Genomic DNA, 55,780 nt, shown 5'->3' on the forward strand with positions numbered 1-55,780 from the left:
GCTCCCGCCACTGGAAGTGGCAACCGCTGGGCACTGGCGCCGGTTCCCAGCCGACGGGGCTCTTGATGCCTGTGGCGGATGCGTGATGCGCACGAACTGCTGTGGAAAAGCCAAGCCCGCCCACAGAAGAGAGAGTCACCTCGAGAATGCGCCTTCAGCAGGTACAGGTCATCCCCAGAAGGCACCGCAAGGGTTCAGAGCCGGCCCCGACCCAACCCCCTCGGGGGCATCATCCCCGCATCGGACCAGCAAATCCGATGCGGGATCCACCGGTCCTGGATGACCACCGGTGGATGATCAGAGTACGGCTGGGGAAGCCGCACTCAGCCGCGGGGCGGAATTCGCAGTCGCTCAAGGGACAGCGGCGACTGGTACACCGAATTCCGCCCCGCGGCTGAGTGCGAGGCCAAGAGAACGAGCCGGACGCTCCTACAACCCTGATCACTCGTCACCCGACGTATTCATCGGCAGATTCCTGCGCTCCGGGCAACAGTCGGACTCGCCAGCCACCGTCCTCATGCACCGGGTCTGACGTTCCGTCAATCTCTGCGCATGAGCGCGCGCACGTTCCGTGACATCGGGGGGCCGGTCAGGCGCCCTGTCCCCATCGAGACTGCGCGGTGAGCAGATGGTTCGACCCATCGATGTGGATCGGAGCGGGCGTCGGCCTCCATGGCCCGAACCTTCCGGTGAGTCGTCCCCGTTCCGGCGCTCCTGTGCACGGCGCCAGCCGATCCAACCAGCCGGGACCCTTCGGTAACGGCTGGCCGGGCCCGGCCCTCGACGACGTGCCCGGCCGCGAGGCGCTCCCCTCCCCGGAGCCCTCCGTCAGTGTTGCGGACCCGCGATGACACCGGGGCGCCATGTCCTTGCGGCCCTGAACAATCCGGAGAGCCCTAACCGGGCAGAGAGTCCTGGCACGCGGTGTCTCCGAACTCGCCCTGTCCCACGGTGACAAGAGCGGTGACCTACCGACCTCCGGGGACGTCATCCACATCACGATGCAAGAATTCGCCGTCCTTCTGGACAGCACCGTCGGCGCATCGGCGCTGTGCGCGAACGGAATCGACGGCTCTGACGCCGGGCGCGGGTCAGGGCCGTCACACGCATCCCGCCTGGAGCACCGGAGAACTCGGCATGCGACTCTGTTGACACCACGACCACGCCACGGTGGTGCCGCTTCCCACGGACGGACTAGCCGCTCATCTCCGTGGAGATCGTGCTGCGCAACCGATTCCGATCCGCTCGTCATCCCTATTTGAGAATCGCCACGCGCCGATGGATGCGGCCGAGCCGACCGGCGGCAGAGCTGCCGGCCGGCCGAATGCGCCTCACCGCAGGAATCCGCTGCCGGTTGGGCTCCTCATGCGCGTAGCCAATGGCGGAGCGACCTCCACCCACCGCACGAAACGGCCCTCACCACGTTGTCCGGCACCACGCGCGCAGGCGAGCGCGTCCATCACCTGGGTTCCGCGACCGCGCTCCAGCGCAGGGCGCTCGGGGCAGACCGCCGCCGGACCGGCCGGGCCGCCGTCGGTGACCTCCACGCGCACCATCGACCGTCCGTCGCGGGAGAACATCTGCCAGGTGATACCGAGGTCCGGCAGGGCGTAGCAGAACGCGTTGGTCACCAGCTCGGAAACAACCACCTCCACCCGGGCGCCATAGTCCCCGCTCAAGCCCCAGCGGTTCAGCAGGTACCGGGTCAACCGCCGAGCCCGGGCCGGCGAGGAGACCGAGTGCGGCAGCGGGCAGGTGAGCCACCGCGACGGCTGGATGGAGGCCCGGCGGCCGGCTCGACTCCCCCTGCTACTGCCGCACGCAGCGGTCCCGCCCTTCTCACGGACCGGCTGCTCCGGCGTCCCGGCGCGACGCGGGTTCTTCTTGCTCTTCATCGTTCTCACAGCACGTCGTGTATGGGGTCCGGTTCGGCGGGGATCGACCCCAGCCGCCCGGCCCGGTAGTCCTCGGATGCCTTGTGCAGCTCCTCCCGGGTGTTCATCGCGAAGGGGCCGTAGACGGCGACCGGCTCCCGGATCGGCTTACCGCCGAGCACCATCATCTCCAATTGCGCGCGGCGGGGCCGTCTTCAACCGGGACGGCAGGTTCACGCACCGCTGGACACCGTGGAACAGGTCTTGCTTGCCCACCAACTGCAGGAAATGCCCAGCTCAGACGCCCGCCTCAGAAGGCGGATCGCCCCGGGGTCCGTGCCACCTGTCTGGCAGAATGATGAATACGCATGCAAAGAGGAGGCGGACGATGCCGCGGGCCGGATCTGCGACCAGCTCCCGGGCGTTCAAAGTCGGGGTGTGGCGGTCACTGATGGAGGTTCACAACTCCGTGCTCCACGAGATCGAGCAAGAGCTCGCGGAGCGCCATCGCCTCTCGATCAGCGAGTTCGACACCCTGGTGAACATCCCGCTCAAGGGCACGCGCCTGCGCGAACTCAAGGACCGGGTGGTCCTGACGCAGAGCGCGGTCAGTCGCTTGTGCGACAGGCTGGCCGACCGCGGCCTTGTCACACGCTCACCGCTGGAAGAGGACATGCGTGGCGCAATGATCCATCTCACCGACGCAGGGCGGAAACTGCTCCGCAGCGCTGCCCGCACCAATGCCGAGGTGGTGGAAAGGACGTTCGCCGACCGGCTGACACAGACACAGCTGGACTCACTGCGTGAAATCCTCGACCAGCTGAGCACGGAGCAGAGCCACCCGAAGGGTTGCGACACCACCGGGTGACGTCGCGGCGGCGATGCAAACCGATGCTCCCGGCCTCTCTCCCCGTACTCATCCGGGTGTGGCAACTTGAAGCCGGCCCGTTCCGGACTGCTCACGGAACCGCAGCGGCTGCCTCGACACCGGTGCGACCCGCAAGACAAGCGTGTCGACAGCTTCCGGTGGCCTGTCTTGGCCACCGCGCCGCCCTGCCAGCGATAGAACGCCGGCACGCCACCGGGGGCATGGTGGATGCGGGTGCACACCGGCAGGTCAAAGTTGCAGCGCAGCGCCGTCTTGCCCGGGAGCAGCGAGGCCGGACGCCCAAATCCGGCTGGAGTACCGCCACTGCTTCCACAAGCCGCCGGACACCGTGCCGCGCAGGACACGTCCTCGGACTGTGCCCGGAGGTCAGAACCTCCCGGCGTGATCCAGATCGACCAGGAGGCGCTCCACGTCGGTCATGAGGGATCCGTAGACATGCCAGGCACCCGGCTTGACCAACGCGCCTCGGCCGATGAGGTCGGTCATGGTGTCGTGCCACGCCCTGGCACGGTCGATCGCTGCACGCAGTCCCTCACGGGCTTCCGCCGGACGGGCTGCGCTGTCGACCTCGACGAACGCCTCAACTGCCTGCCCTGCCAACTTGAGCATCTCGGCGTACCGATCGAGGAACTGCTGTCCAAGGTGGTGGTCTGTGTGGGCGTCGTCCACGTTGTCGGCCAGCGTTCGAGCAATGCCACGCACCTGGAGAGATACACCATGCAATGTGTTGAGCATGTCACCGTAGGTCACAGGCCGGCGCTGCGGACGCACCGCCCAGCAGGTATTCCAGCGCAGACTCTCCTGCCCCTGCTGCACGCGTTCGCGCGCGTCCGCGACCCGCCGCCCCAGCCCCCTCCCGTCCTCCACCCAGCCGTGCGCGCGGGCGACATGCTGCCGCTCCCGCAGCCCGTGACTCATGTCGCGCAGCAATGCCCCCATGACTCGGGCGAGGTCTCGAACCGCGCCATCGGATTCGTCCAGATGAATCGGCGGCAGGACCAGCGCGTTCACCGCAACTCCCACCACCGCACCGCTCAGCGCCGCGGTCGCCGTCAGGACGACGTGCCCGACCGGAGCCGCGGCCGCGGCGGTGAGCGTGAGAACCGCCGTCGATGCGACCTGGAGCCGGTCGTCGGAAGCTCGGCTCCCGGCCGCTACCAGGGCGATCCCCACGATGCCCGCGATACTCCCGGCGGTGGACCCCAGCAGCCACACGGTGCCGAGAGCCAGCAGCACTCCCGCCGCCCGGGTGGCCATGCTCCGCGCGGCCTGCGTCACGGAGCGGTACACCGTCGCGGCATTGACCATGAGCAATGCGGTGGCCACAGCCACATACGGTCGCTCCCCCTGGATCCAGAGAGTGGCGAACTCCCAGGCGAGCAGCGCCGCGATCAGGTTCTTGGCGCCGTGCACCAGGGCATGCCATCCCCAACCGCGGCGGGTCGCTTCGACGAGTCGCGTCAGCGGCGGCCGCAGGCCCAGTGACGATGGCGCCCGGCCTTGCCGTCGATCAATAGTTGAAAATTGCACAATCCATAGGGTGGCACACTTTGCCCGGTTTGAGTGAGTGGCCTCCCCCACAGCGAATCGAGCCGGCCAACCAACCAACAAGCCGACCACACCACCCTCCCTGGACCACCCGGACCCAAGTTCGGGCTGACCGTTTGAAGGCCCTGGACCGGGCCGGGCTGCTGCGGCGCGTCCACGGCGGTGCGACCCCGGCCGGGCGGCTCGACTTCGAGCCCGAGCTCAGCGAGCGCGATGCGGTGGCCATCGATGAGAAGGAGCGCATCGCGGCCGCCGCGCTCGGCGAGCTCCCCACCGACGGCAGCGTGATCATCGACGCGGGCAGCACGGCCGCCCGACTGGCCGCGGCCATCCCGCTCGACGCCCACCTCACCGTGGTCACCCATGCACTGCCGGTCGCCGCCCGCCTCGCCGACCACCCCGGCATTGCGGCCGGGTCCGGCACCGTACCCGTGCCGCGGTCGATGCCTGGGCGCTGAACGCCTACAGCGAGATCAACGCCGACGTCGTCTTCCTCGCCACCAATGGCTTCTCGCCGAAGGGCGGTCTGACCACGCCGGACCTGTCCGAGGCCGCCGTCAAGCGCGCAATGATCCCTGCCGCCCGGCGAGTCGTGCTCCTGGCCGACTCCACCAAGTTCGGCCAGGAACACTTCGCCCGCTTCGGCGACCTCGCGCAGGTCGATCTGCTCATCACCGATACCGGACTCGGCTCCGACGACGCCCTCGCCATCGAGGCCCAGGGCACGGAAGTAGCACGCGCCTGATCCTCACCGTCACCCCCAATCCAAGCCTGGCCCGTACATACGAGCTGCCCGGGCTGACCCGCGGTGCCGTGCTGCGTGCCACGCACGACCGATTCGACCCCGGCGGCAAAGGCATCAACGTCTCGCGCGCGGTCGCGGCAGGCGGCCACCGCACGATCGCTGTCGCACCGCTCGGCGGGCCTGAGGGCGCACTGCTCGCCCGGCTGCTCGGCGAACACGGCATCGAGGCGGCCGGAGTACCGATCGCCGGCAGCACCCGTATCAACGTCACGCTCGTCGAACCCGATGGAACGCTCACCAAGATGAACGCGGTAGGCCCGGAGATCACCGTGGCCGAGGCGGGGGTCCTGATGGATGCCGTACAGACCCGGTCGGCCACCACGGACTGGATCGCCTGCTGCGGCAGCTTGCCCCGTGGGCTGCCCCCGCAGTGGTACGCCGAGCTGGTGGCCCGGAGCCACCGCGCCGGGGCCCGGATCCCCCTCGGCACCTCTGGCGCGGCGCTGACCGCGGCGCTGCGGGAGCCGATGTGGTCAAGCCCAACGCGGAGGAGCTTGCCGAGGCCGTCGGTCGCCCGCTGGCGACGGTGGGCGACGCCGTGAAGGCGGCGGAGGAGCTGCGCGAACGCGGCGCCCGATCCGTTCTGGCCAGCCTCGGGGCCGACGGGCAGTTGCTGGTCGACGGTGCGGGTACATACTTCGGCAGCGCCCGGGTGGACGCGGGGGATGCGCAGGGCCGCGGAGGCGCCGGCCCCGGCGACCGAAGAGCCCAAGATCTCCGTCGCCGCCTGACGGACTGCCCCGTAACCCCGCTCCCCCACCACACAGGAGAGTTCACCATGCATCAGCGCACCGTCGCCGTAGGTAACCGCAGCGGTCTGCACGCCCGCCCGGCCTCCGTGTTCGTCCAGGCAGCTACCCGGCAGCCGGTCAAGGTGACCATAGGTCGGGACGGTCAGAGCGCGGTCGACGCCCGGAGTCTGCTCTCCGTGCTCGCCCTCGCGGAAGCCGCGGTCGAGGAGCTGGCCGCGCTCCTCGCCCGCGACCTCGACGCCACGCCGTAACATCAACAGCCCCGCCGCCCCCGAGCGCACAACGGCTTCGGGGGCGGCGGGCGTTGCCGTGCAGTGCTTCAGCCGCCGGGGCCGTCGTGTCAGCAGACACCGTGTCCCACGCAGGTCGTGTTGCATTGCACGAGGGCTGAGGGCCCCGTTGTGTCGCGTGCCATGGTCGCGGGGCGCTGACATACGTGTCGCGTCGCGGGCGGCAGCACGCCCAGTCCCGTGGAAGAGCGTAGGGAAGAGGGAAGTTTGAATGGCCTGGGTCACTCCTCCCGGGGTGCACGGCGGCATCGGTGCGGTATCACTGGCCCGGTGAAGACGACGCCAGCGACCACCGGTACCCTGCTCCGTCTGCTGCGCGAGGAGGCCGACGAGGCGGCGTTCCGTGCAGTGGATGCCGAACCGCAGCTCGTGGACGAATCGGTGAACGTACGGTCGCGGAGGCCGAGCACCGATTGCGCGGCGAGATCCTCGAAGACCTGCTGGGCGCCCCGCACCGCGACGCCGAAGGGCTGCGCCGCCGGGCCGCGCTGGTCGGACTCGACCTGGAGCGTGACCATGTGGTGCTGGTGGCCCGGGGTGGGGATAACGGCAGGCGGCACCGCATCACGGAACTGGCGGGCGGCCATGCCACCCGGCTCGGCGGCATCGCGGGCGAGTACGGCGGCAGCACCGTCGTCGTCCTGCCCGCCGTCGAAGACCCGGGCGGCGCCGCCAGTGCCCTCGCCGAACTGCTGACCGCCGGAATCGGACACCCCGTCACGGTCGGTGCGGAGCACGCGGCATCCGGCGCCATGGCCGTCGTCGAGGCACACCGCGACGCCGCCCGCTGCCTGGACGTACTGGTCGCGCTCGACCGCGCCGGCGAGGGTGCCTGCCGCGACGACCTCGGCATCTACGGCATACCGCTGGGCTCGGCGGGCCGCGACGAACTGGACCGCTTCGTCCGCCGCACGATCGGCCCGCTGGTGGAGCACGACGAGACGCGGGGCAGCGACCTGGTACGCACCGCGTTCACCTACTTCGCCCACGACGGCAACCTGAGCCGTACCGCCAGCGCCCTGTACGTCCACGTCACCACGCTCTACCAGCGCATCGACCGGATCTCGGCGCTGCTCGGACCACAGTGACGCCACGGCGACCACGCGCTGCAGGTCCACCTGACCCTCACCATGCGACGAACGGCGAGTCAGGGCCCTGACGAGCTCTTGCATGGTTGGCACGAGGTCGCTTTCGACCTCGTGCCTGCGCTTCTGGATCCCATTGTCGAAGCAGGTGGGCCGACGGCCCTTGCTGCCGTGGCACCGGCGGTCGGCCCGCTGGTCTCTTGGCTCGGGGACGCCGTGCTCAATCCTGCGTCTCCGCAGGTAGCGGCGGTTGCGGGGCGTCGCCTCATTGGCTGGGCGTACTGATGAACGCGGGCGGGCGGCGCCCGCCCGCCGGGGCCACTCGGTCCGGCGCCGGCAAACGCCCCGGATGAGGGGGCCACCGCGCAGGAGGCGGAGGGAGCAGCGGCACCATGCGTTCTCACAAGGCATCAGGAACATGGTCAGTGGACACACCGCAGCCTTTGCCCAGCCGGAATCGTCGGTGTCCCCGCCATCGGCCCTCATGCCGAGCCGACCCAGGACCCCGAAGTGACCTAATCGGTATGTTGCCTGGTGTGGTGTTGGCTACCGTGCCGATCGGCTGCTGAGGGAGAAGGTTGCAATCCGTCGAAGGTGCACGGCGTTCGGCGGCGGCGAGCGCGATGCGGTCGAGGAGTTGCGCCGCCTCGGGTGCGCCGGTGGCGCTGCCATCCTTGACCGCGGTGGTGCCGTGCCCGGGGGTGTCCGCGAGGTTCACCACCATGACGTCGCCGACCGCCAAGGCGCAGGCGACAACCGGCGCCGCGAACCGGACCAGACGCCGGCGCGGGCGCGGGGCCCGGGGGATGAGGCTGCCGGGCGGTTCGACGGGGGTGGCCTTGTGCAGCAGTGCTTCCTTCACCAGCAGTTCACGGTCGGGGCCCAGGCCGGGGACCGGCGGTGGTGGCAGCAGGTCGGTGAGGCCGAGGCGTTCGGTCTCCTCGGACCGGTGGTGCGTACGGCGTCGCGGGGTGCTCAGCCCACCTCAGGTCTGCCCTTCCGCCTGGGACCCGTCCGCCTCACACTCATCCGTCGCAGGCCCACTCACTCCGGTCGCCCCTGCCCGCAGCCCGTCCATCACCAGGTCCAGCAGTCGCCTCGCACGCGGGTGCCAGTCGCTGTGCGGGTCGATCTGCCAGAGCCCGGCAATGGCGAGCACGAAATCGTCGGGGGTCAGCCCCGGGCGGATGGTGCCGGCCTCCTCGTTCGCGTTCAGCAGGAGCGTGACCGCCTGGGTCACCGGGCCGTGACCCAGCTGGGCCAGGCTGCCGTACCGACTGGTGGCCTTGCGCAGCGCGTCGGCCAGACCGGCCTTGGCCATGGCGTACTGGGCCAGGCGATCCATCCACTCCCTCAGGGCCTGGTCAGGTGCGCGGGTCTGGAGCAGCTGGGCAGCGGTGTCGGCGACCTGCTGCATCTCGTAGCGGTAGACCTCCAGAACGAGGGCCTCACGGTTGGGGAAGTTGCGGTAGAACGTCCCCTGCCCGACGCCCGCCTTCCTCGCGATCGTGCTGAGCGGAGCATCCGCGGCCCGCGTCAGCTCGGCCAGCGCGACTTCCAGGATGCGCTCGCGATTCCGTTGCGCGTCCGGGCGCAGAGTCGCGTTCTTCTCTTCCTGCACTCGTCCTCCTTCCGGAATCACAGCCAAGCCCGGCCTTGCTAGCCGGACAGCTGTCCGCTAGGTTCGATGACAAACGGACAGCTGTCCGCTTAGGTCCACCATAGCGGTAGATCCGGCCAGTGTGGCCGACCGGTGCCCATCACCGCTGGTCCATTCATCCGCATCTCCCTCTCCCTCCCGGGCTGTCTGCCGGGATCGTCTCGTTCGACGCGCATCAGCAACGCGAAAGAAGGCTGATCATGGCCCCATCGACGTCCAGCGCCATCACTCTGAACATCAATGGCGAGAAGTACACGCTGCCCGTCGACCATCGCACCACCTTGCTCGACGCCCTGCGCGAGCAGCTCGATCTGACCGGTACCAAAAAGGGCTGTGACCAGGGCCAGTGCGGCGCCTGTACGGTGCTGCTCGATGGGCGCCGGGCCGTTTCCTGTCTCCAGCTCGCAGTCGCGGCCGAGGGGCGCGCGATCACCACCATCGAAGGCGTGGCCGATGGTGAGCGGCTGCATCCGGTACAGCAGGCCTTCCTCGACCTCGACGGCTATCAGTGCGGTTACTGCACACCGGGGCAGATCTGTTCGGCCCTCGCGGTGATCGAGGAGCACGCGGCGGGCTGGCCGAGCGCCGTAACCGACGATGTCCGGCCCGATGCGGGAGTGCCTGCACTCACCGCCGAAGAGATCCGCGAGCGGATGAGCGGCAACCTGTGCCGCTGTGGCGCCTATGTGTCGATCGTGCAGGCGGTCGCGCAGGCGGCAGAGGCGGCCGGGGCCGAGGTCAAGGAGGCGGCACTATGAGGGAATTCGGTTACGAACGCGCTTTCGACGTCTCCGGAGCGGTCGCGCTGCTCGGCGCCGACCCCGACGCCCGCTTCCTCGGCGGCGGCACCAACCTCCTCGACCTGATGAAGGCCGGCGTGGAAAGGCCCGCTCTGCTCATCGACGTACGCGAACTTCCGCTCGACGGAGTGGAGTTAACCGACGACGGCGGGCTGCGCATCGGCGCGACCGTCACCAACAGCGATCTCGCAGCTCACCCCGAAGTACGGCGTCGCTACCCGGCGTTGGCGCAGGCCGTCCTGGCCGGCGCTTCGGGACAGCTGCGCAACATGGCCACCGTCGGCGGGAACCTGCTCCAGCGGACCCGCTGCGGCTACTTCACCGACCTGAGCAAACCCTGCAACAAGCGGGCCCCCGGCAGCGGTTGCCCCGCCCTCACGGGCGAACACCACAACCACGCGATCCTCGGCACCTCGGAGCACTGCGTCGCCACCCATCCCTCGGACATGGCGGTCGCACTCGCCGCCTTCGACGCCGTCATCTCGTACGAAACGGCGGACAGGCCGGGCGAGTTGCCGATAGACGAGTTCTATCTGCCCGTGGGCGAAACCCCACACATCGAGACCGCCCTTCCTGCGGGGGCGCTGATCACCGGCGTCACGCTGCCGCAGGCCCCGGTCGCCATCCACTCGCGGTACCGAAAAGTGCGCGAGCGCGCCTCGTACGCGTTCGCGATCGGCTCAATCGCCGCCGCGCTCGACGTACAGGACGATGTCGTACGCGAAGTGCGCCTCGCGTACGGGGCCGTCGCGTCCCGACCGTGGCGGGCCCGTGCGGCCGAGCAGGTGCTGATCGGCAGCCCGGCGAGCGCGGAGGCGTTCGCCGCCGCAGCAGATGCCGAACTGGCGGCCGCCGAGGCGCTTCCCGAGAACGGATACAAGGTGACGTTGATGCACAACCTCGTCGTGGCCGTGCTGACCGCACTCACCGAGGAGGCCGCCCGATGACCACAACGACCCGAATCGCTGCCGTGACGGGAGCCGTAGGCTCCGCCCGTACCCGTGTGGAGGGCCGCGACAAGGTCACCGGGGCAGCCCGCTACGCCGGAGAGATCCCCTTCGCCGAACTCGCGCACGGCTGGCTGGTGTTGTCGACCGTGGCCCGTGGCCGTATCCGCTCCGTTGATGACGCCCCGGTCCTGGCCATGCCCGGCGTTCTCACCGTGCTGCACCACGGGAACGCGCCACGCGTCGAAACCGACTATGTGGGCATGCTGGGGCGACCGAATCCGGTCCTCGGGATCTTCCAGCACGACCGTGTGCCCTTCGTCGGCTGGCCGGTGGCGCTGGTCGTGGCCGAGACGTCCGAGCAAGCCAGGGAGGCCGCCGAGGCACTGGTGGTCCGGTACGACGAGGAGCCGCACGACGTCGCGTTCTTCGCCGGACACCCCAGTGCGTACACGCCGCAGGACAACCCGATGCTCCAGGCCGAGACGGAGAAGGGGGACGTGGAGGCCCAACTCGACGCGTCCCCCGTCGTCGTGGACGAGGAGTACACCACACCGGAAGAACACCACAACCCGATGGAGCCGCATGCGGCGACGGCTCGCTGGGACGGCGGCCGGCTCGACGTCGTCGACTCCAACCAGGGCAGCACCTGGGTGGCGAGCGAACTCGCCCAGCTCTTCTCCCTGGATCCGGCCTCCGTACGGGTGCGGTCCGAACACGTCGGCGGCGCCTTCGGATCGAAGGGGCTGAGCCCGCACCAAGTGGCCGCCGTGATGGCCACGACCGTCCTCCACCGCCCGGTCCGCGTAGTGCTGACTCGTCGTCAGATGTTTTCCCTCGTCGGTTTCCGCAGCCCCACGGCGCAGCGGATCAGGCTCGGCGCCGACGCCGACGGCCGACTGCGCGCGTTCGACCACCAGGCGCTGAGTCTTACGTCGACCGTGCATGAATTCATCGAGTCGAGCGCCGTACTGGGGCGCGTGATGTACGACGCCGACGCGCATCACACCCTTCACCGGCTCGTACGGCTCGACGTGCCGACCCCGGCCTGGATGCGCGCACCGGGCGAGGCACCGGGATCTTTCGCCCTCGAATCCGCCCTCGACGAACTGGCCGCGAAGTGCGGCATGGACCCGATCGCGCTGCGCGCACGCAACGAACCCGAGACGGGTCCCGTGTCCGGGCTGCCGTTCAGCAGCCGCAATGTGCTCGCTTGTTTCGAGGAGGGCGCCCGCAGGTTCGGCTGGGCTGACCGGGACCCGCGGCCCGGCCTGCGCCGTGAGGGGCGCTGGCTGCTCGGAACCGGTACGGCGGCGGCCACCTACCCCTCGGGAGTCGGCCCGTCCACGGCGGCCGTGACCGCGGAATCGGACGGAACCTTCACCGTGCGGATCAACGCGGCGGACATCGGGACCGGGGCAAGAACCGCGATGACCCTGGTCGCGGCGGACGCGCTGGAGGTAGATCCGGACCGCATCCGTGTGCGCATCGCGGACAGCGACCTCGGCCCGGCGATGTTCGCCGGCGGCTCGATGGGTACGCGCTCCTGGGCGTGGGCGGTGACGGTCGCGGCGGACGAACTGCGGGAGCGACTGTCCCCGGGAGGCGGCATTCCGCCGGAGGGGATCACTGCCCGGTCGAACACCGCCGAGGCCATCGGCGCCCTCGCGAAGAAGGAACGGCACTCCTTCGGCGCGCAGTTCGCCGAAGTCGCGGTGGATGTCGCCACCGGTGAGGTGCGCGTGCGACGGCTGCTCGGCATCTACGCCGCAGGCACCATCGTCAACCCGCTCACTGCCCGCAGCCAGTTCATCGGCGGAATGACCTGGGGGCTGTCCATGGCCCTCCACGAGGAGGCGATCAGGGACCGGGCCTCCGGCGGCCACGTCGGTGCCGACCTCGCCGGCTATCACTTCGCCGCGCACGCCGACGTGCCGCTCATCGAGGCGGACTGGGTGGACGACCCCGTCCCGGACGACCCGGTCGGGATCAAGGGCATCGGCGAGATCGGCGTCGTGGGCGTCGCCGCCGCGATCGCCAACGCGGTGTGGCACGCAACCGGCGTGCGCCACCGCGACCTGCCGATCCGTCCGGACCGTGTCCTGCGTGCGGCGGACGGAGCGCGGCATCGAGCGGCGGAGGGCGCCCGGAATGCTTGACATCGCCGAGGAGCTCAACCACTGGTTCGAGGAGGGCCGGGACTTCGCCGTCGCCACCGTCGTGGCCGTCGGCGGCAGCGCGCCGCGCGGTCCCGGCGCCGCCCTGGCCGTCGACAGTCACGGCACCGCCATCGGTTCCGTCTCCGGCGGTTGCGTGGAAGGGGCGGTGTACGACCTGTGTGTCCAGGCGCTCCGGGACGGCCGGACCGTGCGCGAACGGTTCGGATACAGCGACGAGGACGCCTTCGCGGTGGGACTCACCTGCGGCGGCGTCATCGAAGTCCTGGTCACGCCGGTGCGCGCGGACGCGCCGGTGTTCCAGGCAGCGGTGTCGGCCGCGGACCGAGGAGAGGCGGCGGCACTCGCCCGGGTGGCCCGGGGCCAGGGCGAACTGCTCGGCAGGGCGCTACTCGTTCACCCGGACGGATCGTACGAGGGCAGCCTCGACGGGCATCCGGAGCTGGACGAAGCGGCAGCGGCGGAGGCTCGCGCGATGCTGGACACCGGCCTCACCGGCACCGTCGAGATCGCGGAGGACGGGTCAAGTTGCCCGGGCGGAGTGATGCTGTTCGTGGAGTCGAGGGTGCCGCCACCCCGGATGATCGTCTTCGGCGCCGTGGACTTCGCGACGGCGCTCGTACGGGCGGGCAAGTTCCTCGGCTACCACGTGACCGTGTGCGACGCCCGGCCGGTCTTCGCCACGCGTGCCCGCTTCCCCGCAGCCGACGACCTCGTGGTCGACTGGCCGCACCGCTACCTACGGCGCACCGCGACCGACGAACGAACCGTTCTGTGCGTACTCACCCACGACGCCAAGTTCGACGTTCCTCTGCTGGAGGCTGCCCTGCGGCTGCCGGTCGCGTTCGTCGGCGCGATGGGCTCGCGCCGCACCCACGAGGACCGCAACCGGCGCTTGCGCGAAGTCGGCGTCACCAACCGCGAGTTGGCCCGCCTGCGCTCCCCGATCGGCCTCGACCTCGGCGCCCGCACCCCCGAGGAGACCGCCCTGTCCATCGCGGCGGAGGTCGTCGCGGCGCGCCGGGGCGGGACGGGGGTTCCGCTGACCGGTTCGAAAACGCCCATTCACCATGACGTGGACGGGAACGAGGAGGGCGAGGCCCGCTCCCGAGCGGCGGCGTGACCCGGCCGCGGCGGCGAGGCCATGAAGGCCGGGGCGTCGCCGTGCAGGACGACCGGGCCCAGGGTTTGACGTCCGCGACACGGAAACGCAGTTCGGCTCCCGTTCCTGGACGCCCGTACCCGCCGGGGGAGCAGCACAGGGACGCCCCCTGGCGGACGCAGGGCACGGGGCCTCCTCAACGAACGGACACGCCCGGCCACGCCTGCGTGCGGTCCAGGGCGAACATGCCCGGCGCAGGCACAGCCGGCCCTCAGTCGTTCAGGCCCCACTTGGGCGGGAACCATGCCCGCAGCGGCCTGGCATCGAGCCGGTACGACTGTTTGATGCAGCTGCGGCCGCTGATGCCGGCGATCTCCGGGTGCGCGACCCTGGCGTACTTGTCAACCTCACAGAGCAGGTTCTGGCAGTCGATCAGTTGGAGAGGCCGTCCCTTCAGTCCGTGGAAGGGGAGATCGAGGCGGGCGAAATGCTCCTGTTGCGAGTCGGCCATGTAGCGGATGACGTCGGCTTCGATGCCGTCGGCCGAGCGGCCGAAGCACTTGCGGATCCCGTCGCGCGCGCCGGGGCCGGGCATGACGAAGTCCATCTCGGAGAACGCCATCTGTGACGCGTAGTTGAGATCGACGGTGAACTGGTAGGCCAGGAACGGGCCGATCGCCGGGTAGCCGAGGAGCACCTCGTACGCCTCGCGCATCGTCGCGGCCTCCAGGACACGTCCGGGCACGCCCGCGGTCATCATCATCTCAAGCAGCCGCAGGTGATTGCGGTGCTTGCGCCCCTCCCCCAGCTGCGGCGGGGGCACGATGCAGGCGGCCGAGTACAGTCGCCGGCCCTTGGTGAACGCCGCCGACAGAATCTGGTCGTAGGCCCGGTAGTCGTAGGCGTCCCAGCGCACTTCGCCGAGTTCGCAATGCGGGCCCCGTCGGCGATAGCGTCGCGGGCGCCGGTATTGCCCTCACCGCGGTATCCGTCGCCGACGCGGTTCACGACTCGGCCAGGAATGTGAAGGACCTCTTGGCCGTGGCCTGCGCGAGCCAGGATGAGAGCGGGTTCGCCGCCAGCCACGTCGACGGCCCAGATCAGGTTCATCGTGCTCCAGACGATCGTGTGTGCAGGTCCTGCCGCAGACGACCGCGCCGACACAACCTTACACAGCGGTCTCGGTCGCACTTCCCGATCCGGCGACCGGTTCGTCGCGGGGTGCTGAGCGGCCAAGTCACAGCAGCCCACGGGCGGCAGCCAAACCCCGACTGGGAGGTACGAGTGAGTTCCGCTCTCAGTGGCCGCGCGCGAGTCCCTCGACGCCAAGTACGTCCAGGCCGTCGAGGACGAGGTCGATGCTGACGGCTGCGAGCAGGAGCCCCAGAAGTCGGCCGAGCAGCTCCACTGTCGCGTGATGTGTGGCGCGGAGTACGCGCTCCAGGAGCAGGATGCACACAAGGTCGAGCACAATCACAGCGAGGTACGCGTCGGCAACGGTGGAGCGCCAGGTCCAGGTGGAGCGTGCTGTCGCTTCGATGAGCAGTGCTGTCATGGCCAGGGGGGCGTGTCAGGCGTTGCGTGTCAGAGCCTCGGCGTGTGCGCAGGCCGTTGCCGAGGATCTGTAGCCCGAAGACGAAGGAATGGTCGGCACGTCGGCGCCCGCCCGGCGCGGCGTGTGGTGTTACTGGTCAGCAGGAGACCAGTCCGGAGTGCACTCCAAGGGCGCCGCCCTGAAACGGGTTGCCGTAAGAGTCAGAACAACTATAAGGTCATTACATGTCACGTGTACGACAGGCAGCCGAGGACGACGTCGCGGAACTCGTACGCCTGCGGGCGTTGCTGTTCGAGACCCTCGGCGGCGACTTCTTCAACCCCTCATCAGCAGACGACGACTGGCGGCACACCCTTGCTGCGGTACTGAAGGAACAGTTGGCATCCGACGCCGTTCGGATCCTCGTCGTTGACGGCAACAACGGCCTTGCCGCCTGCGGCATCGGAACCATCGAGCAACGACTGCCCGGCCCGCACCTACGTAACGGCCGGATCGGACATGTGATCGGCGTGGTCACCGATCCGGCGAATCGACGGCGCGGCCACAGCCGCACGATCATGCACAGCCTGCTCGACTGGTTCCGGGAACGTGAGGTCGCCCGAGTGGACCTGTACGCCTCTTCCGACGGCGAACCGCTCTACCGCGCACTCGGCTTCGTCGACCACCCCGACCCCTCACTGTGCTGGCGTCCGTGACAGGCGACCCGCCGCCTTCAAAAAACCTTTGCTCTCTGAAGATCGCTCGCCGGAGTCTCACAAACTGCGGCCGGAACTGAAGGCATGTGACGCCTTCCTCGACCCGGGCGACACTCTTGTCATCCCGAGCCTGGACCGCTACAGGCGGCCCCTCCAGGATCCCGTCCCTCCTGGCAGGCCATCAGGTGGTTCGCGCCGCAGTGGGTACGGGCCCACAAGGCTTCGCTTCCGTTGCGGCTCCGCCACAGCAGCCTGCGGAGAAGACCGCGGTCGTGGCAGTGGTCCCGGAACGCTGCCGGACCCGTGCACCGGTCGCACTGATTGACCCGAGCAGGCGAAGGGCGGGGACGCACTGTGGCGGACTCCGCTGTGCTCGCCCACGTGCGCGCGATGCGCCGCATCCGGGAGGTCCGGGCAGGGCTGTCCGGCGAGGTGGTCATGGGCAGCAGCACGCCGGGGACCACTGACACTCTCGAACAGTCGCACTTGGCCGACGAAGCGCATGGGCCCATCGTGGCCCTCAAGTTGGACGAGGGACTCGTGTGCAGAGCTAGCGGAATGCCACCGGCGGGCGAACGCCGCTGAAGTCGATCGCGCGGTCCGCCTCGCGCAAGGTCTGCTCGGCCACCCGGCGCGTCTCGGCCAAAACGTCCCCATGCTCCTCCACAAGCCTGGCGTAGATCGGTGCCTCGGACCTGTCTGCGGGACTCATGTTGAACTTTCTGTCGGGGTACGGCCGCCTCCCTCCGGTGAGGGGAAGCGGGGGCCGAGTATACGCGCTGCAGGCAGAATGCCGCAGAGTTGACCGGAGGTCGGGCAGCGACAGAGCGGTGCCGCCCAGCACAGCCCCGCGCCCGCGCCGAGCAGGTGGCTTGACAAGGCTGGTTCATCGGCAGTCGGCGGTGCGTCAGGTGACTGGTTGGGACGGCCCGTCCGCGATCGACACACTTCAGCGGCGTTGACAAAGCCCGTCCGATCGGCCTGCGAAGGACTCCCGGGCGGGCGCCGCCTCCCGCACTGCCCGAGGCCTCGTTTTCGCGCATGAGATGCGCGCGGACACAGGAGTCTCTCGCCGAACGTTCGACGCGATCAGCGGTCCAGGACGAGGCCGGTGCCACTCAGGCAGCCGTCGATCAGGTCGTCGGTACTGCCGCATCTTGAGCTTGCGCTTCACAGCCGGTGTGATATGGCCCGGGTCGGCGGCAGCGAGGCTTCCCCACGTCCGGGTGCTCCGCCAATCCTCCCCCGTACCTCCACATCACCGACGTCACCCACAGCCTCTCAGGGATGAAAGGCCTTACCTACTGGGCCCGGTGGTCCCACGTTCCCGGAATATCCGGCTGGGCGCCCTTACGGTCGGCCTGGGTGTCCTGTCAGACACCTCACGGCTTCAGTCGGCCAAGACTCCTGGAACGAGGCCACCGTTCACGGCTCGCGTCCAGAGCGTGTGGTGCCACTCGTTGGCTTCGAGAGCGGGCTGGGTGGTCAGCACCGGATTCGGGCCGGTCTCGATGAGGTGCAACAACGACCATGCAACGCCGTAGCAGTCGTCGGGACCGAAGCACGCAACCAGCGCCTTGGCCTCGTCCGCCGTAACCGGTCCGGAGATCTCCTTGAGCTGATTTTCGCGCCTGTCGATCTCCCCTTCACTCGCGTCCCAGTCGAGGAGAGGACCATCGGCGACGAACAACTGCACTGCGGATCTCATACTTCGAATGATCGGCTGCTGCCGCCGGCTGAGCAAGCCGTCCTGGCAGGAAGTCCGACCGCTCCTGGGCCGCTGCTATCCGAAGCTGCCGACGATCACCGGTGTGCCGACGAGCCCGCTCTCGCGGCCGACTTGGAGCACCGTCGGCAGGAACTACCCCTCGAAGAAGCCGGGAACACCGATCCGGGCAGGGGACCGGCAGACCTCAGCAGCGGGTTGGTACGGATGCGCCCACGGTACCCCAGCACTCCGCCGAGGGCGTCTGAAGCGACGCCCCAGCCAGCATCGACGCTCCGGGGTCCGTCTCGCGGAACGCGGGGACGGATACCAAAAGACGGCCGGCCCGTCGACCAAGTGCCGGTCACACCGCTCAGTGGAAAACCCGATCAGCATCTCAGTCACGGGCGCGCCTGCGCAAGCTCGGCGACCGACACTCACGGACCGGGTCGTGCGGGAGCTGGATGGGCCCTCAATGAACCACTGTGCCGGGCCTGCGAGCCTGCGGTCGGCCACCCCGCAGTGAGCCCGCCCAGTCCGTCGTGCCGACCGTGCGGGCGCACCATCCACCCCAACTGGCCGCCCCTCGCCTGCCGGATGGTCCCCTCGTGCCCGGCTGCGCCGCTCCGGCCAACGTGGTCAAGGCTGCAGATGAGATTCAGCAGCGCGTCGCCGACCGTCACGCGCAGCCGGTACGAACCGACCAGCGGCCAGGAGCTGGCGCCGTGGCCGCAAGACCGAGGGCGAACACCCGGAGCTCGTCGGCTGGCGCTGCCCCCGCTCGGGCCCTGTCAGCGGCTACCGAGATTCCGCGCAGCGGGCAGGATCAGCGCGGAGCGGTCCTCAAGGACCGCATCCCACGCCACGCAGTGGAAGCGGCCGGCCCGAAGGCCGGACCCTGGATCCCTTCGTCGCTCATGTGGCGTCCCCGGTCGGCCTGTGCCACACGAGCCTCGGGGTGCGCGCTTCCTCGCCGGTCCCCTCAGTCGGGGGAAGCAGAGTTAATCGGTCCCCCTCCACTTTCCATCGGCGCTCCTGCTTGGTACCGACCCACGGACGTAACGACGCCACGTGCAGGTGGTGAACGACCAAATCACCCATTACCTCGTAGGCACCGGCGTACCCCAGGTACGGAGATGTCCTGAACAAGGTCGCCGTGTCAACTGGCTCGCCCGTCCCCGTCTCCGTCTCCGCTGCCGCGCCGGACTGCAGGTCCGGGTTCAGCATGCTCACGGACATGTGGCCGTCCGCGGTGTAGGTGATCAGTCCTGTCGGACGATGTCCCAGGGGGTGTTCGAGCGTGTGACCGGAGACGTCCACGATCGCGACGGTGCTGAGCAGCCAGGCGCCTACGAGCGGATGCTCGGACGCATCCGGCCGGTGGGCGGGTCGACGGTGTGGTTCGGTGCGGGACGGGGTGTACACGTGTTTCCTTTCCAGAGCTTCTGGACTTCTGGACTTCTGGACTTCTGGACTTCTGGACTTCTGGACAAAGCTGCGTAGGGACGATTTCGTCCTCCTCCCTACCCGTGCAACAGACCGCAGATGCCACGCAGGCCCCGCGACACCAGCTGGTCCCCCTGGGATGTCCGAAAACCCCCCTCTGTGGGCGCCTTCGGCGCCCACAGAGCATGGGCATGCCCGGACACTTTTGCCATGTGGCTTTTGACGCTGAGACACGAGTGCGGCTGTCACTCAGCGCCGAGATCCCCCTCATCCACGGGACCGGTTGTCGCAGAGTTCTGGTTCTGACTCAACTCCGGCATCGATTCCAAAGGACCGGCCGCACGACGGTGCCCGGCCAACGGCTCTACGGGCCATCACCGCAGGTCAGGGCGGAGGGGCCATCATTGACGGGCATTCAGGACGACCCGCGCGCACCTCCCACCCAGGCAGTGTCAACAAAGACACGCTGCCACCAGGGGGTGAGCGGGCGTCAGAAAGTCGCCCAGAAAGGCTAAGGGTGCATCAACCATCATAAATTGAAAGGTAATTGACAACTCATCCGATTATCCGGCAATCACATACGGGTGTCCCCTGTACCCCAATCGGCGCCCCGCACCAACCCTCCAAGGTGTCCGATATGAGAGCTATGGGGACCGTCACTACGTTCAATCACAGGCCGACTGCCCGGCCGACCTCTCTGAGACAGGAGAAGTGACATGGTTACCCGTTCCACCGTCGTTTCCGCAGCCATCGTGGCCGTCGCGGCACTGGCCGCCACCGGCATCACCTACGCCTCGGCCGCCACCATCGAGCCGGCCCATGCATCCCCTGTCGCCCAGCAGGCCACCGCCCTCGTTTCGGCCCTCGACGGCGGCGACGCCGGCAAGGGCAATGAAGGCAAGGGCAACGACGACCGGGGCTACGACGACGACCGGGGCTATGACGACGACCGGGGCCACGGGGACCGGGACTACTACGAGGGTCGGATCCAGATCAACGAGCGCACGTACACCGACGACCCCGCTGGCTGCATCACCGTGGTCAGCGGCCTCGGCTCCAACAGTCTCAACATCCGCAACGACAGTCGCAGGACCATCGAGGTCTTCCGCGGCGCCACCTGCGACAACGGCGCCCCCATCGCCACCGTCGGACCTCACAGCTCCAGCGACGGTGTGTTCCCCGGCCACGTCCGGGGCGGCGTCTTCGTCCACGACGGCGTCGTGGGTAGCTTCCGGGTGCTCTCGCGCCACTACGACGGCGGCTACGAAGGCGGGTACGAAGGCCGGTGATCGAGACACCCGCATGACACAGAACCCCGGCCCGCCGGAATCGGGCCGGGGTTCCGGTCTGCGCACCCCCTACCTGCACAACCCGGTCCCAGATGCTCACACGCACCCGGCCAATGCCCGACACCCCACACACCTGCCGCGTCCAAAAGAACCGGACGGCAAAACATCGGCAGCCCAGCCAGAACACCCGCCCTCACACGCCCCACCGCCTCTGAACAACCGCACCCAACACGCCCCCTGAACCATTCCGGGTTTGATCGAGACCCCAGGCTGCGACAGCGATCCGGGGCCTTTTGTTCTGTTGGCCTTGGGTGGCTTCGTATTCGGTGGGTGGGACGTAGCCGATCTCACCGTGCACCCGACGGTGGTTGAACCAGTCGACCCACTCGGCGGTGGCCAGTTCGACCTCGGACAGCGTCTCCCAGGAAGTCCGTTGAACCGTCGGGTGTGCGGTCACCGAAGATGACGGAAAACGCCATCAGCACGATGAAGGGGAAGACGATGACGTCGACCCACATCCACGTCCGCTCGTCGACCACCCACAGCCAGATGATCGAGGCGGCATAGGCCAGAGCCGCCACCACGCAGAATACGAGAACTTCCGGCCTGGTACGCCGTTGCTTCTTCACGGGAAAGGAATACCCGCGCGGCACACCTGGCGTCTGCCGCTTGCCATCCACCTGCACCATTCCCGCCGGCTTCCGTCGGCAACGCAACGGCTCCTCAAGCGTTCCCGCCCGGCCTCGAGTCCGACCGCACGCCAGGTCGAACGGCACTCATTCAGTCGCCCGTATTCCCCGACCGGCCGCCTCGCCCCATGCAATTTCGGGCCAGGTCAGCCGGAGCACCACCGTCGCCCTTCCTCTGACCTTGCGGAACACTCCTCGCCGTCCTGTCCTGTCCCGGCCTTGGGCGCTCTCCCCCGAAATGCCTGTCACGCTGGAGTGACGAACCTCCTGCCGCGACAGGCCCTTCAAGAACAGCCGGCGGGAAAACGGATCGAGCCCGCCTGCGTACCGTCAGGCCGTGTGCAGCGTCAGTCCGTACCGGTTCAGGATCTCGTTGATCGGCTGATGCCAGGTTTCGCCACCGCTGCTGCAGTTGCCCCAGCCGCCCGACGTGACCCCCTGGGCCTGGTCCCCGCTGATGAAGGATCCACCCGAGTCACCCGGCTCGGCGCAGACGCTCGTCTTGGTCATCTGGTAGACGGCCCCTTGGCTGTAGTTCACGGTCTCGTTCGTGGCCAGCACGTTGCCGCAGTGCCAGTGGGACGTGGAGCCGGAGCGGCAGATGGAGGCACCGATGGGTGCCTCTGCGGAGCCCCTGACCAGTTGATCGGAGACGGCGCCCCAGCTGAGGACCACGGGGACCGTCCACCAGCCGTTGCCCACGCTGACCCAGGCATAGTCGTCACCGGGGAAGGACGATCCCTGGAAGTTACCGATGGCCGAGCCGTCCCATCCGCTGACCACCGCGCCTGCCTGGCCGCAATGCCCTGCCGTGACGAAGCCGCCGTACACGGAGAAGCCGATGGAGCACCGGACGTTCCCCGTGTAGTACGGGTCGCCGCCCACGGTCCCGGCAGAGAAGGTCCTGGGCGCCTCGGGCGTCCGCTTCACCTGGACGGGTCCGGCCTTGCGGGCCTGTTCGACGAATTCTCGGACATCGTTGTCACCTTCTGCCGATGCGACGACGTTCACGACGACCCGGTTGGCCTTCGGGTCGACATGCCAGCTGCTGATGCCGTCCGGCGCGGATAGCCTGTCGAGCTGCGCCTTGGCCGCGTCGAGCTGTCGTGTGCTGTGACTCACCAGCCGGGCGCTCGCACCGGCCGCTCCTACGGCGTCGGCCCTCTTACCGTCGGTGACGGCTACGATGAGTCTGCCCGTGGCCGGGTCGAACCATGAACCTGCGTACGAGGATCCGGCGGCCCGTTGCGCCTTGTCCTGTACGGCTATTGCCGTCTTCTCCGCAGCCAGACGCGCCCTGGCCTGGCTTTCCGTCAGGCCGAGATCTCTCCGCAGGGCGGAGATCAGTCCGGCGGACGCCTGCGCTTGAGCGGTATCGGCACGGAGAGCAGTGGACTGTGAGTTCACGGCGGAGGCAGAGGCAGAGGCGAGACCTAGGGTCGCCCAGGCTCCGACGACCAGAGTGGCGGCAAGGCTCGCGCTTAAGGCTGTCATGCGTCTCAAGGGAATGGCCCTTCTGTCGTTCCGGCATCGTGGGGAGGAACAGCAGGCGTCCGAGAGGTCCGCCTGAGAGCGCTCTCAGAGCATGCCGCAACGGACTGTAACCCAGAGCGCTTATCAGGTCCATGCCAATGAATACTTCTGGACCTATCCTCCTGTCAGGCGCTCGCGCGTGTCCGGCGCGGAAACCGCCGCCGCGAATCACGCGAAAAGCAGCACACTTCCCCTCAGGAGCCCCGCCATGACACCCCCCCCCGCCGACAACTCCTCTTCCTGGTCCGGGCTTTGGAACGGTTCCCCACGAATCCCGCATGTACCTCTCGACGAGGAGACGCGACGCAGCTCCGACCTTCCCGGGACGCTGCTGCCCGCCCCGGCGGGCATGAATCACCCGGTGATCTTCAAGCCCGCTCTGAAGCAGTTCACCAACGCCTACCGGGCAGGGGAGCCCGAGTTCGACGGCGAGGGCGAGGGCGAAGAGATGGGCCGGGCCTGGCGCCGGGCGCGGCGTACTGCCCTGGATACGGTCCTCGCGGCTGTCGCGGACGGCCCGTGGGGCAGGCATCTTGTGCTGCGTGGCAGCGCGTTGATGGCCACCTGGTTCGGGGCGGCTCGTGAACCAGGCGACCTGGACTTCCTCGTCGTGCCTCAGGACTGGGCCATGGACGGCCCCCGGGCCTCGGGTCTGTTCGACTCGATCGCCCGGGACGCGGCAGCCGCCGCCCGCGGCTCTGTCCGGATCGACGCGGCCGGCATGGTGACGGAGGACATCTGGACGTATGACCGGGTTCCTGGCCGCCGTATGCTGCTGCCCTGGACGGCCCCCCGTGTGCCCGGCGACACCGTACAACTCGATGTGGTGTTCAACGAGACCCTGCCTGCCCCGGCAGCAGTCATTGATCTTCAGCCTCTGGGAGACGGTCCCGGGTGCCGCGTACTGGCCGCATCCCCCGAACTGTCACTGGCCTGGAAGCTGCTCTGGCTGATCACTGACGCGTACCCGCAGGGCAAAGACCTGTACGACGCCGTCCTGTTGGCGGAAGCCACTCCACCACGGTACGAACTGGTGCGGGACACCTTCGTCCTCGGGGGTACCGAGGGACTGCGGCCCGCCGGTACCTGGTGGCTCGACTGGTTGGACGTGGAGACCGGTTGGGGACACTTCATCGCCGAACACCCGTGGGTCACGGAGAGTGCCGCGAGCTATCGCGAACGTCTGGCTCGGGCACTGGCACCGCTGTTGGAGACGGCGGTGCAACCGGAGGAGGACCCCTACAGCCAGTGGGCCCGGTGGCTGAAACCGCTGGTGGAGTCCGCGCGCACGACGGCCGCCGAGTGCCGTGCAGCCGGGCTCCGGCACCTCGCCGAAGGCGGAGGTGCCGGACTGGCGGCAGCCGTCGTGATCGTACGAGAGCTCGCCGGGAGTCGGAGTCTCGGGCTGGACGACGCCCTCGCCACTGTTCTGTCCCATGAGGACAGCTGGCACTACTGGCGGGAGAATCCGGGCGCGTGCGTCCGGATTCTCGACGTACTGCGCTGATGAGCGACTCCGCAGGTCTTTCACCGGGCCGGCTCCCGGCACGGCTGCTTGGTTCAGCCGGCCTGGCCGATCGCGCTGCGCAGCATGGCGACTGTCGTCGCTGCCGCCGCGCGCTCCGCGCCATCCTCCGTCGCACGCACCCGCGCCTCCAGGAGCACCGCGGCAGCCTGGAGGACTCCCACCCGGACGGGAACGCTCTGCATGGCCGCAAGTACGGCCGCCGCATGTTCGGCCGGGGTTGCGGTCGCGGCCTGTGGAATGAGGGTGGAGATTCCGCGCCCGAGCGCACGGTCACGAGGCGGCTGAGCCGCGGCTGTGGTCACCCGGGAAAGTCTGCCGCACCGGACTCGGGGAAGTGCTCAGCGACCTGACCGCGGTTCTTCGGGCCCTTCGTGGACATGGGCGTGCACTCGCCTCAACAGGGCTGCCAGCTGCGCCTGTTCGGGGCTGGTCAGGGGGGCGAGAAGTTCCTGCTGCACAGCCAGGGCCTCGGCCTGCAGGTCCGCCAGCATCGCGCGGCCCGCCCGGGTGGGCGTGACGGTCACCCGGCGGCGGTCGATGGTATCGCGAGCCCGGTCCACGAGTCCGGCCACCGCCAGATCGTCCACGATCTTGACCATATCGCTCCGGTCGATCCCGAGCCGTGCCGCCAGCTCCCGCTGCACATGAGGGCCGAAATCGACCAGAGCCGACAGCACGGCCATGTGCCAGAGCCGCAGATCGCGCTCGGCCAGTCGCGCTGCCAGTCGGCTCCGCGCGGCCTTGCCGGTCTTGGACAGCAGATAGGTCGTGAGTCCCAGGAGGCTGGGCGGGGTCTCGCTCATCGACGATATCTTAGGCTTCACCCAATGATGGGTCTTCACCTACTAACTGGAGCACGTCATGGATGCCTTGCACCCGCGTCTGCTGGTCAGCAGGTTCACCGACCACTTCCGCTTCTACGATGCGGTGCCGCCCGCTCCGATCGGGGCGACCCGGGCCAGTGGCAGCGAGTCCGGCCCGTACGCACACTGGGACGTCGACGGCCAAGACCCGCTTGCGTGAGGGTCTGGATCACTCCACAAATACGTGGGCGGCGTGTAAGCGGGAGTTGACGCCGCTCTCGCCGTCGCGGTGGGCGGGCGCGCTCACCAAGGCCACGCATGATCAGTGGGCGCTCTCCCGGCGCGGACAGTTGGCACACGTCCAGAACCTCGAAACCACGATCAGGACTCGCGCACCGCCTGTCCCTGTCCGTCGGGGAGAAGGGCAGCACGCGGGCTCCGGGCGGCCTCCGCTCCCGGCGGGAGCGGCACGCCAAGACGCGCCGCCTGGCGGAGCAGGAGGACCGACTCGCCGTGGTGCGGGCAGACCGCGAAGCCGGACGCCTCCACGTCGTACGCGGGGGTAAACGGCCGGCCCGCGCCGGCAGAACCTCAACTCCACGCAGCTCACCGAGGCCGAATGGCGGCAGCTGTGGGAGGCAGAACACTGGTTCCTGTCATCGGATGGTGAGTCGGGGAAGCGGTACGGGAACGAGATGCTCCGTGTTACCGCCGACGGTGAGGTCAGCATCGAACTGCCCGCCCCGCTGACGGAGTACGCCAACGCCCAGCACGGCCGGCACGTCCTTGCCGCACGTGTGCGGTTCTCCCACCGGGGCACCGAATGGCGGGACCGGATCGAATCGAACCGGGCCGTCTCCTACCGCATCCACCATGACGTGCAGCCCGGGCGCTGGTACCTGACCACCTCCTGGCCCTACCCGCCCGTCAGACCATCCCCATCGAAACAGCATTGGCGCACGGTGTGATCGGTGTGGACACCAACGCCGACCACCTCGCCGCCTGGCGCCTCGATCTCCGCTGCAACCCGATCGGCCGGCCCCGCCACTTCTCCTACGGCCTCAGCGGCTCGGCCGGCCACCGAGACGCCCAAGTCCGCCATGCCCTGTCGCGGCTGCTGAACTGGGCGAAAACGTGCCGGGGGAAGGCGATCGCAGTCGAAGACCTCGACTTCCAGGCGGAGAAGACCCGCGATGAGCACCGCGCAGGTCAGCGGTGCCGCGTCCAACGGGTCGATGCCGGCGGGCACCGGCACCACATACGTTCCGTGCGCCAGTGCGTACTCGGCATGACTGCCGTCCACGGAGTAGCCGCTGTTCTGCTGCTTCAGGCAGAGCGTCTCCCAGCCGGAGATGCAGTAGTCGCAGTGTCCACGCGCCTCTCCGAGCCAGGGGATGGCCACTCGATCCCCCACTGCAAGATGCGTGACCTGTTCACCGGCCGCTTCGACGATGCCGATGCCCTCATGGCCCGGCGCGAACGGCGGGCTGGGCTTGACCGGCCAGTCGCCCTGCGCTGCGTGAATGTCCGTGTGGCACAGCCCGGAGGTCTCCATCCGCGCCAGGACCTGGTGCCCGGCCGGCGTCGGCACGGGCCTCTCCTCGACAACCAGCGGTTCGGTGAAGCTGCGGACAACGGCGGCTTTCATGGATGACTCTTCCGCTTCGATCGCGCACGTCCGGCTCAGCAGCCACCCCCCACCACCACAGAGGGGTACAGAAGCCTCGAAACAGAGTAATCCAGGTGTTCGGATTTCACTTTTCCGTGCCCCCTGCCCGATGTTCCGTGCCATGCTGCGTGCCCGCTCGCCGATGCCCGATCGCCGGCCGCACGGCCCGAGCGGCTACCCCTGAGCCCAGTCACGCATGGCGGTCCGCGAGGAGAAATCGGCGACGTCCTTGTCGAGCGGCCGGTCGGTGTACTGATGAATGCGCCAGGACGCCTCGATCCTGGGCTTCCCCGCGGTCACGTAGTCCGCTATCCACAGGCCGTCCCCCGCATACGACGTGGTGTCGTGATGAAGCCAGAAGTAGCGGTTGCAGTACAGCAGAACCTTGTGATGGGGCCTCAGGCGCTTGACCTCACGGATGAAGCCGTCCTTCTCGGAATTGCTCGCCCGCGTGCCCTCGCCATTCTCTTCCCAGTCCACCGCGAGCAGATCACCGGCCTTCTCCGGAGCCTTGCTCGCGAAGTACTCCGCCTGCGCCGTGATGTTGCCCGGCCAGAGAAAATGGTAGAAGCCGACCACGCATTCTGCGTCCCTGGCACGTTTGACCTGCGAGGTCAGGTGCGGATTGACGTACGAACGGCCCTCGGTGGCCTTGATGAAGACGAAGTCCAGTCCGTCCGTGTCGAAGGACGACTGATACGAGCTGACATCGACGCCATGCAGCATGGGCACCGCCTCCAAGCGGGCTCGGTGATTCCGTTCCTCTTCCTGTACGTGCCCGCAGTCGTCCGGTCCCATCCTTCCGGTGAACGGGCGAATCGTTTTGCCATTACCCGGAATATGGACCCGCAGTGGGTAGTTGGTGAACCGGCGAGACCACGTCACGTACCGCAGGCACCATCGGAAGGTCGGATCCATGAAGATCGGCATCATCGGAGCGGGCAACATCGGCGGTAACCTCACCCGGCGCCTCACGGCGCTGGGCCATGACGTTTCCGTCGCCAACTCGCGCGGTCCGCAGACGCTCACCGCGCTCGCCGAGGAGACCGGAGCCACCCCGGCCACCTCCTCGGAGGCTGCTCGGGGAGCCGAGATCGTTGTCGTCACCGTCCCTGTCAAGGCCGTCCCCGCTCTGCCCTCCGGGTTCCTCGACGGGGCCGCAGAGGGGGTCGTGGTCATCGACACGAACAACTACTACCCGCAGCAGCGCGACGGCCGCATCACCGCGATCGAGGACGGTCTGGCGGAGAGCCGATGGACCGAGGAACAGATCGGCCACCCGGTGATCAAGGCGTTCAACGGAACGTACGCGCAGGACATCCTCGCCAACGGCCTCCCGAAGGGCAGCCCCGGCCGTCAGGCGCTGCCGGTGGCTGGTGACGACGCTGCAGCCAAGCGGGTCGTACGTGACCTCATCGACGAGCTGGGCTTCGACACCGTGGACGCGGGTGGCCTCGACGAGTCCTGGCGGCAACAGCCCGGCACGCCGGTCTACGGCCATCAGGGCGATGCCGAAGCCGTCGCCAAGGCGCTCGCCGAAGCGTCCCCACAGCGCACGGCGGAGTGGCGTGCCTGAAGGCGCGGGGCACCGGCAGTCAACGGGTGCCGTGTCGGTGACGTCCAGCTGGGCTGCGACGGCCCGGGCGGGGTACGCGGCGACCATGTCGTCGAGGTCTTCGGGCCGTCGCCACGACCGTGCCCCTGGCGGCCGGAGCGGCGGCCGCGATCGAACGGCCGGAGCCGGAAGACGCTCCGGTCGACGGCACGGACAACGTCCTGGTGCAGGGTTTCGCCCGGGTCGTACGCGAACTGGCTTCTTCCGCCCCGGTGGTGCCCGACGGTCGGCCCGGTACTACTGAACGTCGTCCGGACGCGCCGGAAGACTGTCCATGAACGAGCTGACGGAGAAGACCGCGCGCCCCGGGCCGGGCGGGCCGTAGCCAGGGGGCGAGCTGAGCCCGTACTCCTCCATGGTCGCGCGGTAGGCGTCCAGCAGGCGGATGTGGTACTCCAGCGGCGCTCCGTCCGGGTTGGTCTTTCCGAGCGGGGTGGTGGGCTCCGGGCACCAGGTGGTGAATCGCGGAGTGATGCCGTGCGACATGAAGAACCGCAGGCCCTCGGTGGTCGAGTCGATGGCCTCCTTCACCGTGGTGAAGCCGAAAGGCTCGGCCATCTCCACGCCCGCCACGAAGTTGGGGATGACATTGCGGGGGCCGAAGACCTCGGCGGAGTCCAGAATGCGGCGGTGCCACTCGTCGCGGCCCACGTAGCGTTCCTTGCCGGGGCAGTAGAGCTCGAACAGCCGGCGGTCCCACACCTCGTAGTTGGGGTGGTAGATCTGGACACCGTAGTCGTGGAAACGCTGCACATCGGCCTTGGGCAGGGCCTGGGCGACAACCTTGCCGATCCATCGACCGGGGAAGCGCTCCTCGATGGCCTTGGCGTACTGCCCGTAGAAATCGGCCTCGTCGCGGCCGCCGATGTGAGAGGTGATGGCACCGCCGGTGAGGGTGTAGGCGGTTGAGGTCTTCGCGGTGTCGTACTTGTCGATGATGGCCAGTGCCTCCAGGACCTCCTCGACCGGCTTCACACCGGTGTACGGGCGTCCCGCCGCCTTGTGCTGGCGCCAGTTGTGGTTGATGTCGCAGTACTGGCACTCCTCCTTCGCCCCGAAGTACTGGCAGACCCGGAATACCGTCAAATAGACGAGGTAGCCCCACTGGATGGTGGGCGCGACCTCCATCACGGACTTGCCGTTCTCAAGGGTGTGCCGGTAGTAGTCCGGCATCGGCGGCAGGCCGACGTCGGAGATCCGCCTGTCGTCGAGGTACAGCCCGAGCACGCCGTCGTCATCGGCCGCGACGCGGTACGGGGACGCCGGGTTGACCCGAACCGACACCACGGTCCTGCGCAGTTCGTACGGACCTCCGGTGAGCACGATCTCCTCCGGCGGACGGCGGAGTGCGGCCGCGCCGAGCTCGGGGAGTGTTCCGTGGTCGAACGAGAAGATGAAGTAGGACTTCGGCTTGACATCGCCGCCCTCGTTGTCGCTGAGGGCGGACTCGTCGAACGCCACGCCGCCGCGCAGCAGATCTTCCTTGATGACGGCTTCCCGGGGCACGTGCGGGAACTGCTCCATGAGCCGCTCGATCAGGCGGGTGCGGCTCCCGTCGGCGCGGCTCTGCTCTGTGCGGCTGCGGTCGGTGCTGCTGGGCATGTGCGGGACTCCTCGGTCCGGTCGTCGAAGGCGTTCCGGGTACGCCACACTGTGCAACGAACCACGGGCGTCGGCCGTGCCCCGCCGCACCGGCCGATTCGTTCCGACACGGCAAAGACGGTGTCCGGGCCGTCAGAATCGCGGTCCGGGCCGGGAATCACCGGTGCCAGTGCGTGGGGCGGCGGAGCGCGGGCGGGATCTTCGTCGTCGCGTCGCCCCTGGCCGCATTGAGCTGAGCCTGGGTGAGGAAGAGACTGCCGGTGAGGTCGGCGCCGGCCAGGCCGGCGTCCCGGAAGTCGGCCCCGATCACATCGGCCAGACGCAGATCGGCGCCCTCGAGGTCAGCTGCGATGAGGTACGCGCCCCGCAGATCGGCGCCCTGCAGATCGGCGCCTCTGAGCCGGGCTCCGATGAGGTCGGCGCCGCGGCGGTCGCGCTTCTTGCTGCGGGGCACCGTGGCTCGTACGAGTTCGCTGGTACGAAGCAGCAGGGCGGCCACGTCGTCGCGGTGTGTGGCCACATCCAGGTCCGTGAACGCGTCCGCCGGGAGATGGGTGAGGCGTTCCGTTTCGTCGAGAGTGCGGCGGATCTCGCCGTGCAGGGAGCGCGCCGGTTCGAGGGACAGCGCGTCCGTCAGGTACCAGAGGAGTTCATGGAGCTGTCGCATGACCGGGAACACCTGGAACATCTGCTGGGCGGTCTGCGGGGCCCTGCGCCAGTCCTGCCCGTCGAAGGTCTCGTGGGAGACCTTCTGGCCGGCTCCGAAGCAGTCGTACACGGTGCAGCCGGGAAAGCCCTGGGTCCGTAGTTCGGTGTGAATGCCGCAGCGGAAGTCCTCCTGCAGATTGCGACAGGGCTTACCGGCATCCTTGTTGATCGCGAAGTCCGCGGACCGGGTCAGGGTCAGTGCGACGCAGCACAGCCCGAAACAGTTCGCACAGTCAGCGCGCAGCGAAGCACGATCGGTGCGGTCGGTACCGGGGCCTTGGACATTGTCGGGCACAGTGCGTGGATCCTCTGGGTTACGGAGCTGTGGACGGTCGACCCTATCGGTATCCGTCACCCGTTCGCGCCGATTTCGTGATCGCTCCCAAACGCCCAGGCCGCCGTAGCGTCCGTTACACCCTGTTCCCTTGGTGAAAAGAGCGCCTCTTCATGCGTGTACGTACATTTGCCGTCTCGCCCTCCTCTGCGTCCCGCCGGGGCCCGCTCATCCGCAGACTCGTCGTCACCCTTCTCCTTCCGCTGCTCACCGTGGCGAGCAGCGCACTGTTCGCCGGCACTGTCTGACCCACCGCATCCCACTGGTGCCGCGCGGGGCGGGCACCGGGCTCTCGGGTGGGGCGAACGCCGTCGACGGGGCGATCGTCCTGTCCTTCGAGGACATGAGCCGCATCGTTCACATCGACACCGCGGAGCGGCCGGCCGTCGTCCAGCCGGGGATGGTCAACGACGATCTGCGGGCGGCCTGCGCCGAGCACGGGTTCCGGTACCCGCCGGATCCCGCGAGCTCGCCCTGGTCGACGATCGGCGGGAACGCCGCGACCGACGCCGGCGGCATGCACTGCGTCAAGTACGACGTGACACTCGACTATGTGCTCGGTCTCGAAGTGGTGAATGGGCTCGGCGAGGTCGTGTCGCTCGGCCGACGCACTGCGAAGGGCGTCGCGGGATACGGCGTGGCCGGGCTGATGGTCGGGGCCGAGGGCACCCTTGGCCTGATCACGGAGATCACGGTGCGACCGCGCCCGGCACGGCCGCAGGAGATGGCGGGGTACTTCTCGTCGGTGGTCGCGGCGGGAGAGGCGATGATCGCCGTGACCGTGTCGGGCGTGATCCCCTCCGCGCTCGAACTGGTCGACCGTCACTCTCTCGCCGCCGTCGACACGTGGAAGAGAATGGGACTCTCCGCCGACGCGGACGTGGTGCTGCTCGGCCGGGTCGACGCCCCGGGCGCCGAGGGCGACAAGGAACTGGGCTCCGCGGTGCTCGGCGTGCATCACGCGGTGAAGGCGGCGCTGGACCCGCATGGCATCCTCAATCCGGGCAAGGTGCTCGGCATGGCCTGGTCGTCGCCGCCCGGTGAAGGTGACGCTCCGCGGGCGTAGACAGGGCGCATTGCGCGGAGGCGGGTTCGGCCACCCGGTCGGGACGGTCGATGCCTCGCGCCCGAGCCGTTGTCAGTGGGGCGACGCACACTGGCAGCAGCACGGCACGGGCGAAGGGGACGCTGATGGACACCGAGCACGAGACCGGGTTCGAACCGGCCACCGGGGACGGCCCGAGGAACCCGGTACCGGACGGGAAGCGTGACGCCTCGGTACGGGCGGCGTTCGAGGGGATGCTGCAGATCCGGCGGCTGACGAACACCGGGCACGCGAGCCCGGAGGGCGTACCCGCTCAGTGGGAGACCCACCGGCCGATACGGGCCATCGCCCTGGCACTGGAGGCGTCAGGCCTTGCCGCCTCGGCCGTTGACGACTCCGGCCTGCGTACGGCAACCGGGTACCGCCTGGAGCGGGGTGAGGCGCCGGGCAGCGTGAGGGTCGAGTGGCTCGGTCCGCCCGGCAGCGGGGCCGCCCATGCGGAGGAGGGCGAACTGGCCCGGTGCGCGGCTGTGCTGCGGGAGTTGGGCTGGACGGTGCTGCTGTACCGCGGGCCGCGGCGCAGAAGATTTCTGGAGGTCGAGCCACCGACCGGTGTCCGACGGCCGAACGGCGGCTAGTGGGCGACCTCGCGCCGCTGTGGGAGCGCGTTGTCAGACCCATGGGGGATGCTGGTGGGTCCGACACCTCTGACCGGGAGATGCTGAGATGCGCAATGACGAACTCGCCGCGGCCCAGGCGTATGTCCGACTGCTGGAGGCCACTCGGGCCGCGCTCGCGGAACCTGACGAGAGCCCCTTGTACATGCCATTGCTCGCCTCGCCGATCGCGGAGGCCGATGGCGCGCTGGAGCGTGCGGGGCTCTGCGGCAACGAGTCCCGGTTCTTCGATCTCGTGCGCTCGCTTCGGCCGAGCATGTCCGGCAGCGGTCGCTGAACGGATCTGCCGAATGGCACCGCGGTTGCGGTGTTCTCCAACGCCGGGCGGACCGGACCGGAAAGTCCCGCCCCGTCCGGCGTCCGGCGGTCGTAGCCGTCCGTCGTCGCGTTGTCGCTCTTCACCTCGTCACTCCGATGCGCCACCATGCTCTGAACGAGTCAGCGGGCAGGACGGTCTCAGGACCATCCCGAGCGCACTCGATGCCTATGTCGGCCCGAACCCAATCGCTCGTCCCGTGGTCAACCCCCTCTGCGAGTGCGCCCGCCCGATCCGTTGGGTGAATTGATTCAAGCCAGGAAGAGTACACACCTAGCCGCTTGACTGGAAGCTTGCGTCAATCCTGGCGTACGGTCCAGATGAAACGATTCACATCGTCCGAACGACCACGGTCGCTGGATGACTCCGCTTGTGAGGTGTTCATGTCTGATGTGTCGGCCGTCAAGGCAGCTCTGAGGTCCCAGGTGATCGAGACACCGTCGTGGGGGTACGGGAATTCCGGGACGCGGTTCAAGGTGTTCGCACAGCCAGGAGTGCCGCGCGACCCGTTCGAGAAGCTGGAGGACGCGGCGCAGGTGAACGCGTTCACGGGTGTGGCACCGAAGGTTTCGTTGCACATTCCGTGGGACAAGGTCGAGGACTACTCAGCGCTGACCCGGCATGCCGAGGATCTCGGGCTGCGGATCGGTGCGATCAACTCCAACGTCTTCCAGGACGACGACTTCAAGCTGGGATCGGTCACACACCCTGACCCGAAGGTGCGCCGCAAGGCCACGGACCATCTGCTGGAGTGCGTCGACATCATGGACGAGACCGGGTCCCCCGATCTCAAGCTCTGGTTCTCCGACGGCACGAACTATCCCGGGCAGGACGACATCGCGGCCCGTCAGGACCGGCTCGCCGAGGCGCTGGCCGAGGTGTACGAGCGGCTGGGCGACGACCAGCGGATGCTGTTGGAGTACAAGCTGTTCGAGCCGGCGTTCTACACGACCGATGTGCCGGACTGGGGAACGGCGTACGCGCACTGCCTGAATCTCGGCCCGAACGCTCAGGTGGTCGTGGACACCGGGCACCACGCACCGGGCACCAACATCGAGTTCATCGTGGCGTTCCTGTTGCGTGCGGGAAAGCTCGGCGCGTTCGACTTCAACTCCCGGTTCTATGCCGACGACGATCTGATGGTCGGGGCCGCCGACCCGTTCCAGTTGTTCCGGATCATGCACGAGGTGGTCAAGAACGGCGGCATGAAGCCCGAGACGAACGTCAACTTCATGCTCGACCAGTGCCACAACATCGAGGCGAAGATCCCTGCCGTGATCCGGTCGGTGGCCAATGTGCAGGAAGCAACCGCCAAGGCATTGCTGATCGACATGGACGCGCTGAGCGCCGCGCAGCAGTCCGGCGATGTGCTGGCCGCGAACGGTGTCCTGATGGACGCGTACAACACCGATGTCCGTCCACTGCTCGCCGAGGTGCGTGATGAGATCGGGCTGGCCAGGGATCCGTTCGCCGCATATCTGGCCTCGGGCAATCAGGAACGGATCGCGGCCACCCGGGTCGGTGGCGAACAGGCCGGCTGGGGCGCCTGAGCCCCCGTCCCCTCCCCCGTACGCCCGTACGCCCGATTCAGCCCGACCCCCGACACCGAAGGAATCTCATGACGTCCGCGACCCACGCCGAAGTCGCCGCGCTCCTGGAGCGCGCCCACCGGATCGGCTCCGACGCCCGCAACACCAACTACGCAGGTGGCAATACATCGGTCAAGGCCACCGCCACCGACCCGGTCACCGGCGGCGAGACCGAGCTGCTGTGGGTCAAGGGGTCCGGTGGTGATCTCGGCACTCTGACCGAGGCCGGTCTCGCCGTGCTGCGCCTGGACCGGGTGCGCGCGCTCAAGAACGTGTATCCGGGGATGGAGCGCGAGGACGAGATGGTGTCGGCGTTCGACTATTGCCTGCACGGCAAGGGCGGCGCCGCTCCGTCCATCGACACGGCGATGCACGCACTGGTCGAGGCCGCGCATGTCGATCATCTGCATCCGGACTCGGGGATCGCGCTGGCGTGCTCCGCCGACGGTGAGAAGCTCACGGCGGAGTGTTTCGGCGACAAGGTGGCCTGGGTGGGCTGGCGCAGGCCCGGGTTCCAGCTAGGTCTGGACATCGCCGCGGTCAAGGAGGCCAACCCGCAGGCCGTCGGTGTGATCCTCGGTGGCCATGGCATCACGGCCTGGGGCGAGACGTCCGAGGAATGCGAGCACAACGCGCTGTGGATGATCCGCACCGCTGAGGCATTCCTTCAGGAGCAGGGCAAGACGGAACCGTTCGGCCCCGTGTGGGCGGGCCGGGAGGCCCTCGCCGAGGAGCAGCGCCGGGAGCGAGCCGCCGCGCTCGCCCCGCTGATCCGCGGTCTGGCCTCAACCGACCGTCCGCAGGTCGGCCACTTCACCGAGACGGAGCCCGTGCTGGACTTCCTCTCCCGCATCGAACACCCGCGGCTCGCCTCGCTCGGCACCTCGTGCCCCGACCATTTCCTCCGTACGAAGGTCAGCCCACTGGTCCTCGACCTGCCCGCGGACTCCCCGCTGGACGAGGCTGCGGCACGCCTGAAGGAACTGCACAGGGAGTACCGGGAGGCGTATCGCGCGTACTACGAGCGTCACGCAACCCCCGACTCCCCCGCGATGCGCGGCGCGGACCCGGCAATCGTGCTGGTGCCCGGAGTCGGCATGTTCTCCTTCGGCAAGGACAAGCAGACTGCCCGGGTCGCCGGGGAGTTCTACCTCAATGCCATCAATGTGATGCGCGGCGCCGAGGCCGTCTCCTCGTACGCGCCGATCGAGGAGTCCGAGAAGTTCCGGATCGAGTACTGGGAACTGGAGGAGGCCAAGCTGCGCCGGATGCCGGAGCCCAAGCCACTGGCCACCCGGGTGGCGCTGGTCACGGGTGCGGGGTCCGGTATCGGCAAGGCCATCGCGCACCGGCTGGTCGCGGAGGGGGCGTGTGTCGTCGTCGCGGACCTGAATGCGGAGAACGCCTCCTCGGTGGCGCAGGAGCTCGGCGGGCCCGACAAGGCTGTCGCGGTGACGGTCGACGTGACCAGTGAGGAGCAGATCGCCGGGGCGTTCAAGGCGGCGGTGCTCGCGTTCGGCGGTGTGGATCTCGTCGTGAACAATGCCGGGATCTCGATTTCGAAGCCGCTGCTCGAAACCACGGCCCGGGACTGGGATCTTCAGCACGACATCATGGCGCGCGGCTCGTTCCTGGTCTCGCGTGAGGCAGCCAGGGTGATGCGGGCGCAGAACCTCGGCGGCGACATCGTCTACATCGCGTCGAAGAACGCGGTGTTCGCGGGCCCGAACAACATCGCCTACTCGGCGACCAAGGCCGATCAGGCTCACCAGGTGCGGCTGCTGGCGGCCGAGTTGGGCGAGCACGGGATCCGGGTGAACGGCATCAACCCCGACGGTGTGGTGCGTGGTTCGGGGATCTTCGCGGCCGGCTGGGGTGCCCAGCGTGCGGCGACGTACGGCATCGAGGAGGAGAAGCTCGGCGAGTTCTACGCCCAGCGGACCCTCCTCAAGCGCGAAGTGCTCCCGGAGCACGTCGCGAACGCCGTCTTTGCACTGACCGGCGGGGACCTCACGCACACGACCGGTCTTCACATTCCCGTCGACGCCGGTGTGGCGGCGGCGTTCCTGCGATGACCCGGATGAGAGTCCCATGTCTGTGACGTCACCAAGCGACGCGGTCTTCGCGGCCGTGGACCTCGGTGCCACCAGCGGCCGGGTGATCACCGGCCGGGCCGGGCCCGGCAAGCTCGTACTGACCGAGGCGCACCGCTTCCCCAATACCCCGGTCCGGCTGCCGGACGGGCTGCGGTGGGACGTGCTCGCCCTGTACCAAGGGATGCTGGACGGTCTGCGGACCGCTGCGCGCAGCGGTCCGATCGCCTCCGTCGGCATCGATACCTGGGCGGTCGACTACGGCCTTCTCGATGCCGACGGGGCACTGCTCGGGCTGCCGTTCCACTACCGCGACAGCCGTAACGGCCAGGCAGCCGAACAAGTGCTGGCCGAATGCGGGGCGCAGGAGCTGTACTCCGTCAGCGGCTTGCAGCATCTACCGTTCAATACGGTGTTCCAGCTCGCCGCGCATCAGGCGAGTGCCCACCGGGGTGCGGCACGGACGATGTTGTTGATCCCCGATCTGCTGGTGCACTGGCTGACCGGAACGGTTGGCGCGGAAATCACCAACGCGTCGACGACCGGCCTGTTCGATGCATCTGCCGGGACCTGGTCCGATGCGCTGATCGGCCGACTGGGTCTGGCGCGTTCCTGGTTTCCGCCCCTGCGTGAGCCGGGTGACCCGGCGGGGACACTGTTGCCGCATGTTGCCGAGTACACCGGGCTGCCGGCCGGTACACCGGTGACGACCGTCGCTTCGCACGACACGGCGTCGGCGGTCGCCTCGGTGCCCGCGGTCGAGCCCGGATTCGCGTATGTGTCCTGTGGCACCTGGTCGTTGGCAGGTCTGGAACTGGCGGCCCCGGTACTGACGGAGGAGTCCCGGGCGGCAAACTTCACCAATGAGCGCGGGGTGGACGGCACCATCCGCTATCTCCGCAACATCATGGGCATGTGGCTGCTGGAGGAGTGCCGCCGTGCCTGGGAGCGGCAGGGTACGGCTCCGGGCCTGGCCGAACTGCTCGCAGATGCGGCCCGTGCCCGGCCGTTCGCCGCGTTGATCGACCCCGACGACGAGACGTTCCTCGCCCCGGGTGACATGCCGTCGCGCATGGACGCCCATCTCGTACGGACCGGACAGAAACCGCCCGACACTCCCGGCGGGTATGTGCGGTGTGTGCTGGAGAGCCTGGCGCTGGCGCATCGCAGGACGTTGCGGCAGGCCGCCGGTCTTGCGGGGCGGGAGCTGACCCGGATCCATCTCGTCGGCGGGGGTTCACGCAACGAGCTGTTGTGCCAGTGGACCGCGGATGCCACCGGCCTCCCGGTCACGGCCGGTCCCGCCGAGGCGACCGCGCTCGGGAACGTACTGCTGCAGGCACGCACCCATGGCCTGGTCGGCGACCTCATGGACATGCGACGACTCGTCGCGCAGACGCAGGAATTGCGCCACTACACCCCTCAGGGAGATCAACAGGCCTGGGACCGGGCTGCCGCAAGGCTGGAGCCGGCCTGAGTCCTGGACACCTCGACACCGGGAACCCGGGCCCCTCTCCACGGAAGCCCGGGTACTCGATGGATGACGAAGGAAGGAAACTCATGACTGATGTATCTCCCGCCGTGCTCGACGGCGTGCTCGCCCGCACCACGCGTCGCCGCACGCGTGTCGGTCTGGTCTCCGGTGGACTCGGTGCGTACTGGCCGCAGTTCCCCGGCCTCCTCGACCAGCTGCAGGGATCGGCGCGCTTCGTGACCGGGCGGTTCGAGGAGATGGGCTGCGAGGTCGCCGACGCCGGCTTCATCTCCGACCCGCAGGAGGCCGCCACGGCGGCGGAACAGCTGCGCAGGGCCGACTGCGACATCGTCGTGATGTTCCTGACGACATATCTCACGGCCTCGATGGTCCTGCCGATCGCCCAGCGCACCCGCACCCCGGTACTGGTCATCGACCTCCAGCCGACCCAGGCGATGGACCACCCGAACACCGACACCGGCAAGTGGCTGGCGTACTGCGGACAGTGCCCGCTGCCGGAGGTCGCCAATGTTTTCCGGCGAAGCGGTATCCCCTTCCGCTCCGTCTCCGGCCATCTGCACGACGAGAACGCCTGGAACCGGATCCGTCGCTGGATCTCGGCCGCGCAGGTGCGCGGCGCCATGCGCCACGGCCGGCACGGGCTGATGGGCCACCTCTACCCAGGGATGCTCGATGTCTCCACCGATATGACGCTGGTCTCCACCCAGTTCGGCGGACACGTCGAAGTCCTCGAATTCGACGACCTGCGGGTCAGAGTCGCCGCCGTGACGGACGAGGAGGCCGCCGAACGCATCGCGCTCGCGCGTACGGTCTTCACCCTCGACGACTCCGTAGGCGAGGACGATCTCGCCTGGGCCGCCCGGGTTTCGGTCGGACTCGACCGGCTCGTCGAGGACTTCGAGCTCGACAGCCTCGCCTACTACCACCGCGGACTCGAGGGCGAAATCCACGAGCGGCTCGGCGCGGGCATGATCCTCGGCGCGTCGCTGCTGACCGCCCGAGGCATCCCGATGGCCGGTGAGTACGAGCTGCGCACCAGCCTCGCCATGCTGATCGCCGACACCATCGGCGCCGGCGGTTCCTTCACCGAGCTCCAGGCTCTCAACTTCCGCGACCGGGTCGTCGAGATGGGCCACGACGGCCCCGCCCACCTCGCGATCAGCGCGAAGGATCCGCTGCTGCGCGGGCTGGGCGTGTACCACGGCAAACGCGGATGGGGCGTCAGCGTCGAGTTCGACGTCAAACACGGTCCGGTCACCACGTTCGGCATCGGTCAGGAGGCGGACGGCACCTTTGCGTTCATCGCCTCCGAGGGCGAAGTAGTCCCGGGACCCCTGCTGGAGATCGGCAACACCACCTCCCGCGTCGACTTCGGCTTCGACCCTGGCGAGTGGACCGACGCCTGGTCCTCGACCGGCATCGGCCACCACTGGACTCTCTGCACCGGCCACCGCGCCAAGGACCTCAAGGCCGCGGCAGACCTCCTCGGCATCCCGTTCCGCACCGTCACCGGCCCCAACGACCTCTGAACCGGCCTCCGCCGTCCCGGTCCGTCTCAGTTCCGTCTTCGTCCGCCCCGGCCTGCCCCAGTCCGTATTCGCCAGATCAGTCCGTCGCTCGGGAACCGGAGTCCAGGCCGAGTTCTCGGTCGCCCAGCGTGGCGAAGAAGAGCGCCACGTCGGCCTCGGAGACCTCGGCCAGATCCGCCGGGCTCCACCGGGGATTGCGGTCCTTGTCAATGATCTGGGCACGCACGCCTTCCACCAGGTCGGGCCTGGTGAAGGCGGTGCACGAAGTCCGGTACTCCTGGTCGAGCACCGCCTCCAGGCTGTCGAGCCTGCGAGCCCTGCGCAGGGCGGAGAGTGTCACCTTGAGCGCGGTGGGCGACTTGGCCAGGATCGTCTCGGCGGCCTGCTTGGCAGCGGGGACACCGCTGTTGTCGAGGCTGTCGAGGATCTCCTCGACGGAGTCGGCCCGGTAGCACGAATCGATCCACTCGCGGTGCGCATCCAGTTCGCCGCCCGGCGCGGGCGAGGCGAATCTCCGCACCGTCTCCTCGATCTCGGCAGCCGTACCGCAGGCGGCGAGGGCCCTGGTGAGCTCGGCAAGGCGTTGCGACGGTACGAAGTGATCGGCGAGCCCGCACAGCAGCGCATCACCTGCGCCGACCGCATCCGCGGTGAGCGCCAGATGGGTGCCGAGCTCACCGGGCGCGGCACCGAGCAGGTACGTCCCGCCCACATCGGGGACGAAGCCGATGCCGGTCTCGGGCATGGCGATGCGCGAGCGTTCGGTGACGATCCGGACGTCGCCGTGGGCCGAGACACCGACGCCGCCGCCCATCACGATGCCGTCCATGATCGCGACATACGGCTTGGGGAATCGGGCGATACGGGCGTTGAGCCGGTACTCGTCACGCCAGAAGTCGATCGATGTGCCGCCGCCCGCGCGGGCGTCCTCGTGGATCGAGCGGATGTCGCCGCCGGCGCAGAGGCCACGCTCCCCTGCCCCGGTGATCAGGACCGCGGCGACGGTGTCGTCGAGCTCGGCTTCGGCGAGTGCTCCGTCGATGTGCGCCACCATGGCGTGGTTCAGCGCGTTGAGGGCGCGCGGGCGGTTGAGCGTGATGTGCCGGATGCGTCCTTCGGTGTGCAGCAGGACGGGATCGTCGTGGTTCATGAATGCGCTCCGGTCAGCCCCTGTGCCGTATCGCCCACCGATCGCGGACGATCTTCCGCTGCCATTCTGCGGGGCGGGTCCCGGGCTCGGGCAGCAGGGGTGCGGAGGCCGCCCGAATCGGCCCTCAGCCCGGTTTTTGCCGGGTGTCCGCTGTGGCAGCCTGCCGGAACGGGTTCGACAATTGAGACACCCCGTACGGGCCGTGCCGCCCGGCTGCCCCGCCGGAAGACGTCCGGAGCAGGAATGACCGATTACGACCGGCAACCGAGCACGTCCGTCCCGCCCCGCCTGCTGATCGAGAAGACGCACAACGGCGAGACCGCGACGGCGCAGCGGCTTGCCATGAATCGGACGGGCAGTTTCGAGTGGGACATGGATGCCCACTCGCTCGACATCGATGAAGCGGGCCTGCTGGTTTTCGGGCTGGACCCACTGGCCTTCGACTCACGGCCCGAGTCCCTGTTGGAACGGCTCGAACCCTCGGAGCGGACCAGACTCAATGCGGCGATCGACGAGGCGGTCAAGGGTGGGCGCAGCTCGTACAGCGTGCACTTCCGGGTACCGCTCGACGACGGCAGGGACCAGTGGACCCATGTCCAGGCCCGGATACTGCGCAGCGATGACGGCTGGGCGCATCGAGTCGTCGGGGTGGTACGGGACGCGACGGCGGAGGTAACCCATTCGGCCTTCGTGCGGGACCTGGAGAAGCGGCGACAGCGCCAGACCAGCATTATTGAACGCACAACGAGCGCGTTGTCACATGCGGTGACCGTGGATGATGTGACCGCCGCGCTCACCGGACCGGGCGGGCTGGACCGGCTCGGCGCGGACGGCCTCGCACTCGGTCTGGTCGAGAACGCCACACTGAACGTCATCGCCCTGAGCGGCGACCCACTGGAGGCGATCGACGAGCTCGGGTCCACGGGTCTGGACCGGAGGTACCCCCTGGCCGACGCAATTCTCAGCGGCCGCCCCCGGTTCCTGACCTCGGTCCCGGCACTCATCCACCACTATCCCGTGCTGACTCCCTACGCGGGGCGGCTGGAATTCCGCGCGGCCGCCTATCTGCCGCTCGTCGCCCAGGCGCGTTCCCTCGGCACCCTGGCGCTCTTCTACCACGAAAACACGACTTTCAACGCTGATGAGCGCAATCTGTCTCTGGGACTGGCTGCCATCGTGGCCCAGTCCCTGCAGCGGGCGAAGCTCTTCGACGAGGAGCGCGAATTCGCCACCGGCCTCCAGTCGACCATGCTGCCGCGGCGGGTCCAGGAGATCGAGGGCGGCGAGATAGCCGTGCGCTATCACGCGGCCTGGAGCGGACGCCAGGTAGGCGGGGACTGGTACGACGTGATCGCGCTGCCGATGAACCGCTTCGGCATCGTCGTGGGTGACGTGCAGGGCCATGACACGCATGCCGCCGCCATCATGGGCCAGTTGCGTATCGCCCTGCGCGCGTACGCCGGTGAGGGACACCATCCGTCGACGGTGCTGGCCCGGGCCTCACGCTTCCTCGCCGAGCTGGACACGGAACGCTTCGCGACGTGTACGTACGCCCAGGTCGATCTCGCCTCGGGGACCGTGCGTGTGGTGCGGGCCGGGCACTTCGGACCGCTGATCCGGCACACGGACGGCCGGGTCAGCAGCCCGCAGGTGCGGGGCGGTCTGCCCCTGGGCATTTCGACCGACTTCGAGGACGAGGAGTTTCCGGAGACCCGTCTCGACCTGGTGCCGGGCGAAACCCTTGTCCTGTACACCGATGGACTCGTGGAAGAGCCGGGGGTCGATGTCGATACAGGCGTGCAGACTCTGATCAACGAGGTCAGCGCGGGGCCTGCGGGCGCTCAGGCGCTGGCCGATCATCTGTCGGACCGGCTGTGGGAGCGTTGGGGTTCGGGGGACGATGTCGCCCTGCTGGTGCTGCGGCGCAGCCCGGACCCGGGGTCGCCTCGGGCTCCGCGGTTGCACCAGTACGTCCACCAGGCGGACCCGGAGGGGCTGTCCGACGCCCGCACCATCGTGCGCCAGGCCCTGACCGACTGGGACATGGCCGAATTCGCCGACGACGCCGAGCTGGTGACCGGGGAATTGCTGGTGAATGTACTTCTGCACACGGAAGGTGGCGCGGTACTCACTCTGGAGGTGCTGCCGGAGCCCGTCCGGCGGGTCCGGCTGTCGGTTCAGGACCGTTCAAGCGTGTGGCCGAGACGTCGCAGCCCTGGCGAGACCGCGACATCGGGTCGAGGCCTGCTGCTCCTGGATGCCGTCGCCGCCCGTTGGGGCATCGAGCCTCGCGGCGAAGGGAAGGCCGTCTGGTGCGAGATCGGTCCGTCGGCGCCGCCCACCTCTACTCCCCCGCTGCCGCCCGCGGAGCAGGAGCAGGAGCAGGAGCAGGTGTGACGAAAGCGCAGAGGGGTGTGTCGTCCTGCGTGCGGGACGACACACCCCTCGGCCGGTGGTCCTGGCACACTCCTGCGCCAGGACCACCGGTCTACGTCACTGCTGTGCGGTACGACGCTTGCGCACGGACCACATGTTGCCGCCACCGGCCAGCAGGACGGCCACAGCCGCTCCACCGATGATCGGAGTGGTGGACGAGGAACCCGTCTCGGCCAGGTCCGGCGAGCTGGGGCTCGGAGAGGCCGCGGCAGGGGCGGACTCCGAAGCTGCCTCGCTGGGCGTGGCGCTCTTGACGGGTGCCTCCGGGGAGGGGCCCTGCGACGGCGTGGCGTCGGGCGGCGCGGGCGACGGGGTGGTGCCCTCGCACATCGGTGCCAGCTTGGTCTCGTCGCGCGAGAAGTTGTCGCCGTCGCCGGCCTTGATGACGAGGTGAACCGTCATTTCCTTGTCGTGCTTGGGCAGCTCGAGCTTCTTGTGGAGCTCCCTGCCGAAAGTCTCGGTGGGTAGGAGGTCTTGCCGTCGACGGTCACCTGATTGGTGACGTTGCCGTTGTAGGCAGTCAGGTCAAGGCTCACCTCGGTGCAGGTCACGGCCCAGGTGGGGGTGTGAGCTGCGGCCGGGCCGGCGGAGAGGACCGTGCCGGTCAGGCCGACCACCGTTGCGGCCGCGAGTTTCCCCCCTGCACGCAACGATCTCCTGGGTATGGTCATGAATTCTTCCTCCGCATGAGCCTCATCGCCCGAATTGCGGTGGGGCGCACAGTACTGCCCCCGATAGCTACGCACGCACCCGCCCCACGAAGCATGCGAAGTCACAACTGACCCCACATCACCACCGCTCGAGACATGACGGCCAAGGCGGCTGTCACAGAGGGCGGTGCATGATGTGCAGTCCGACGAATCCCTGTTTCGGATGGTTGAACCCTTCGGGCAGGGTTCCCAGGATTTCGAAGCCGAGCGAGCGGTAGAGCCGGACAGCGTAGGTGTTCGTCTCCACCACGGCGTTGAACTGCATGGCGCGGAACCCCGATGAGCGAGCCCATTCCAGCGTGTACGCGCACAGGGCCCGGCCCACACCCTGTCCGGAACGCTTGGGGTCGACCATGTAACTGGCGCTGGCGATGTGCGCGCCGTTGCCCATGTGGTTGTTGTTCATCTTTGCCGTGCCGAGGATGGCCCCGTCGTCGTCGGCTGCGACGACCGTGCGGTTCGGCGACTCGAGGAGCCACCAGGAACGGGCGTCGTCCTCACCGAGATCGAGCGGGTAGGTGAAGGTCTCGCCAGCGGCGACGATTTCGTGAAAGAACGGCCAGATGGCAGGCCAGTCCTCGGCAGTGGCTTCCCTGATCAGCATGTGGGCCAGGATGCCGGTGTTGTTCTCCCTGCGCGAGTTGTTTACCGGAAAGGACGCCGGGATGCGCGCCTACGCAGACCGAGCCGGGCAAGCAGCCCAAGTGCGGCTTCTGAAGCCGCTGTCGGCGCAGGTGCAGGATCGGCCGACGGACCGCGTACCGGATCGGCATCGCGTACAGGAACGAAGGTCGGTGCGGGCTCGGGCGCCGGGACAGGACCGAGTGCCGGGTCGGGGCTGAAGACCTGGACGGGTTCGGAGACCGAGACAGGTTCGGGCCCAGCGACGGGCTCGGGCTCCGGTTCCTGCACCCTCTCGAGCCCGAGCCCGAGCTCGTTACCGGGGCCTGGGCGCCACTCGTCGCCCGGACGCGGGGCCGGCCTGGCCTCCCGGGCGTTGTCCAGTTCCATGATCAGGCCGACCCGCCGCCACAGCATCTCGTCCGGTTCGTCGGCCTGCATCAGGCGCCCCACGGCCTCCCCAGCAGAAGGCGACCCCATCGGCCCGAAAACCGGTTCGGGCCGGATCCTTGTGAGGTAGGCGCGCTCGTACGGATCGTCGACCACCTCTGCCAACTGCACCGGGTCCAGCGTGCCCGCGAGCACGGCCGCGCGGGCCCAGGGGTCCTCCGTGAGGCTCAGCAGCCGTTCGATGCGGCGCGAGCGCCAGTTGCGCGCACGGAGGTCGGCGCCTCCCTCCAACCGGCTACGCACCCAGGCCGGGCTCTTCCCCACCAGGAGCTGAGACTCCCTGGCGGCGAACTCCGCAAGCTCCTGGGCGAGATAGAGCCAGACCACCGCCCGGTACCGGTTGAGATAGAACGTGATCGGCGTGAGGCATCCCGCACGGGCCAGCTTGGTGAAGCGGTCCGGACTGATCCCGAGCAGTTGGGCGCCTTTCGCCGTCCCGACGGTGTGCACCCTCTCCCGCAGCGCCTCCGGGAACCCGTCCTGCGACCGCAGCCGGTCGACCTCCTCCCTGCGGACCCTCGGCCTTCCGCCACCCTGCTGCACCAGCACGCGGACCAGACCCACATGTACGGCGATGGCGAACTCGCCGCGCTTCAGCTGAAGTTCCTGGGCTGCTGTGCCCACAGCCATCGTGCTTGCGGTATGCGCACACACAGCTTCGGTAACAGTCATGATGCTCTCCCCCGTGAGACTCACTTACTCTCTGTGAGCACCGTAGCCCGGGAAGTCATCGCCCGCCCGGCCTGTGGATAACCCCCATGGCCGGGTCAAGTCCGCTTGATTCCTTCGCTTTCCGCCTGCCGCGCGGCAACACCGAGATGCTCTCCGACTCTGTTCACGAGCAGCGTCATCTCGTACGCGACCTGACCGACGTCGGCCTCGGCCGCGCTCAGCACACACAGACAGCTGCCGTCCCCTGCGGCCGTCACAAAGAGCAGTGCCTCGTCGAATTCCACCATGGTCTGCCGGGCCTTCCCTGCGCGGAAGTGGCGTCCCGATCCGCGGGCGAGGCTCTGCAGCCCGGACGAGACCGCTGCGAGATGCTCCGCGTCCTCACGCGCCAGGCCTGTACTCGCTCCGGTCACCAGCCCGTCGTTCGACAGCACCAACGCGTGCCGTATGTGCTCGACCCTGCTCGTTAGATCGTCAAGGAGCCAGTCGAGTTCCCTGTCCAGCGCCATTTCCCCGCTCCTCCCCGCTCATGCGTTCCCCGTGCCCCACGTTTCGCGTAAGCCTCGCGCACTGGTCACGTACGGGCAAGCACTCCTCGGCCATGTGGCTGGGTCGTGGCCCCTTGGCGCGCAACAGATGTGCGCCGGGAGGGTCAGCTCACCGAGTCGAGGAGCCGGGCGGTGTGCATCCGGCCGGCGTATTCGACCATGCGGATCAGGACTTCCTTGCCGGAGTCCCGGTCGCGCGCATCGCACAGGACGACGGGCGTGCCGAGGTCGAGGTCCAGGGCACGGGACACTTCGCGTTCGCCGTAGGCGCGGGCGCCCGCGAAGCAGTTGACCGCTACGACGAAGGGGATGCCGCGGTGCTCGAAGTAGTCGACGGACGGGAAACAATCCTCCAGGCGCCGGGTGTCGGCGAGGACGACGGCCCCGAGCGCCCCTTGGGAGAGCTCGTCCCACAGAAACCAGAAACGGTCCTGTCCCGGTGTGCCGAACAGATAGAGCGAGAGACCGGACCGGATAGTGATGCGTCCGAAATCCATGGCGACGGTAGTCGTGGTCTTCTGCTCGACCCCGTCGGTGTCGTCGACCGACTGTCCGGCCTCGCTGAGGAGTTCCTCCGTCCGCAGCGGCCGGATCTCACTGACCGCGCCGACCAGCGTCGTCTTCCCGACCCCGAAGCCTCCCGCGACCAATATCTTCAGTGCGAGGGAGTCGGTTTCCGCGGCCTCCCCGGCCGTCTCTCCGTGGGTGGTGTCAGCATGCTCGGAAGGCATCGATCACTTCTCTCACCAGTGAGTCCCAAGACGCTGAATACGCAGGTCAGAGCTGTCTTGAAGGGCTCAAATTCCGTGGAACGTCAGCATGAGTACGGCGACAGCATGGCAAACGAGAACCTGCCCCGTGGGAAGGGATCGCTTTTTTAGCGATGTGACCGTTCCAGCTCACTCACTGCCCGGATGAGTCCACAATCCGATGCGTCTGACGGAGTGCGCCTGCCGTTCCCGGTCGTGAGCACACGAGCCGCTCACAAACACACGGGCCCGCGGACGGCGGCAGTCCGGCGCCTACACTGGGTATTTCGGGTGCGAGGAATGGCCCACGCGGACAGGGAGAGCAAGAGTGTCGACAGCTGCCGACGGCGGTTTCGAGGATCCGCCCGCGGAGGTACTGGTGGAGGCGGCTGCCGCCTTCGGCCTGCTGGCGACGCCTGCGCGCCTGCACATCGTGTGGGCCCTCTCCCAGGGCGAGAGCGATGTGACCGGCCTCGCGGACCGGGTGGGCGGCACCCTTCCTTCGGTGAGCCAGCATCTGACGAAGCTGAAACTGGCCGGTCTCGTACGGTCACGCCGCGAAGGCCGCCGGCAGGTGTACCTGGTCGACGACCCCGACGTGGTGACGGTCGTCCGGCTGATGGTCGGCCAGCTCGCCGAACGCGCCGGACATGCGCCCGCGCACCCCGTACGCCTCCGTGAGCTCGGTGCCTGAGCACAGTGCCGCCGCAGGTCCCGGCAGCACCGATCCCGTCCAGTCGTCCGCCGTGATCGTGCCGACAGCGGGCACGGCGGTCGGCCGGAGCGCCGCCCCTGGCGTCGCGCCGCCCGCTTCGCAGGTTGCCGCACCGACCTCCTTGCAGGTTCTCCGCTCGCTGGACAGCGGGCCGCGCGGGCTGCTGGAGGCACAGGCGGAGGAACGGCTGGCACGGTTCGGCGAGAACACCCTGCCGGCCTGGCGTCCGGTCTCCTGGCCCCGTCGCTTCGTACGCAGCCTGCGGGATCCGTTCACCTCGGTGCTCCTGTGTCTGGGTCTGGTCTCGACAGCGGTGGCCTCATGGGGCACGGCTGCCGTGACGCTGGCGCTCGTGGTCGTCAGCTGTCTGTTGCGCTCCGCGGAGGAGCATCGGGCCGACCGTTCGACGGCCGCGCTGCGGGAGCTGGTGGCGACCACCGCGACCGTGCTGCGCCGCACCGGTCCGGACGCCGCGCCACTGGCGCGCGAGATGCCGGTCGGGGAGCTGGTGCCGGGCGATGTGATCAGACTCGGTCCGGGAGATCTCGTGCCTGCCGATGTGCGGCTCCTGCGTGCGAGCGGCCTGACCGTGCATCAGTCGGCCCTCACGGGCGAGTCGGTGCCGGTCGCCAAACAGCCCGTCGATACTCCGGACGGGCACCGCACCGCCGACGCCGGGTCCGGTGGCGAGGCCGGGCTGTTCGCGCGGCCCGAGCTGTGCTTTCAGGGAAGCAGCGTGGCTTCGGGCAGTGGTACGGCGGTGGTGACGGCCACGGGTACAGGCACCCGGTTCGCCGCCGCGTACGACAGTTCGGCACGCCGCCGGGGCACGAGCGCCTTCGACCGTTCGGTGCAGGGGATTTCCTCGACGCTGATCCGGTTCATGCTGCTCACCCCGCCCCTGGTGCTGATGGCCAACGCGGCACTGCGTGGCCGCGGTCTGGAGACGCTGCCGTTCGCCGTCGCGGTGGCGGTCGGGCTGACTCCGGAGATGCTGCCGGTGATCGTCACGACGGTGCTGGCCAGGGGCGCCTCGCTGCTCGCCCGGGACCACGGAGTGATCGTCAAACGGCTGCCCGCTCTGCACGATCTGGGCGCGATCGACGTGCTGTGTCTGGACAAGACCGGAACCCTCACCCAGGACCGGCCGGTCGTCGAACGGTCGCTGAACGGAGCAGGCCGGCCCGATCCCGAGGTGCTGCACTGGGCCGCGGTGAACGCACTCTGGACGCTGCAGCTCGCTGAACTGCCCGCCCCCGACGCACTGGACGAGGCGGTTCTGGACGCCACCGAAGAGCAGGAGGGGGCGCTGTCCGCGTACGACGGGGTGACCGCGTTGCCGTTCGATCCGGTGCGGCGCCTCGCCACCGCGGTCCTCCGCAGCCCCGGCAGGCTCGGCACCCACACCCTCGTCACGAAAGGGGCAGTGGAGGCAGTACTCGACCGGTGCGCCCTGGACGGTGCCGAACGGGACCGGCTGAGGGCCCTGGCCGCGCGCGAGGCCGCGGACGGTCTGCGGCTGCTCGCGGTGGCCCGTAGCGAGCGGCCCGCCCGGCTCGGTACGTACACGACGGCCGACGAACGGGGGCTGGCCTTCCTCGGGTTCGTCGCTCTGCGGGACGCGCTCACGCCGAGCGCCACACAGGCGCTGGACGTGCTTGAACACCGCGGCGTCGCCGTGAAGGTGCTCACCGGCGACAATCCGGGGACCGTCGCTCGCGCCTGCCGGGACCTGGGCCTCGATCCGGGCGAGGTCGTTTCCGCGGAACGGATCGACGCACTGTCGGACGGGGAGCTCGCGGAGGCCGCGGACCGCGCCACCGTCTTCGCCCGCTGCACGCCCGAGCACAAGGCCCGGATCGTCTCCGCGCTGCGTACTGTCGGGCACACCACCGGATTCCTCGGCGACGGCGTCAACGATCTGCCCGCGATGCACGCGGCCGATGTCGGCATCTGCCCGAGGAACGCCGTCGACGTGGCGCGGGAGACCGCCGATGTGGTGCTCGCCGAGAAGGACCTTGCGGCCATCGATCATGCGATCACGGCCGGCCGGCACTGCAGCGGGAACATCGCCACGTATCTGCGCATCACTCTCTCGTCGAACCTCGGCAACGTCATCGCGATGCTTGCCGCGGGGCTGATGCTGCCGTTCCTGCCGATGCTTCCGGCACAGGTCCTGGTGCAGAACCTGTGCTTCGACGCGGCGCAGCTCGCCTTCGCGTTCGACCGGCCCGCACCTGCGGTGCTGCGACGGCCCACGGTGCTGCGTCCGCGCGATTTCCTCCGCTTCATCACGGGCTTCGGTCTGCTGAACGCCACCGCGGACCTGGCGACGTTCGCAGTGCTCGCCTACGCATTGCACGGTTCGGCGGCATCGGGCGGGCAGGAGGCGTTCCACTCCGGCTGGTTCACCGAGAACCTGCTCACCCAGGCTCTGGTGATGCTGCTGCTCCGTACGGGCCGCCGCACTGCCGAGGGCCGCAGCGGCGGCCCGCTGCGGGCGGCAGCATCCGGTCTTGCGGTGGTCGGCCTGCTGCTGCCGCTCACTCCGCTCGGTCCGCTGCTGGGCATGAGTGCGCTGCCACCGCTCTATTTCCTTTTGCTCGCAACGGTGCTGGCCCTGTACACATGCGGACTGTCGGCGGCCCGTACCTGCTACGAACGGAAGTGGAGATTCTCATGACCCCCTCGCGCATCGACCACCTGGAGTCCGGCACGAGTACGGGCGTCGGTGGCGGTCAGGTGCGTGCTCGCCGCGCCACGCTCGACGATGTGCCCGCGTTGGTACGGCTGCGGGGACTGATGCTGGCCGACATGGGGATGGAGACGGGCGGTCCCGATGCCCCGTGGCGGGAGGCCTCCGCGCAGTGGTTCACCGAGCGGCTGCGTCGGCCCGACACATTCGCCGCATTCCTGGTCGACGACCCCGAGCTCGGCACCGTCTCCAGCGCTGTCGGGACATGCGATGCGCATGCCCCCAGCCCGGCGAATCCGAGCGGACTGCACGGGCACGTATCCAATGTCAGCACCGATCCCCGCCGGCGCCGCCGTGGACATGCCCGTGTCTGCCTCGAGGCCCTCCTCGCCTGGTTCCGCGAGGAGGCCCATGTCACAGTGGTCGGTCTGAACGCCACAGGGGACGGCGCCGCTCTGTACGAGTCCTACGGCTTCGTGGCCCCCCGTCACCCGGCGCTGCAGCTCCGGACGGTCCCGGCGCCGCTCTGAGCGCCTCCTTCGCACCGCTGCGGGGGAGTCAGCCGTACGAGAGGTCCGCACACGGGTCGTCGTCGGCCGACCGCGCGCCGGCGGCGACGGTGGGCGGCACGGCGGAGGGTGCCGGGGTCCCGGGTGCGAACGATGGGTTCTGGGCGTAGGAACTGCCGAGGATCACCTGGATTCCGGCGGTTTCGGACGCGGTCGTCCGGGCTCCGGCGAAGAGCCGTGCGGTGGTCTCTGCCTCGTTCCGCAGGCCCGGTCCGTACTCGATGACGGTCGAGGCGTGGTCCTGGCTGCTCGCATTGGCCGTGGTGGTGACGGTGAAGCCTCGGGCGCGCAGAAGTTCGGAGGCCCGGGCCGCGAGTCCCCTGACTGTGGTGCCGTTGTAGACGGCGATGCTGATGCCCGTGCCGGAGACCGGGGCGGTGGCCGCGGGCGACGCCGGGCCGCTCGCTGTCTCTCTGCCCTCGGCCGGTCCCTTGCCACCGGCGTCCTGGCCGTCGACCGTACGGTCGGCCTTCAGCGCTGCCCAGAGCGCGTCGGCGTCCGGTTCGACTATCGCGACGCGCGAGCCCTCGTAACGCCAGGGGACAGTGACGAACTTGGTGTTGTGCAGGTCGATGTTCTTCATCGACATGGCGAACGACAGAAGCCGGTCGGCCGACCCGAGCCCGGGGTCGACGGTCATCGCGTCAGTGGCCGCGTCGGCGAGGGGCAGCAATGTGGTGGGGTTCATTCCCCGGGACTTGACCTTCTTGATGAGGGAGGCCACAAATGCCTGCTGACGCTTGATCCGCCCTATGTCCGAGCCGTCGCCGATGCCGTGCCGGAGCCGGACGTAGTCGAGTGCCTGCTGACCGGAGACTGTCTGCGGACCCTTCGCAAAGATCCGGGCACCCTGTGTGGGCCGCTTCGGGCTGAGGTCTCGCTGGTAGATGTCCTTGGGCAGACATACCGGAACGCCCCCGACGGCCGATGTCAGTGCGGAGAATCCGGCGAAATCGATGACGACGGTGTGGTCGACGCGCAGACCGGTGAGCTGCTCGACCGTGTTCTGGGTGCAGGCCGGGTTTCCCTCGGCCGTCTCCCCCACCGAGAACGCACCGTTGAACATCACGTCGTGCTGCGGCGCGGTCCACTCGCCGCCCGGCATCTTGCAGGCCGGGATGTCGACCAGGGAGTCACGGGGAATGGACACGGCGACCGCGTGTTTGCGGTCGGCGTACACATGGAGAAGGAACGCGGTGTCGGAGCGCCCCACCGTACCCTCGCCGCCGCCCAGCTTGCTGTTGTCGCCCGCGCGCGAGTCCGATCCGATGACCAGGACGTTCTGCCCGTTCGACGAGCCGGGCGGCCGGTCGTCCGAGATCCCGTCCGCGCTGAAGGTGTCGATGCTGCCGTTCAGTTCGAGGTAGGCCCACCCGACGCCCGCGACAAGCAGCACGAGGAACGACAGCCCGAACATGGCTGTTCGCCGCAGCCGACTGCCCCTTCGCTTGCCCGCTGCTGAATTGTGACTTCCTGTCATCGGCCACCCCGTCCGTCCGGCTTCCGTGAGGGACGAGCTCCGCCACCCCATGGTTGTACAGTTGCGCAATGTAGCAAGTATCGCTGTTCGAGTGGATCAACGCACCTGCCACAGACAGCCTGAAGCACTGTCCGCGGACCCCGAGCGGAAACACCGGCCAAGACACCGAAAGGAAGGGCGGGACATACATGTTGCGCAACGGCCTCGAACCCTGGCACCTGTTGATCGTGGCGATTGTGGCCATCGCACTGTTCGGCTCGAAAAAGCTGCCGGACACGGCCCGCGCCCTGGGCAAATCCATGCGGATCCTGAAGAGTGAGGCGAAGGCCATGAAGGAGACCGATGTGAGTCCCGGTACCGACCCACGCACATGAGGCATCGGCTCACCGACGTACGGCGCCCCTCCCAGCCGGTCACTTCAGGGATTGCGCAAGCGAGGGAACCACGGGCGAGGCACCGTCGTTGGCCCCTATGACGGCCGAAGAAGCGCTGATCACCGAATCGTTGGACCACTGGATCAATGGAGGAAGTTCATGGGTGTGACCCTGGCCAAGGGCGGCAACGTCTCCTTGTCGAAGGAGGCGCCCGGCCTGACCGCAGTGACGGTCGGCCTGGGCTGGGACGTTCGGACGACGACGGGGGCGGATCACGACCTGGACGCGAGCGCACTGCTGTGCTCGGATGCCGGCAAGGTCCTCTCCGACCTGCACTTCGTCTTCTACAACAACCTGACGAGCCCGGACGGTTCGGTCCAGCACACCGGCGACAATCTGACCGGTGAGGGCGAGGGCGACGACGAGTCCATCAATGTGGACCTGGCGGCTGTGCCGGCGGATGTCGCGAAGATAGTCTTTCCGGTCTCCATTCATGACGCGCAGAGCCGCGGTCAGAGCTTCGGCCAAGTCCGTAACGCGTTCATCCGCGTGGTGAACCGGGCGAACGGCGTCGAGCTGGCCCGTTACGACCTCAGCGAGGACGCCTCGACCGAAACCGCCATGGTCTTCGGCGAGCTGTACCGGCACGGCGCGGAGTGGAAATTCCGTGCGGTCGGCCAGGGTTATGCCTCGGGCCTGGCCGGTATCGCATCCGACTACGGGGTCAATGTCTGACCCCGAGGCACCGTAGGTTCGACGAGCACGGCCTCTCTCCCCTCCCTCCGCCGGGCGAGGAGAGAGGCCCGCCTGCTCCGCGTACGGCCCGACCGCGACACCGAAGTACCCCTACAGAGCCCGCAAACCGTTGATCACCTCACGAAGAATGTGTTCGTCCGGCAGCTGTGCGGGCGGTACAGGGCGGGTCACGCGTACGTAGCCGGCTTCGAGCAGATCGCCGAGGAGTACGCGTACGACTCCGACCGGAAGGTCGGCATCGGCGGAGAGCTCCGCGACGGACTGGGTCTCCGACCGGCAGAGGGTGAGCAGGGTCCGGTGTTCGGGACCGAGCAGGGATTCCTCGGAGCCGTCCGGTGCGTTGTCGTCGAAGGTGACGAGTGCGATCACATCGAACTGCACGCCGGTGGGGCCCGGTTCGGTCCGGCCGCCCGTCACGGCGTAGGGGCGGACCAGCGGGCCGGCATCGGCGTCGTACCACTGGCTGCCCGGACGTGTGTGTGGGCCTGAGGTCCGCGGGATGCCTCCCGGGCCCTCCTCGGTCATGGGCACGGCTGTCTCCGTCCTCTCAGCCGACAGCCGACGGAGGTGCGGCGAACCGCGGCGGGGTACGCAGATGCTCACCCACCCGTTTGACGAGCCGGGCCATCTCGTAGGCGACCAGTCCGATGTCGGCGAAGGCCGTGCTGAGAACGGCAAGGCACGACCCATCGCCCGCTGCCGCGACGAACAGAAAGCCCTCGTCCATCTCGACCATGGTCTGGCGTACGTTCCCCGCCCGGAAATGGCGTCCCGCGCCCTTGGCCAGGCTGTGGAATCCGGAGGCCACGGCAGCCAGATGCTCGGCGTCCTCGCGGCTGAGGGCACTGGAGGCACCCACCGCGAGGCCGTCGCCGGAAAGCACGACGGTGTGGCGGACCTCGCCGACCCGTGCCACCAGATCGTCCAGCAGCCAGTCGAGTTCGCCCGAGGTGTGGCGTACCCCGGTCCTCTCGTTCGCGATCATGCATGGTCTCCTTCGCTGCCTGGACGGGGGTAGGTGGTGTCCGGGCGGGGCAACGATGTGCCGCCGCCGCGCACCCAGCCATTGCGGTAAGCGGTCATGCGGTCCCGGGCCTGCTCGGGGGTGCGCTCCGGGGGGCGACCCTTGTCGTTCGGGTCGCCGTGTGGCTCGTCGGGACGGGGCTCCTCGCGCAATTGCGGAACGAGGCTGGCCTGCCGCACACGGCGCGGCAGCGTGCCGTCGTCGGGCTGCTCCTCCGAGTGGACCTCCCCCTTGTGCTCGTCCGTTCCGCCCGGACGCCCGCGCAGCGAGGTGACCGCGGCAGCGGGCTGCGTGCGGGACTCGAGCGCGGGTACCGGTACCGGCGCCGGGAAGGCAGTGGTCCGCGGTCGCACCGCACGGGAGCCGGGTACGGGTCCGAAAGAGGGGCGGTCCCGGTCGTCCTGGCGCTCGACCGAGGCGTTCTCCGGCGCGGCCGGCGCCTCGGCCGCCGGAAGTGCGGTCTGCAGCAGTGCCGTTGGCAGCAGAACCACCGCAGTCGTCCCGCCGTACGCCGAGGTGCGCAGCTGAACCTTGATGTGGTGACGTACGGAGAGCCGGCTGACGACGAAGAGGCCGAGTCGGTCGCTGTCGAAGAGGTCGAGTGCCTCCGCCTGTTCGATGCGCCGGTTCGCCTCGCCGAGGAGTTCGTTGCCCATGCCCAGGCCGCGGTCCTCGATCTCCAGGGCGTAGCCGTTGCCCACGGGCTCGCCGCTGATGCGCACCTTGGTGTGGGGCGGTGAGAACTGTGCGGCGTTCTCGATGAGCTCGGCCAGCAGGTGGGTGAGGTCGGCGACGGCTGTGCCCTTCACCGCGGCGTCGGGCAGTTGCCGTACCTCCACGCGGGCGTAGTCCTCGATCTCGGAGACGGCGGCGCGTACGACGTTGGTCAGCGGTACGGGCATCCGCCAGGCCCGTCCCGGCGCCGCCCCGGACAGGATGATCAGGCTCTCGGCGTGCCGTCGCATCCGGGTGGTGAGGTGGTCGAGC

Annotated in this window: 50 protein-coding genes and 7 pseudogenes (1 of these 57 cut by a window edge); 29 read left to right on the forward strand and 28 right to left on the reverse strand. The window is 68.6% G+C overall.

The features are described from left to right. Nucleotides 1-1,331 precede the first annotated feature (1,331 nt). Nucleotides 1,332-1,895: an ATP-binding protein gene (locus IEZ15_RS47345; RefSeq protein WP_373302681.1), complete on the reverse strand. Its 564-nt coding sequence runs from the start codon at nt 1,893-1,895 to the stop codon at nt 1,332-1,334. Between the two features lie 5 nt (nt 1,896-1,900). Continuing rightward, nucleotides 1,901-2,068 (reverse strand): annotated as a pseudogene (locus IEZ15_RS34180) (pirin-like C-terminal cupin domain-containing protein); the annotation flags it as partial. Between the two features lie 257 nt (nt 2,069-2,325). Here IEZ15_RS34180 and IEZ15_RS34185 point away from each other — a divergent pair. Beyond that, nucleotides 2,326-2,742, forward strand: coding sequence for a MarR family winged helix-turn-helix transcriptional regulator (locus tag IEZ15_RS34185; RefSeq protein ID WP_189280820.1), 417 nt, complete (start codon nt 2,326-2,328; stop codon nt 2,740-2,742). 387 nt (nt 2,743-3,129) lie between these two features. Here IEZ15_RS34185 and IEZ15_RS34190 read toward each other — a convergent pair whose 3' ends face one another. Beyond that, nucleotides 3,130-4,176 carry an aromatic acid exporter family protein gene (locus tag IEZ15_RS34190; protein ID WP_189280821.1) on the reverse strand — a complete coding sequence of 349 codons (1,047 nt, stop codon included), beginning with the start codon at nt 4,174-4,176 and terminating at the stop codon, nt 3,130-3,132. 239 nt (nt 4,177-4,415) lie between these two features. Here IEZ15_RS34190 and IEZ15_RS34195 point away from each other — a divergent pair. From IEZ15_RS34195 to IEZ15_RS34210, 4 genes and pseudogenes are all read left to right on the forward strand, one after another. Next, nucleotides 4,416-5,056, forward strand: a pseudogene (locus IEZ15_RS34195) (DeoR/GlpR family DNA-binding transcription regulator); the annotation flags it as partial. Next, nucleotides 5,053-5,813, forward strand: a pseudogene (locus IEZ15_RS34200) (1-phosphofructokinase family hexose kinase); the annotation flags it as partial. The pseudogenes IEZ15_RS34195 and IEZ15_RS34200, both read left to right, overlap by 4 nt. Before the next feature lie 81 nt (nt 5,814-5,894). Then, complete coding sequence (locus tag IEZ15_RS34205) at nt 5,895-6,119, forward strand: HPr family phosphocarrier protein (RefSeq protein WP_189280871.1); 225 nt, start codon at nt 5,895-5,897, stop codon at nt 6,117-6,119. A gap of 452 nt (nt 6,120-6,571) precedes the next feature. Beyond that, a complete protein-coding gene (locus IEZ15_RS34210) occupies nt 6,572-7,246 on the forward strand; it encodes a PucR family transcriptional regulator (RefSeq protein WP_229846304.1) in 675 nt (224 codons plus the stop codon). 397 nt (nt 7,247-7,643) lie between these two features. On the opposite strand, the gene IEZ15_RS34215 is transcribed toward IEZ15_RS34210, so the two are convergent. Together IEZ15_RS34215 and IEZ15_RS34220 are read right to left on the reverse strand one after the other, a co-directional pair. Then, a complete protein-coding gene (locus IEZ15_RS34215) occupies nt 7,644-8,105 on the reverse strand; it encodes a hypothetical protein (RefSeq protein WP_189280823.1) in 462 nt (153 codons plus the stop codon). 123 nt (nt 8,106-8,228) lie between these two features. After that, the gene (locus IEZ15_RS34220; protein ID WP_189280824.1) at nt 8,229-8,864 is read right to left on the reverse strand and encodes a TetR/AcrR family transcriptional regulator; all 636 of its coding nucleotides are present in this window, start codon (nt 8,862-8,864) and stop codon (nt 8,229-8,231) included. Between the two features lie 239 nt (nt 8,865-9,103). On the opposite strand from IEZ15_RS34220, the gene IEZ15_RS34225 reads away from it, so the two are divergent. From IEZ15_RS34225 to IEZ15_RS34240, 4 genes are read left to right on the forward strand one after another with little or no spacing between them, the layout of a single operon-like run. Then, entirely contained in the window at nt 9,104-9,661 is a 558-nt protein-coding gene (locus IEZ15_RS34225; protein WP_189280825.1) for a (2Fe-2S)-binding protein, read from the forward strand. Next, nucleotides 9,658-10,650, forward strand: coding sequence for an FAD binding domain-containing protein (locus IEZ15_RS34230; protein WP_189280826.1), 993 nt, complete (start codon nt 9,658-9,660; stop codon nt 10,648-10,650). Before IEZ15_RS34225 ends, IEZ15_RS34230 begins: the two co-directional genes overlap by 4 nt. After that, entirely contained in the window at nt 10,647-12,809 is a 2,163-nt protein-coding gene (locus tag IEZ15_RS34235) for a xanthine dehydrogenase family protein molybdopterin-binding subunit (RefSeq protein WP_189280827.1), read from the forward strand. The genes IEZ15_RS34230 and IEZ15_RS34235 overlap by 4 nt, the downstream gene beginning before the upstream one ends. Continuing rightward, nucleotides 12,802-13,950 carry an XdhC family protein gene (locus IEZ15_RS34240; protein WP_189280828.1) on the forward strand — a complete coding sequence of 383 codons (1,149 nt, stop codon included), beginning with the start codon at nt 12,802-12,804 and terminating at the stop codon, nt 13,948-13,950. The genes IEZ15_RS34235 and IEZ15_RS34240 overlap by 8 nt, the downstream gene beginning before the upstream one ends. A gap of 250 nt (nt 13,951-14,200) precedes the next feature. Here IEZ15_RS34240 and IEZ15_RS34245 read toward each other — a convergent pair whose 3' ends face one another. Continuing rightward, nucleotides 14,201-14,845, reverse strand: a complete 645-nt coding sequence (locus tag IEZ15_RS34245; RefSeq protein WP_189280829.1) for a nucleotide kinase domain-containing protein — start codon at nt 14,843-14,845, stop codon at nt 14,201-14,203. Nucleotides 14,846-15,226: 381 nt separating this feature from the next. Further along, a complete protein-coding gene (locus IEZ15_RS34250) occupies nt 15,227-15,484 on the reverse strand; it encodes a MarC family protein (RefSeq protein WP_114248600.1) in 258 nt (85 codons plus the stop codon). 224 nt (nt 15,485-15,708) lie between these two features. Between IEZ15_RS34250 and IEZ15_RS34255 the strand changes: the two genes are divergently transcribed. Continuing rightward, nucleotides 15,709-16,179, forward strand: a complete 471-nt coding sequence (locus IEZ15_RS34255) for a GNAT family N-acetyltransferase (protein ID WP_189280830.1) — start codon at nt 15,709-15,711, stop codon at nt 16,177-16,179. Between the two features lie 550 nt (nt 16,180-16,729). Here the strand turns inward: IEZ15_RS34255 and IEZ15_RS34260 are convergent. The 3 genes from IEZ15_RS34260 to IEZ15_RS47350 form a co-directional block, all read right to left on the reverse strand. After that, the gene (locus IEZ15_RS34260) at nt 16,730-16,891 is read right to left on the reverse strand and encodes a hypothetical protein (RefSeq protein ID WP_189280831.1); all 162 of its coding nucleotides are present in this window, start codon (nt 16,889-16,891) and stop codon (nt 16,730-16,732) included. 678 nt (nt 16,892-17,569) lie between these two features. After that, nucleotides 17,570-17,887 carry a hypothetical protein gene (locus IEZ15_RS34265; RefSeq protein ID WP_189280832.1) on the reverse strand — a complete coding sequence of 106 codons (318 nt, stop codon included), beginning with the start codon at nt 17,885-17,887 and terminating at the stop codon, nt 17,570-17,572. A gap of 912 nt (nt 17,888-18,799) precedes the next feature. Next, nucleotides 18,800-19,579 (reverse strand): lipocalin-like domain-containing protein, encoded by a 780-nt coding sequence (locus IEZ15_RS47350; RefSeq protein ID WP_373302682.1) that lies wholly within the window; start codon nt 19,577-19,579, stop codon nt 18,800-18,802. A gap of 467 nt (nt 19,580-20,046) precedes the next feature. Between IEZ15_RS47350 and IEZ15_RS34275 the strand changes: the two genes are divergently transcribed. Continuing rightward, nucleotides 20,047-20,619: a hypothetical protein gene (locus IEZ15_RS34275; protein ID WP_189280834.1), complete on the forward strand. Its 573-nt coding sequence runs from the start codon at nt 20,047-20,049 to the stop codon at nt 20,617-20,619. 313 nt (nt 20,620-20,932) lie between these two features. Here IEZ15_RS34275 and IEZ15_RS45490 read toward each other — a convergent pair. Both IEZ15_RS45490 and IEZ15_RS34290 read right to left on the reverse strand, forming a co-directional pair. Next, nucleotides 20,933-21,031, reverse strand: a pseudogene (locus IEZ15_RS45490) (integrase core domain-containing protein); the annotation flags it as partial. Between the two features lie 607 nt (nt 21,032-21,638). After that, nucleotides 21,639-22,802 (reverse strand): S1 family peptidase, encoded by a 1,164-nt coding sequence (locus tag IEZ15_RS34290; RefSeq protein ID WP_189280836.1) that lies wholly within the window; start codon nt 22,800-22,802, stop codon nt 21,639-21,641. 247 nt (nt 22,803-23,049) lie between these two features. On the opposite strand from IEZ15_RS34290, the gene IEZ15_RS34295 reads away from it, so the two are divergent. After that, nucleotides 23,050-24,348 (forward strand): nucleotidyl transferase AbiEii/AbiGii toxin family protein, encoded by a 1,299-nt coding sequence (locus tag IEZ15_RS34295; protein ID WP_189280837.1) that lies wholly within the window; start codon nt 23,050-23,052, stop codon nt 24,346-24,348. Nucleotides 24,349-24,401: 53 nt separating this feature from the next. Here IEZ15_RS34295 and IEZ15_RS34300 read toward each other — a convergent pair whose 3' ends face one another. Further along, nucleotides 24,402-24,671, reverse strand: a complete 270-nt coding sequence (locus IEZ15_RS34300) for a hypothetical protein (protein WP_114248592.1) — start codon at nt 24,669-24,671, stop codon at nt 24,402-24,404. Nucleotides 24,672-24,707: 36 nt separating this feature from the next. Continuing rightward, on the reverse strand, nt 24,708-25,172 hold the full coding sequence (locus IEZ15_RS34305; RefSeq protein WP_189280838.1) for a MarR family winged helix-turn-helix transcriptional regulator: 465 nt from the start codon (nt 25,170-25,172) through the stop codon (nt 24,708-24,710). Between the two features lie 58 nt (nt 25,173-25,230). Here IEZ15_RS34305 and IEZ15_RS34310 point away from each other — a divergent pair, with 58 nt between their 5' ends. Next, the gene (locus IEZ15_RS34310) at nt 25,231-25,392 is read left to right on the forward strand and encodes a hypothetical protein (protein WP_229846305.1); all 162 of its coding nucleotides are present in this window, start codon (nt 25,231-25,233) and stop codon (nt 25,390-25,392) included. Continuing rightward, a pseudogene (locus IEZ15_RS45500) lies at nt 25,376-26,415 on the forward strand (IS200/IS605 family accessory protein TnpB-related protein); the annotation flags it as partial. The gene IEZ15_RS34310 and the pseudogene IEZ15_RS45500, both read left to right, overlap by 17 nt. Here IEZ15_RS45500 and IEZ15_RS34320 read toward each other — a convergent pair. Both IEZ15_RS34320 and IEZ15_RS34325 read right to left on the reverse strand, forming a co-directional pair. After that, nucleotides 26,374-26,820 (reverse strand): annotated as a pseudogene (locus IEZ15_RS34320) (alcohol dehydrogenase catalytic domain-containing protein); the annotation flags it as partial. The pseudogenes IEZ15_RS45500 and IEZ15_RS34320 sit on opposite strands and share 42 nt — an antisense overlap. Before the next feature lie 195 nt (nt 26,821-27,015). Then, complete coding sequence (locus tag IEZ15_RS34325; RefSeq protein ID WP_189280840.1) at nt 27,016-27,567, reverse strand: glycoside hydrolase family 25 protein; 552 nt, start codon at nt 27,565-27,567, stop codon at nt 27,016-27,018. Nucleotides 27,568-27,703: 136 nt separating this feature from the next. Here IEZ15_RS34325 and IEZ15_RS34330 point away from each other — a divergent pair, with 136 nt between their 5' ends. After that, the gene (locus IEZ15_RS34330) at nt 27,704-28,417 is read left to right on the forward strand and encodes an NADPH-dependent F420 reductase (protein WP_268250466.1); all 714 of its coding nucleotides are present in this window, start codon (nt 27,704-27,706) and stop codon (nt 28,415-28,417) included. A gap of 276 nt (nt 28,418-28,693) precedes the next feature. Here IEZ15_RS34330 and IEZ15_RS34335 read toward each other — a convergent pair whose 3' ends face one another. Beyond that, complete coding sequence (locus IEZ15_RS34335; protein ID WP_189280842.1) at nt 28,694-30,058, reverse strand: radical SAM protein; 1,365 nt, start codon at nt 30,056-30,058, stop codon at nt 28,694-28,696. Nucleotides 30,059-30,215: 157 nt separating this feature from the next. Further along, a complete protein-coding gene (locus IEZ15_RS34340; protein WP_189280843.1) occupies nt 30,216-31,061 on the reverse strand; it encodes a pentapeptide repeat-containing protein in 846 nt (281 codons plus the stop codon). Between the two features lie 152 nt (nt 31,062-31,213). Here IEZ15_RS34340 and IEZ15_RS46540 point away from each other — a divergent pair, with 152 nt between their 5' ends. The 8 genes from IEZ15_RS46540 (at nt 31,214) to IEZ15_RS34375 (ending at nt 39,844) form a co-directional block, all read left to right on the forward strand. Next, complete coding sequence (locus tag IEZ15_RS46540) at nt 31,214-31,348, forward strand: hypothetical protein (protein WP_268250464.1); 135 nt, start codon at nt 31,214-31,216, stop codon at nt 31,346-31,348. A 17-nt stretch (nt 31,349-31,365) separates the two neighbouring features. Continuing rightward, on the forward strand, nt 31,366-32,166 hold the full coding sequence (locus tag IEZ15_RS34345) for an FAD-binding oxidoreductase (protein ID WP_229846306.1): 801 nt from the start codon (nt 31,366-31,368) through the stop codon (nt 32,164-32,166). A 125-nt stretch (nt 32,167-32,291) separates the two neighbouring features. Next, nucleotides 32,292-32,783, forward strand: coding sequence for a hypothetical protein (locus IEZ15_RS34350; protein WP_189280845.1), 492 nt, complete (start codon nt 32,292-32,294; stop codon nt 32,781-32,783). An 88-nt stretch (nt 32,784-32,871) separates the two neighbouring features. Beyond that, entirely contained in the window at nt 32,872-33,099 is a 228-nt protein-coding gene (locus IEZ15_RS34355) for a hypothetical protein (protein WP_114248585.1), read from the forward strand. 422 nt (nt 33,100-33,521) lie between these two features. After that, nucleotides 33,522-34,688 (forward strand): L-rhamnose isomerase, encoded by a 1,167-nt coding sequence (gene rhaI, locus IEZ15_RS34360; protein ID WP_189280846.1) that lies wholly within the window; start codon nt 33,522-33,524, stop codon nt 34,686-34,688. A 68-nt stretch (nt 34,689-34,756) separates the two neighbouring features. After that, on the forward strand, nt 34,757-36,802 hold the full coding sequence (locus IEZ15_RS34365) for a bifunctional aldolase/short-chain dehydrogenase (RefSeq protein WP_189280847.1): 2,046 nt from the start codon (nt 34,757-34,759) through the stop codon (nt 36,800-36,802). A gap of 16 nt (nt 36,803-36,818) precedes the next feature. Beyond that, nucleotides 36,819-38,297, forward strand: a complete 1,479-nt coding sequence (locus tag IEZ15_RS34370; RefSeq protein ID WP_189280848.1) for a rhamnulokinase — start codon at nt 36,819-36,821, stop codon at nt 38,295-38,297. 83 nt (nt 38,298-38,380) lie between these two features. Further along, complete coding sequence (locus tag IEZ15_RS34375; RefSeq protein ID WP_189280849.1) at nt 38,381-39,844, forward strand: L-fucose/L-arabinose isomerase family protein; 1,464 nt, start codon at nt 38,381-38,383, stop codon at nt 39,842-39,844. Nucleotides 39,845-39,920: 76 nt separating this feature from the next. Here IEZ15_RS34375 and IEZ15_RS34380 read toward each other — a convergent pair whose 3' ends face one another. After that, nucleotides 39,921-40,994 (reverse strand): enoyl-CoA hydratase/isomerase family protein, encoded by a 1,074-nt coding sequence (locus tag IEZ15_RS34380; protein ID WP_189280850.1) that lies wholly within the window; start codon nt 40,992-40,994, stop codon nt 39,921-39,923. Nucleotides 40,995-41,237: 243 nt separating this feature from the next. On the opposite strand from IEZ15_RS34380, the gene IEZ15_RS34385 reads away from it, so the two are divergent. Next, nucleotides 41,238-43,391 (forward strand): SpoIIE family protein phosphatase, encoded by a 2,154-nt coding sequence (locus tag IEZ15_RS34385; protein WP_189280851.1) that lies wholly within the window; start codon nt 41,238-41,240, stop codon nt 43,389-43,391. Between the two features lie 96 nt (nt 43,392-43,487). On the opposite strand, the pseudogene IEZ15_RS34390 reads toward IEZ15_RS34385, so the two are convergent. From IEZ15_RS34390 to IEZ15_RS34410, 5 genes and pseudogenes are all read right to left on the reverse strand, one after another. Further along, nucleotides 43,488-44,101 (reverse strand): annotated as a pseudogene (locus IEZ15_RS34390) (LAETG motif-containing sortase-dependent surface protein). 154 nt (nt 44,102-44,255) lie between these two features. Then, the gene (locus IEZ15_RS34395) at nt 44,256-44,744 is read right to left on the reverse strand and encodes a GNAT family N-acetyltransferase (RefSeq protein WP_189280852.1); all 489 of its coding nucleotides are present in this window, start codon (nt 44,742-44,744) and stop codon (nt 44,256-44,258) included. Between the two features lie 41 nt (nt 44,745-44,785). Then, on the reverse strand, nt 44,786-45,841 hold the full coding sequence (locus IEZ15_RS34400) for a DUF6397 family protein (protein WP_189280853.1): 1,056 nt from the start codon (nt 45,839-45,841) through the stop codon (nt 44,786-44,788). A 137-nt stretch (nt 45,842-45,978) separates the two neighbouring features. Continuing rightward, nucleotides 45,979-46,392: a roadblock/LC7 domain-containing protein gene (locus IEZ15_RS34405; protein WP_189280854.1), complete on the reverse strand. Its 414-nt coding sequence runs from the start codon at nt 46,390-46,392 to the stop codon at nt 45,979-45,981. Between the two features lie 143 nt (nt 46,393-46,535). Continuing rightward, a complete protein-coding gene (locus tag IEZ15_RS34410) occupies nt 46,536-47,162 on the reverse strand; it encodes a GTP-binding protein (protein ID WP_114248577.1) in 627 nt (208 codons plus the stop codon). Between the two features lie 346 nt (nt 47,163-47,508). Between IEZ15_RS34410 and IEZ15_RS34415 the strand changes: the two genes are divergently transcribed. From IEZ15_RS34415 to IEZ15_RS34425, 3 genes are read left to right on the forward strand one after another with little or no spacing between them, the layout of a single operon-like run. Continuing rightward, the gene (locus tag IEZ15_RS34415; RefSeq protein WP_114248576.1) at nt 47,509-47,874 is read left to right on the forward strand and encodes an ArsR/SmtB family transcription factor; all 366 of its coding nucleotides are present in this window, start codon (nt 47,509-47,511) and stop codon (nt 47,872-47,874) included. Next, entirely contained in the window at nt 47,858-50,578 is a 2,721-nt protein-coding gene (mgtA, locus tag IEZ15_RS34420) for a magnesium-translocating P-type ATPase (protein ID WP_229846308.1), read from the forward strand. The genes IEZ15_RS34415 and mgtA overlap by 17 nt, the downstream gene beginning before the upstream one ends. Continuing rightward, nucleotides 50,575-51,120, forward strand: a complete 546-nt coding sequence (locus tag IEZ15_RS34425; protein WP_189280856.1) for a GNAT family N-acetyltransferase — start codon at nt 50,575-50,577, stop codon at nt 51,118-51,120. The genes mgtA and IEZ15_RS34425 overlap by 4 nt, the downstream gene beginning before the upstream one ends. Nucleotides 51,121-51,148: 28 nt before the next feature. Here IEZ15_RS34425 and IEZ15_RS34430 read toward each other — a convergent pair whose 3' ends face one another. Further along, complete coding sequence (locus IEZ15_RS34430; RefSeq protein ID WP_229846309.1) at nt 51,149-52,639, reverse strand: LCP family protein; 1,491 nt, start codon at nt 52,637-52,639, stop codon at nt 51,149-51,151. 188 nt (nt 52,640-52,827) lie between these two features. Here IEZ15_RS34430 and tatA point away from each other — a divergent pair, with 188 nt between their 5' ends. After that, entirely contained in the window at nt 52,828-53,013 is a 186-nt protein-coding gene (gene tatA, locus IEZ15_RS34435; protein WP_189280858.1) for a Sec-independent protein translocase subunit TatA, read from the forward strand. 159 nt (nt 53,014-53,172) lie between these two features. After that, a complete protein-coding gene (locus IEZ15_RS34440) occupies nt 53,173-53,748 on the forward strand; it encodes a TerD family protein (protein ID WP_189280859.1) in 576 nt (191 codons plus the stop codon). Nucleotides 53,749-53,859: 111 nt separating this feature from the next. Here the strand turns inward: IEZ15_RS34440 and IEZ15_RS34445 are convergent, their stop codons facing one another. The 3 genes in view from IEZ15_RS34445 to IEZ15_RS34455 are tightly spaced (at most 22 nt apart) and all read right to left on the reverse strand, a layout consistent with a single transcriptional unit that may run on beyond the window. Beyond that, on the reverse strand, nt 53,860-54,294 hold the full coding sequence (locus IEZ15_RS34445) for a DUF742 domain-containing protein (protein ID WP_189280872.1): 435 nt from the start codon (nt 54,292-54,294) through the stop codon (nt 53,860-53,862). A gap of 22 nt (nt 54,295-54,316) precedes the next feature. Beyond that, nucleotides 54,317-54,754 carry a roadblock/LC7 domain-containing protein gene (locus tag IEZ15_RS34450; protein ID WP_114248570.1) on the reverse strand — a complete coding sequence of 146 codons (438 nt, stop codon included), beginning with the start codon at nt 54,752-54,754 and terminating at the stop codon, nt 54,317-54,319. Further along, a protein-coding gene (locus tag IEZ15_RS34455) for a sensor histidine kinase (protein ID WP_189280860.1) crosses the window boundary here: on the reverse strand, nt 54,751-55,780 show its final stretch. Its footprint extends 1,517 nt past the window's final position; only the last 1,030 of its 2,547 coding nucleotides appear in the window; its start codon lies off the right edge, out of view; it ends in the stop codon at nt 54,751-54,753. The genes IEZ15_RS34450 and IEZ15_RS34455 overlap by 4 nt, the downstream gene beginning before the upstream one ends.

This window comes from Streptomyces atratus (assembly GCF_014648655.1).
GTDB lineage: Bacteria > Actinomycetota > Actinomycetes > Streptomycetales > Streptomycetaceae > Streptomyces > Streptomyces atratus.

Bases quoted from the DNA above. Each gene is read 5' to 3' on its own strand.
- IEZ15_RS47345 (WP_373302681.1), bottom strand. From the start codon at position 1,895: ATGAAGAGCAAGAAGAACCCGCGTCGCGCCGGGACGCCGGAGCAGCCG.
- IEZ15_RS34185 (WP_189280820.1), top strand. From the start codon at position 2,326: ATGGAGGTTCACAACTCCGTGCTCCACGAGATCGAGCAAGAGCTCGCG.
- IEZ15_RS34205 (WP_189280871.1), top strand. From the start codon at position 5,895: ATGCATCAGCGCACCGTCGCCGTAGGTAACCGCAGCGGTCTGCACGCC.
- IEZ15_RS34225 (WP_189280825.1), top strand. From the start codon at position 9,104: ATGGCCCCATCGACGTCCAGCGCCATCACTCTGAACATCAATGGCGAG.
- IEZ15_RS34230 (WP_189280826.1), top strand. From the start codon at position 9,658: ATGAGGGAATTCGGTTACGAACGCGCTTTCGACGTCTCCGGAGCGGTC.
- IEZ15_RS34235 (WP_189280827.1), top strand. From the start codon at position 10,647: ATGACCACAACGACCCGAATCGCTGCCGTGACGGGAGCCGTAGGCTCC.
- IEZ15_RS34240 (WP_189280828.1), top strand. From the start codon at position 12,802: ATGCTTGACATCGCCGAGGAGCTCAACCACTGGTTCGAGGAGGGCCGG.
- IEZ15_RS34250 (WP_114248600.1), bottom strand. From the start codon at position 15,484: ATGACAGCACTGCTCATCGAAGCGACAGCACGCTCCACCTGGACCTGG.
- IEZ15_RS34255 (WP_189280830.1), top strand. From the start codon at position 15,709: ATGTCACGTGTACGACAGGCAGCCGAGGACGACGTCGCGGAACTCGTA.
- IEZ15_RS34260 (WP_189280831.1), bottom strand. From the start codon at position 16,891: ATGAGTCCCGCAGACAGGTCCGAGGCACCGATCTACGCCAGGCTTGTG.
- IEZ15_RS34265 (WP_189280832.1), bottom strand. From the start codon at position 17,887: ATGAGATCCGCAGTGCAGTTGTTCGTCGCCGATGGTCCTCTCCTCGAC.
- IEZ15_RS34275 (WP_189280834.1), top strand. From the start codon at position 20,047: ATGGTTACCCGTTCCACCGTCGTTTCCGCAGCCATCGTGGCCGTCGCG.
- IEZ15_RS34290 (WP_189280836.1), bottom strand. From the start codon at position 22,802: ATGACAGCCTTAAGCGCGAGCCTTGCCGCCACTCTGGTCGTCGGAGCC.
- IEZ15_RS34295 (WP_189280837.1), top strand. From the start codon at position 23,050: ATGACACCCCCCCCCGCCGACAACTCCTCTTCCTGGTCCGGGCTTTGG.
- IEZ15_RS34305 (WP_189280838.1), bottom strand. From the start codon at position 25,172: ATGAGCGAGACCCCGCCCAGCCTCCTGGGACTCACGACCTATCTGCTG.
- IEZ15_RS34310 (WP_229846305.1), top strand. From the start codon at position 25,231: ATGGATGCCTTGCACCCGCGTCTGCTGGTCAGCAGGTTCACCGACCAC.
- IEZ15_RS34325 (WP_189280840.1), bottom strand. From the start codon at position 27,567: ATGCTGCATGGCGTCGATGTCAGCTCGTATCAGTCGTCCTTCGACACG.
- IEZ15_RS34335 (WP_189280842.1), bottom strand. From the start codon at position 30,058: ATGCCCAGCAGCACCGACCGCAGCCGCACAGAGCAGAGCCGCGCCGAC.
- IEZ15_RS46540 (WP_268250464.1), top strand. From the start codon at position 31,214: ATGCGTGTACGTACATTTGCCGTCTCGCCCTCCTCTGCGTCCCGCCGG.
- IEZ15_RS34350 (WP_189280845.1), top strand. From the start codon at position 32,292: ATGGACACCGAGCACGAGACCGGGTTCGAACCGGCCACCGGGGACGGC.
- IEZ15_RS34355 (WP_114248585.1), top strand. From the start codon at position 32,872: ATGCGCAATGACGAACTCGCCGCGGCCCAGGCGTATGTCCGACTGCTG.
- rhaI (WP_189280846.1), top strand. From the start codon at position 33,522: ATGTCTGATGTGTCGGCCGTCAAGGCAGCTCTGAGGTCCCAGGTGATC.
- IEZ15_RS34365 (WP_189280847.1), top strand. From the start codon at position 34,757: ATGACGTCCGCGACCCACGCCGAAGTCGCCGCGCTCCTGGAGCGCGCC.
- IEZ15_RS34370 (WP_189280848.1), top strand. From the start codon at position 36,819: ATGTCTGTGACGTCACCAAGCGACGCGGTCTTCGCGGCCGTGGACCTC.
- IEZ15_RS34375 (WP_189280849.1), top strand. From the start codon at position 38,381: ATGACTGATGTATCTCCCGCCGTGCTCGACGGCGTGCTCGCCCGCACC.
- IEZ15_RS34380 (WP_189280850.1), bottom strand. From the start codon at position 40,994: ATGAACCACGACGATCCCGTCCTGCTGCACACCGAAGGACGCATCCGG.
- IEZ15_RS34385 (WP_189280851.1), top strand. From the start codon at position 41,238: ATGACCGATTACGACCGGCAACCGAGCACGTCCGTCCCGCCCCGCCTG.
- IEZ15_RS34395 (WP_189280852.1), bottom strand. From the start codon at position 44,744: ATGCTGATCAGGGAAGCCACTGCCGAGGACTGGCCTGCCATCTGGCCG.
- IEZ15_RS34400 (WP_189280853.1), bottom strand. From the start codon at position 45,841: ATGGCTGTGGGCACAGCAGCCCAGGAACTTCAGCTGAAGCGCGGCGAG.
- IEZ15_RS34405 (WP_189280854.1), bottom strand. From the start codon at position 46,392: ATGGCGCTGGACAGGGAACTCGACTGGCTCCTTGACGATCTAACGAGC.
- IEZ15_RS34410 (WP_114248577.1), bottom strand. From the start codon at position 47,162: ATGCCTTCCGAGCATGCTGACACCACCCACGGAGAGACGGCCGGGGAG.
- IEZ15_RS34425 (WP_189280856.1), top strand. From the start codon at position 50,575: ATGACCCCCTCGCGCATCGACCACCTGGAGTCCGGCACGAGTACGGGC.
- IEZ15_RS34430 (WP_229846309.1), bottom strand. From the start codon at position 52,639: ATGACAGGAAGTCACAATTCAGCAGCGGGCAAGCGAAGGGGCAGTCGG.
- tatA (WP_189280858.1), top strand. From the start codon at position 52,828: ATGTTGCGCAACGGCCTCGAACCCTGGCACCTGTTGATCGTGGCGATT.
- IEZ15_RS34440 (WP_189280859.1), top strand. From the start codon at position 53,173: ATGGGTGTGACCCTGGCCAAGGGCGGCAACGTCTCCTTGTCGAAGGAG.
- IEZ15_RS34445 (WP_189280872.1), bottom strand. From the start codon at position 54,294: ATGACCGAGGAGGGCCCGGGAGGCATCCCGCGGACCTCAGGCCCACAC.
- IEZ15_RS34450 (WP_114248570.1), bottom strand. From the start codon at position 54,754: ATGATCGCGAACGAGAGGACCGGGGTACGCCACACCTCGGGCGAACTC.